This is a genomic window from Falsihalocynthiibacter sp. CO-5D18 (assembly GCF_041205445.1).
Classification (GTDB): Bacteria; Pseudomonadota; Alphaproteobacteria; order Rhodobacterales; family Rhodobacteraceae; genus Falsihalocynthiibacter; species Falsihalocynthiibacter arcticus.
Genome location: NZ_JBGFCF010000010.1, coordinates 114,890 through 170,484, shown reverse-complemented (window position 1 = coordinate 170,484; position 55,595 = coordinate 114,890). Strand labels below are relative to the sequence as shown.

Genomic DNA, 55,595 nt, shown 5'->3' with positions numbered 1-55,595 from the left:
GATAGGCCGAAGACTGTCCTGAGCGCCACCATGATCCATCAGGGTAGCGGAATAACGATATCGTGCCAAAATGGACACGAACGTCAAAAACTCTTAAGGGCACCAAGATCAGCCGGGTTTCCACACAGCCTCTCCGCTGAGCTGACCTCGGTGCCTTGCCCCAATAGGCCAAAGCTGTGGAATTCCTTATGTCACAGTAATTGCTCTGTAGGGAACGTTTCAAACTTGACTAGTCGAAAGCAAAAAACCTAAGCGTAATTACGATCTATTTACGAATTTTTTTCACAAATTATTGAAATAAAACATTAAACTTTGCTTCTAGAGCGCACCAGTATTTTTACCCGATGCAGTGAAGATCCCTTTTTATATGAGGTTATTCAGGGGGTTGTGGGGGCGTTTCTCTTACTGAATTGCGCTAAAAACCATTAAAATCGCCATGCAAGGTATACGAAATTCCAAGTCCTTTAAAAAGCGCGTTTAGCATTGCGTGCAAGGAATGAGGGATCATCAAAGTTAACCGCCGCCGTTTGCCCGTAGGAGAGATGGCGGCCTTAGATCAGGCGATCACCTTACAGGGTTGGAAAATTCCGGACGTTTTCGCGACTGTGTACCGATTGCGCCAAGCGGGCCAACTCGCTTTTCATCGCGTTAATACGGCGCGATAACCCCACGACATTCGGGGATTTGTTGCCCATTGAGGGGGTCGCCCGAACAGCAGGCTTGATTGAAGCCCGAAACGCCCACAACATGCAGAAAATACATTCCATTTGCGGTGTGTCTAAAATGATGTCTGTGGTGACATCAGGGATAAGGTTGAAGAATGACGATTGAAGATGAAAAAGCGCTCTTGGAAACATTGGCAGCACAGGAAGCGCAACTGGTGTTTCCGAAGTTCAGCACTGATATGGCGTTGACGCTTGGCGCTCGGTTGATGGCGCATGGTCAGGAACATGACTTACCGATCTCGGTTAATATTTCCCGCAACGGGCAATGCCTTTTTACCTGTGCACTGACGGGGGCTCGCCGCGATAACGAGGTCTGGATTCAACGCAAAAACCGTGTCGTGAACCGGTTTGGCCATAGCTCGTTCTATATGGGGACGCACCTGCGCGCTCTGGGAACAACAATGGAAGCGAAATACCTGTTGCAGGAGAGCCGTTATGCGGCGCACGGCGGGGCGTTTCCAATTCTGATCAAGGAAACGGGCCCGATTGGGACGGTGACGGTTTCGGGGCTATCGCAACGGGATGATCATGATCTCGTTGTAAAGTTTCTAGGTGAATTGCTGGCGGAAACTTGATGGCGGCGGCTTGGGGCTGAAAATTTTCCCGAGCTTCCATCTGGCGACCATTGGCAATTGCCGCCAACTGGCTTGAGAGCAGATCTGTGAAAATACGCGCGACAAGCGTTTAGGGAGTGAGGGTACCTCACGCCAGCTAAAGCTATTTCCGAGAAAAAATTACGCTTCGAATGATTGAATACGTTTGCAATATTATTGGACGTTGATAGTATTCCTCTAGAAATTTCACACTCAATCTCTATCGAATAGGAAAAGTTATGCAGTCCACTTGCCCACCGTTCAAGGGTATTCACCAGCTTTGCAAACCAAAAGACAACGGAGCATCAGACGCGACGGATATCTCAAATTTGGTGAGTAAAGTCCTGTTTGCAGTTCAAAAGGACGGTGATCACGCCGTCGCAGAATTTGCTTTGAAGTTTGACCAAAGTGATCTGACCGAATTTGAGGTGTCGCTTGAGGACCGCGAAGCCGCTCTCAGGGAGCTTGATCCGCAAACGCGCGCAGACACTGAATTTGCGATTGCAAACGTACGCAAGTTTGCGGAGGCGCAACTGGAAACGATGCTGCCACTTGAAATAGAAATCCGCAAAGGTGTTCATCTTGGGCACCGGATTATTCCGATTGAACGGGTGGGTTGCTATGTGCCGGGGGGCCGCTATCCGCTGTTGTCCGCGCCGATCATGACTATTGTTCCGGCCAAAGTCGCGGGCGTGGATGAGGTTATCGCTTGTTTGCCACCGAATGCGCATCGGGCGATGATTGCGGGCTGTCATTTGGCGGGGGCTGATCGCATTTTCCGCATTGGCGGCGCTCAAGCGATTGCAGCGATGGCGTTTGGCACCGAAACCGTTCCCGCCGTTAACAAGATCGTGGGGCCGGGCAATGCATACGTCAACGAGGCCAAGCGGCAGGTTTTTGGGCCAATTGGCATCGACCAACTCGCCGGACCCTCCGAGATTTACACCCTTGCCGATCATACGGGCGACGCGGAGATGATCGCGACCGATCTGCTGGCCCAAGCGGAGCATGATGTGCGCACGCGTGTCGGTTTGATCACCACGGATTCCGACTTGGCACATGCCGTCAAAGACGAGATCGAGAAGCAACTTAAGGTTCTTGCCACCGCAGAAACGGCCGAACAAGCATGGCGGGACTATGGCGAAATCGCGATTTGCGACGACGAGGCCACGATGATTGCCTACTCTGATTTCATTGCCGCCGAGCACTTACAGGTTCATACAGCTGATCCCAAAGCCTTCGCGGAAAAGCTGCGCAACTACGGCTCTTTGTTCATCGGCGAGCTGGCGAGTGTTGTCTATTCCGACAAATGCTGTGGTACCAACCACACGCTGCCGACCATGGCGGCGGGGCGTTATACTGGAGGGTTGTGGGTTGGAACCTATGTGAAAATCGCGACCCATCAATGGATGGAGCCCGAGGGGGTGATGGCCGTTGGGCCGTCCGCCGTGCGTCAAAGCACGAGTGAAGGCCTAGACGGTCACAGACGCGCGGCCCAGTTGCGACTGGACCGGCTTCAAGCGCTGTAAGGGTCGCCCGCGCCGTGGTCGGTGGCGGCTTCAAAAGCCGCGCCGACACGGCACACGGTGGCTTCGTCGCCGTGCCGTCCTACGATCTGTAGGCCCATCGGCAATCCGTTGGCAAATCCCATCGGAACGCTCAGGACAGGGTGGCCCGTCACGTTGAATGGCAAGGTACGCATCGCTGTCCATACGGTTTTGCCCTCGGCAAAGGCGCTAAACGGTGGCGCGGGGGCCATTGTGGTTGGTAGGATCAGGACGTCATGGTCCCTCAGAAGTGTATCAACTGCTGCGCCAAACCCTCCGACAAATTTCTGTGCAGCCACGAGTTGGCGCGAAGTGACGGATTTTCCGGACAGGATGCTTTTCGCAGCGGCCGGCCCCACATCCGACGGTTGCGCCTCAATTGTATGGCCATGGGACGCGTATTCTCCGGCAAGGATGATTTGGGCTGCCGCGGCTTCAACGGCGGCATAATCAGGCAATTCAACCAAGCTCACTTGGGCGCCACAAAGGGATAGGACCGAGGCGGCTTCATCCATCAGGGGTTCGAGGGCCGGATCGGCCGCCGTGTCGGCACACCACGCGCGGCCATAGGCAATACGCGTTCCAACCACACCCAACAGTTCGGCGCGTGCAGATTTTGTCAGAACGGCAAAGACTGCAGCCGCCTCTGTGACGTTGTGCGCAATCGGGCCGACATGGTCCAGAGCCGTGGCAAGGGGCATGACGCCGTCAAGGGACACCGCGCCATAAGTTGGCTTAAGTCCGACAACCCCGCAGTAGGACGCGGGGCTGCGCACCGATCCGCCCGTATCTGTTCCAAGGGCAATGCGTACCATTCCAGAGGCCACAGCCGCCGCCGATCCAGACGAGGAGCCACCCGTCACATGGGCGGGATTCCATGGGTTGCGGGGCTGTGCATAGAGGCTGTGTTGATCGGGACCAACGGTCGCCAACTCATAGGTCGCAACCAAGCCCAAAGGAACCGCACCTGCGTCCAGCAGGGTTTGCACAGAGGGGGCGGTGGAGGTTGCGATACGATCTTTTTGCAAGCGTGATCCCCAGCGCACAGGCCACCCTGCTACGTCGAAAATATCCTTGATTGCGAAGGGAATACCGTGCAGCGGGCCGAAATCCTGCCCTGCCGCAAAAGCGGTATCTGCTGCCTGTGCTGCGGCCGTGGCGTCTTCAGGGGCCACATGCACAAACGCGCCAATCGCTGGGTTGCGGTCCGCGATCCTTTGGAGGTGTGCCGCGACAAGGATGGTGGCTGTTAACGTTCCGGATCGCAGCGCCGTCGCGGCTTCGTCAATCGACAGGTCGGCGGGATCGATCTTCATGTGCGTGCGCGTTCAAAATTCGCCCAAGCTTTTTCAAACCGTGCGAAATCAAAGCCAGCTTCCTGTGCTGGGCCAAGGACCAACTGCTCGGTTTCCTGCATCTTGGTGATTGCTTGGGCGAGGTGGTCGATCACCTCGGGTGGCACAACGACCGCCCCGTGCTGGTCCGCGTGGACCAAATCCCCAGGGGACACTGTTAGTCCAAAGATCGTCACGGGGCCGTCAAGTTCGGTGACGTGGACGAAGCCATGACTGGGGCCGATGGAACCCGCCACCACGGGGTAATCTGGTGCCATATCTCCAAGGTCGCGCATCACGCCGTTGGTCAACGTCCCCGACAGACCAAAGCCCTTGTGGATTGTCGTATTCACTTCGCCCCAAAAGGCGCCAATGGCGTGGGGATAGTCCTCGTCCTCAACGACACAGACAGAGGGTTTGGGGGCTTCTGCCATTTGTTTGTAATAGGCCATGCGACGGGCGCGGATCACATCTGCGGGCTCGCTTGGCGGGGTTATGGCGGCAATTTTGGCGGTGCTGGCATAGCCGACAACCACGCCGACGGGATCATTGATCAGCATTGTGCCGCGGGTGAAGGCGTTAAAACCGCGCTTGCCTTGGGCGACTTCGATGGCGTTGCAGACGGTAGGCGTATCAACAGAGCGCAGGAGTGCGAGAAGTTCGGGGGTCATGTATCAGTCTCCAGCCAGCGGGTGAGTGTGGCATTTGTTAGGTCGGGTTGTTCGAGCGTGGGTAAATGGCCCGCGCCCTCGATGACGGTAAGAGTGGCGTTGGGAACCAATGCACAGATCAGTTCATGTCGCTGCACGGGGCATAGGGTGTCAAACCGTCCGCAAAGTGCGAGCGTCGGCACGGTGATGTGGCGCAGGGTGTCCTGCTGATCGGGGCGGGATTGGAGCGCGCGCGATTGGCGGACGAAAACCTCGGGGCCTAGCGCTTTTGCCATGTCCATGCAGATGTTTAAAATCTCTTGCCGTGCGGGGCCGTCGGCGAGATAGCGTGGCTTCATCTCGTCGCGCATCACAGAGTGCAGGTGTCCCGTCTGTACCTTGATAATCTGCGGTTCGCGCGCGGCTGCGACTTCGGGAAGTTCCGCCAAAGGGTTGGTATCCAAAAAGGCAATCCTGTCCACGCGTTCTGGGGCCAAACGTATAACCTCCATCGCGACTATACCGCCCATAGATAGCCCCGCCAGCGCAAAACGCGGCGGCGCTTTGCCTAGGACGTTTTGCGCCAAGCCCGTGATGGTCTGCGTGGCGATTAGGGGGGCCACATGCACGACGTGATGCGCCGAAAACGCCGCGATTTGCGGGGCAAATAACCGTGCGTCGCACATCATACCGGGCAGCAGGACTAGCGGGATCATGAGGCCAGTTTCGCTCCTTCGGAGAGGGCGGAAAGCTTGGCATAGGCGATATCGGGATCGACCGCGCCAAAGCCTGCAAAGGTGCCAAACCCGCAATCGGTGCCCGCGATAACGCGCTCGGCCCCTACGATGTCTTTAAAGCGTTCAATCCGTTGCGCGATCAATTCGGGATGTTCGACGAAGTTGGTCGTAGTATCGACCACACCGGGGACGAGCACTTTGTCGTCGGGGATATCGGCCTTGCGGTCGCGAAATACCGCCCATTCGTGGCCGTGGCGCGGGTTTGAGGTTTCAAACAACGTATAGCGCGCCTTGGCGCTCATCAGGGTGTCAAACATCTTGGACATAGGGATATCACAGACATGTGGCCCCTCGTAATTGCCCCAGCAAATATGGATGCGCACCTTGTCTTGCGGCACGTTTTGCAACGCATGGTTCAGCGCCTCGACATGGGAGGCGGCGATTTTGAGGAATTCGTCGTCGCTCAGATCATTGAACAACATGTGTCGCGACAAGGCCAGATCGGGGCAGTCCAGTTGCAGGTCTAAACCACTGGCGACAATGGTTTCATATTCAGCTTTCATCGCATCCGCCAAAGCTGCCAAATAGGCCTCGCGGGTGGGATAGAAATCGTTTTGCAGGAAGAGTGAAATCACCCCGGGGCTGGCGGCATTCATAAATCCGCGCTCTGCGCCGTGTTGCGCCATTGCGGCCTTTAGATTGGCGATGTCTTTTTCCAATTCGCCTTGGCCTTTTGAGGTCACTTTGCCCACGCACATGGGGCGTGCATATTGGGGCGATCCGCCGTCGCCGGCCAATCGTTTCAGATAGGTCGGAAATTGTTTGAGGTCAGCAGGGGCGTTGCGTGGGCTGTCGCCGTCAAAACCCGTGTAGCGGTCTTTGACGTAGGTGGCATAGCTAATCTTGGAGGTTTCGCCGTCACTGACGATGTCAACGCCGGAAGCGACCTGATGGCGCACGGTTTCGGACACCGCCGCCGTCATGGCCGCATCAAAGGCCCCCTGATCGTAGTCCGTGCCGTTTTCACGCGCAAAGATGAAATCTACCACCTCTTGGGTGCGCGGAAGACTGCCAACATGGCTGGTTAGGATTTTGGTCATAGGGGCCTCTTTTCTTTTTTATATCAGTCAGTTGACGAATTTATCCTTGCCACGTCAAGCCCGCTGGGTCAGCGGTTTGCGTCACACGATACAGGGAGGACTCACCCGTCATTGAGGGGGTGATGCAGTGCGCTACATTCGGTGGAATGGCGACGGTATCGCCCGGATTTAGCGTTGCGCTGCCGCCGTCATACGTCAGTTTCCAATGACCGCGCATGGGCATCAAAACGGTATTCTTGTCGTGGCTGTGCATCACTGACGGGGCCGAACCACGGGTGATGAAATCCACCTCAAACCCCGGTTTGTCGCGCAAGATGCCGTTTTCGCCAATGACTTTCGCAGGTTCGCTATCGCCCATTGCATAGAGATCATAATAGCGCGCGACATAATGCGGGACCACATCGCGGGTTGTGGGCTCGGGGTAATCTTTCAACTGCTCTTCTGTTAGCAACGGCATCGGCTTCACATCCGCAGGCAGGTTTTGGCCCTTTTTGGTGTCGTAAAGCTTGCCGTTTTCGCCAAGTACCAGCCCGTGATCGGCGGCATCGGTGATCACTTGGGGGGCCCAGATCACGCCACCGCCTGCATCATCGCCGCCAAGGACGGCCATGATCATCCCATAGTCGGTGCCGATGTTTTGAAAGCCGCGAAAGATGCCCGTGGGAATATTGATGATATCCCCTTCTTCAAGGATCACTTCGCCCGCATCGCCCCAGCGACCCCAGAAAAACCTCCAGCGGCCCGAAAGGATGAAAAACACTTCCGCTGTGCGGTGGCTGTGTAGAGAATTGCGACAGTGGGGAGGTTGGCCCGCCGCGCCGATATTAAAGCCCACTTGATCGGAGATATGGACGTGCTGGTCGGCGCTTTCCGACACGCCTCCGCCGATGATGGTGAAGTTTTCTTTTTGGTTACTCCCCGGTGTGTGGGCGTCGATAAAGGCAGTTTTGCAAGGCATTAGGTCGCCATAGCGGACAATGCGTTTTTCCATTTCTGATGGGGTCATTTTGTGTCTCTCCTGAGAACGTCTTGATGTATCTGGTTTAGTGTAGCTGTTTGGAGGGCGCTATTTGGCCCAGCGGATGCGGGTTTAATCTGCGCGCCCGACAGCTGGCCAGAACGCCATGACGATGCAAAAGGGTGCGAGCGATGCGGATCATGTTTGTGCCTCGTGAAGGAGGATTTGTTTCCAGATCGCGACCTCGTCCCAAAGGCTCCATTCGCGGCGCAAGCCCCACGGGCCGAACTCTGCGTGGGTGAATCCCATGATGTGAACCGGTGCTCCTGTTGGCGCTCCGAAAACACCATAACCAGTGTGATGACCCGTCAGGCTCCAGCGTACGGCGGCGCGGTCTGGCTCTCCCTGATCTGAGCGCCCAATGCGATGATGCACCTCGAATTTGGCGTCCGGAAAGGCACTGCGCAATTGCATCCACTGTGCCTCGGCAAAGGAACGTCCCCAGCCCGTGACGTTTCCTGCATGGTAGATATGGGCCGCGCGATCATAGGTTTTGCCAATAACCGCGACGTCATAGTCCATGATATGCGTCAAAATATCGGCCAGGCGTGTGCCAAGGTCGTGGTCATTGCCCGTGCCCGTATAGGGGCCGGGGCGGTCCTGATCGGGGGTGAAGGGGCGCTGGGCAGTCTCCGGCCCGCCTTCGCGTGCAATGGATGCTGTGGCCCAATCGCGCGGGCTGTGGCCCATTTGCTGCACCATCGAGGACACGTCATAGCAGAGCCATTCGTCGGTAATAACGTCGTCTTGCACGAAACAATCCGCGATACAGCGGGTCGTTACAACTTTGCCCGTCGGGGGGCCGAACACGCCGTGGCCCGTATGTCGCCCCGTGATGATTGAGCGGTGCGACGATAGATAGCCGTCCTTTTCGGTGCCCGACCAAATCACGTCGTCGGCAAGGATTTCGCGGTCGGGGAAGACGGCTTGACTTGCGAGGGTGTCCTTTATCACGCCCTCGGTCCCGATGATCAGCGCCGCCGTGGAGCGCATGATCATGTCCTTGCCATAGGATTCATGCAGCGACGCGATCTGGCGTCCCTCCCAAATCTCGTAAGTGACGCCTTGGATATAGTCGGGCAGGGTGGCAAAACGGCTCATTCTACGTTTCCGGTGTGCAAGTGGATTTGTTTCCAAATCGCGACCTCGTCCAGAACGGTAAATTCGCGCCGCAAGCCCCATTCGCCCCATTCGGCGTGGGTCGCGCCCATGATATGGATCTCGGCCCCAGTTGGCGCTCCGAAAAATCCGTGGCCGCTGTGTTTGCCCGTAAGGGACCAACGCACCGCCGCACGATTGGGAGTGCCGGCGTCAGATCGACCAATGACGTGGTGGATTTCGAACGTCGCCGTCGGGAAGGACGAGCGCAGACGCATCCAGTCCGTCTCGGCAAAGCCATACGACCAGCCACCGCGTGATCCCCAATGTTCCGTGCGCACGGCACGGTCGTATTCGGCGCGGATAACGGTGAAATCCTTGTCCATAATGCGGGTGAGGATGGAGGCGAGCCTTTGGCCCCATTCGTTGTCGTTACCGCGTCCCGTATAGGGGCCGATGACGTCATCGCGCGGGTGGAATGGACGCTGACAGGTCTCGGGGCCACCCTCTTGCTGAATTTGATAACGGGCATAGTCGGCGGGTTCCCAGCCCAGTTGCCGCGCAATGCCGCCTGCGTCACGGATCAGCCATTCATCGTCGATCACGTCGTTTTTGGCGGCGCAATCGGCGATCCCACGGATCACGAAACTTTTGCCCGTTGGCGGACCGTACAGGCCGTGCCCTGTGTGGGTGGCAGTCGTCAAAACACGGTGCGAAGACAGGTAGCGTTCGGGGTCTGTGCTGTCTTGCGACCAGATGACGTCCTCGCCCAGAAGTTGGCGGTCGGGAAATTCGGCCAGTGTCGCGAGCGTCCCGTCGATGACGCCTGCATTGCCCGTGACCAGCCCCGAGGGGAAGCGCATCGGGATATCTTTGCCGTAGTAGTGGTGCAACGTCGAGAGGCCACGGTCTTCCCAGATTTCCTTGGTAATTTTCAAGATGTAGTCTGGGAAGTCTTTGAATTGGGGGGAAAAGCCCTTCATGTGTGCTGTCCTGTATGGAGTAAAATTTGTTTCCAGATCGCTGTTTCATCAATGAGCGCATATTCGCGGCGGATTGTGGGGTCGCCAGCGCCGAATGGCCCGAATTCGGCGTGGCACATGCCCATAATATAGACCTCGGCACCTGTGGGTGTGCCAAACCGGCCCCAGCCACTGTGCTTGCCATGCAGCGACCAGCGCAGCGCGGCACGCGGTGGCATCAAGGGATCATCGCGGCCAACGATATGTTCGATTTTGAAGGTGGCAGTGGGAAAGGCGGCGCGCAGGCCGATCCAAAAGGCGTCGGCTTCGGCCCACCCCTGTCCGTTTTGGCCGCTGGGATAGTGCAACGCGCAGGCGCGATCATAGTGGCGTGGAATAGCGTCCAACTCGCCGGCCATGAGGGCGTTTATCGTCGCGGCATAGCGCTCGCCCCATACATTGTCGTTGCCTTTGCGGTCGTAGGGACCAGCCACGTCGCTCGCGGGTGTCATGGGCGGCACGCAGGCCGTTGGGCCGCCTTCACGGGCAATCAGGTCGCGGGTCCACTCAACAACGTCAAAGCCCAATTGTTGCACGATTGCGGATTGGTCGCGGACCAGCCACTCGTCGTAAACCGCGCCGTCGCGGATCGCGCAATCTGCAAGGATGCGGTAGGCGATTTTACGTCCTGTGGGGGGGCCGTACATGCCAGCGTGTGAATGGGTCGCGGTGCAGATCAAACGATGCGACGAGAGGTAGGCATCGGAGGTGGCAGTCGCGCCTGCGGGATCGTCGCACCAGATAACGTCTTCGCCGAGCAACTCGCGGTCTGGAAACTCAGCAAGCGTTGCCATGGTGGCCGCGATGACGTTTGAGTTGTCGACCACCACCGATGCAGGAGAGCGGACGATCAGCCCGTCGGCATAGAGGTCGCGCAGGGAGCCGATCTTGCGATCCTCCCAAATCTCTTTGGTTATACCGATGATATAGTCGGGCACATCACGCCATTTTGGGTTAAAACCGCGCATCCCTATGCCTTCAAAGTCTTGGTGGAGCCGCGCAAGATCAGTTCGCCTTGAAATTGCACTTTTTGAGGCGGCGCGGCGGGGTCTTTGATGCGGGTCAAGATGGTCTCGACGGTTTGCGCCACCATCCGGTTGATCGGCTGGCGATAGCTGGTCAAATCATAGGCCGGCCATGCGGCGATGGGCACATCATCAAATCCAGCGATGCTGACGTCTTCGGGAATGCGCAGACCCAGCTTGGAGCGCAACGCGTCCATCACCGCGAAGGCCATATGATCGTTGCACACAAAGGCGGCGTCGGGACGGTCGGAGCCGGCAAACATCTCAAGCGCTGCGGCGCGGGCCATCTCGTATTTAAATCCGCCGTTCTCCCGAAAGGACAGGGCAAGGCCTGCCTCTTCAAGCCCGTCACGGAACCCCGATTCACGGTCACGTTGGGTTGAGGCCCCTTCAAATCCGGCGATGTAGCCGATTTTCGTGTGACCAAGGGCTGCGAAATGCGCTGCGATTTCACGACCGCCACGGCGATTGTCAGTCGTGACGGACGACATCAACGGATCGTCTTGGTCCCGATTAAAGAGAACGACAGGGATGCCATGATCGTTGCACCGCGCCGTAAGTTCTGATGACATGGATACTGAGGCCAGCACGATGCCATCCACTTGATAATCCAGAATTTCTTTCATAACGTCCTGAACGTCGCCAATGGTGGGGGCGGCCATGAAAACGAGCACGTGGTAGCCTTCGGCTTGCAGCGCAATTGACAGGCGTTCAACGACTTCGGGATAGAACTGGTTTTCAAGATAGGCGACAACAAGGCCAATGATGCGGCTTTTTCCGGTAATCATTGCACGGGCCAAAACGTTGGGGCGATACCCCAATGCTGTCGCGGCTTTGTCCACCTTCTCACGCGTTGCTTTTGAAACCGAGGCTCCGGGCGTGTAGACACGGCTGACTGCCGATTGACTAACGCCCGCCTTTAGCGCGACTTGTAGTGATGTGATTTTTTCGTTTGCCATCAGTCTGCTGTCCAACCTCCGTCTATGAGCATTGAGGTACCAGTTACCAGAGAGGACGCGTCCGAGGCCAGATAAAGAACGGCCCCCATGATGTCCTCAACTTCGCCGACGCGACCAAGTTTGATCTTTTCGGTAATCCATGCGGCGCGTTCGGGGTTTTCGAACGTCACCGCCGTAAGTGGCGTGCGAATGAACGTTGGGCAAATGGTGTTGACGCGAATTTGACGTGGTCCCCATTCGATGGCCATGGCCTTGACCATCCCCTCAAGCCCGTGCTTTGACGCGCAATAGACGGCGCGATCAATGCCGCCAACATGGCCCATCTGGCTGCTGATATGGATGATCGACCCCGCCCCAGTCATGCGGCGTGCCGCGTAGATCGACAAGAAATACGCCGACCGCAGATTGAGCCCCATGACGGCGTCGTAGTCCTCGGGTGTTGTGTCCAAGGCGGGCGAGTGGCGGGCCAGCCCAGCTGAATTCACGACGATATCAAATGGGTCTTGCGCGTCCACTGCGGCCTTCGTGGCCTCAAGGTTGGACAGGTCCAACAACAGCGTTTCCGCCGACCAACCATTGCTGGCCATTTCATCTACCGTGGCCGATAGTTTTTCAACGCCCCGCGCGGCACAAACCACATGCGCGCCAGCCTCGGCCAAAGCAACGGCGCAGGCTTGACCGATTCCAGACGACGCACCCGTCACGAGGGCACGTTTGCCATCGAGGCGCATGGAAGGTGTACGTGGCAGAGTCATTCTGCGGCCTCCTTATAAGGGGCGCGTTCGCCATAGGGCACGTTGATCCCCCCATAGCGGCGAACGCGGAGGTTGCATTGTTCGGCGTGGGCCACGAACCCTTCCAGCATACACAAACGAGAGCCATAGGCGCCAATGGCCGCGGCGGCCTCGTCGGTGGTGATCCGTTGGTAGCTGTGAGTTTTGAGATACTTGCCAACCCAGAGACCACCGGTATAGCGACCCGCCTTCTTCGTTGGTAAAGTGTGGTTTGTTCCAATGACTTTATCGCCGTTGGCAACATTCGTGCGTGGCCCCAAGAACAAGGCACCATAACAGGTCATTTTTTCCAGAAACCAATCGTCGCGGTCGGTCATGACCTGCACGTGTTCGGAGGCAATATCGTCGGCCACCTCCAGCATTTCGTCATAGGTATCACAGACGATAATCTCGCCGTAGTCTTCCCAACTTTTCGACGCGGTGTCGGCCGTGGGGAGGATTTTCAGGAGGCGGTCGATTTCAGCCATTGTGGCGCGTGCCAATTTTTCGGAGTTGGTCAAAAGCACACAGGGGCTGTTGTAGCCATGCTCGGCCTGTCCCAGAAGGTCGGTCGCACAAAGTTCGGCGTCGGCGGCGGTTTCGTCGGCGATCACCATTGTTTCGGTCGGACCTGCGAACAAATCAATCCCCACACGGCCAAAAAGCTGGCGCTTGGCTTCGGCCACAAAGGCGTTGCCCGGACCGACGAGCATATGCACAGGTTCAATCGTCTCGGTGCCAAGTGCCATGGCGCCAATGCCCTGAATGCCGCCCAAAACGTAAATCTCATGCGCGCCGCCTAAATGCATTGCGGCAATCACTGCGGGGTTGGGCTCGCCTTTGAAGGGAGGGGTCGCTGCGATGATACGCGGAACGCCAGCGACGGCGGCGGTGGCCACGGACATATGGGCGCTGGCAACCATCGGAAATTTGCCGCCCGGAACATAGCACCCAACCGATTGCACGGGGATGTTTTTGTGGCCCAGAAACACACCGGGCAGGGTCTCAATTTCGATATCCAGCATACTGTCACGCTGGGCCTGCGCGAAATTACGCACCTGCACCTGTGCAAAGCGAATGTCCTCGAGATCGCGCGGATCAACCTTTGCGATTAAAGCCTGAATGTCCGCGTCCGAAAGACGGTAGCTTGCAGGGCTGTAATTGTCGAACTTTTCGGCCATTTCACGCACGGCCACATCTCCACGCGCCTCGATATCCTTTAGTGCCGCTTCGACGGTGGCCCGCACAATGTCATTATCAGCCGCCCGTTCAGATTCGGGTTTCCCGCGCTTGAGATAGGTCACAGTCATTTCAAATTCCTCATGCAGGGTGCGTTGGTGTTAGGGTTCCGTTATCGTAGTTTTCCCAGCCGTGCCCGTTAAACACGTCGCGGCCAAGTTGGGCGAGGACGAAGGCGAAATCGACTGATACCCAGTTGTCTTTTATGCGGTTGCCGTCGATTTTCCAGAAGTCCATGTAGGGAATTTTGACGCGCTTGTTGGTGGGCGCGATCCCCATGAAGGTGCCCGAATGGGTGCCCTCGATATGGCCAAAGCACGACGCCCATTCCCCTTCACAAATAAAGCGATCAGTTTTGTATTCTCGCTCGGTGAAGGCCGCACGCAGGGGCAGTTGCCAATTGTTGCGGAAGGCATCCAAGCCTGGCTTGGTGCCGCAGCCTTGGTTGCCGATCCAGCGGAAATCTTCGTGGAAATGGCTGGCCATGTCGTTGGAATTGTCGCCAAGTGCGGCTTCCATTCGCAAAATAACTTGCCGTGTTGCCTCGGCCTCGGTGAGTGCACTCATGGGAGAGCAATCCTTTCGCCAGACGCCGTGTCAAACAGATGACAGATGCTTGCGGGAATGCGCGCTTCGACCACTTCGCCAATCGCTGCACGATAGTCCTTGTGGGTTTTGACCGAAACAAGAGCCCCCGCCAAACGCCACGTAATCATCGAGGCCTCGCCAAGGAGTTCGATCGAATACATCGGTGCCGCGATCTGGCCGCCACTGGTGACAATCTCGGCGTCTTCGGCGCGGAACCCGAGGGTGACATTGCCCGATGGCCCCGCAGGCAGCCCCTCGACACGCATGTTTTGACCTTCGAACACGCCATTGGACAGCGTGCCCTCAATAAGGTTCATCGCGGGAGATCCAATAAAGCTGGCCACGAACGTGTTGGCGGGCATGTCGTAAATATCGGTCGGTGTCCCGACTTGCTGAATTTTGCCAGCATTCATAACGACCACGCGGTCAGCGAGGGTCATCGCCTCGATCTGGTCATGGGTCACATAGACGGTCGTGGTTTTCAGTTTTGATTGCAGGTTTTTGATCTGCGCCCGTGTACTGACACGCAATTTGGCGTCAAGGTTCGAGAGGGGTTCGTCCATAAGGAACACTGTCGGTTTGCGCACAATGGCGCGTCCAAGCGCCACGCGTTGTCTTTGACCACCGGACAACTCCGCTGGACGACGATGCATGAAATCCTCAAGCTCGGTCATCCGCACGGCTTCCATCACCATCTCGTGGTGCTTTTCTTTTGGCACCTTGCGGACGCGCAACGGGAACCGGATATTTTCATATACGGACAGGTTCGGGTAGAGGCCGTAGGACTGGAACACCATGCTGATGTCGCGGTCCTTGGGTTCGAGTTTATTGACGACACGATCCCCTAAGATGATCTCGCCTTCCGTGACGTCCTCAAGGCCCGCGATCATCCGCATGGTCGTGGATTTGCCACAGCCCGAAGGCCCGAGCAGCACCAGAAATTCCTCGTCCGCGATGTCTAGGCTGAAGTTTTCGACGCCCACAAAGGAGCCCCAACGTTTGTTTACATTTTTGAGTTGAAGTCTGGCCATAGTGAGCCCCTTATCCTTTGACGGCGCCAGCGGTCAGACCGCTTACGATTTGACGTTGGAAAAACATGATGAGTACGAAAAGCGGTAAAATCGCCGAGACCACCGCGGCTACGGCATACATGACCTTGCCTTCCTCTTGCGTGGACCCCAGAAATCCGTTGATCTTGGGGATCATCGTTGCGTTTTCTTGCGTCAGCAGCATCGATGTTACGGTAAAGTCGTTATACGCCAACAGAAAGCTGAACAGCCCTGTGGTGACCACACCTGGCCACATCACGGGGATGATTGCCAGTCGGAAAGCCTGAAAGCGGGTGCAACCGTCGACCATTGCGGCTTCGTCCAAATCCTTTGGGATCGAGAGGAAGAAACTGTGCAGCATCCACAAGGTGAAGGGTTGGTTGATCGCGACAAGAACGACGATCGTGGTCAGCTGATACCCCCAGATATTGAGTTGGAAGAAAGGCAGCAAATAGCCCGAAACCAATGTCACGTGCGGCATCGCCCGAAAAATCAGCGCCGCCATGAGGAGCCAGAACGTATATCTGAACCCCGAGCGCGCCAGAGCGTACCCGCCGAGGGTTCCCAGCGTCAGCGAGATGACAACAACCGATAGGGTGATCGTCGCCGTGTTGACAACCGCGCGCCAAAACTCTTGCTCAATCCATGCGCCCTCATAGCCATTGAGGGTGAAGGCCCCCCCCGTTTGTCGCTCGGTGATTGGCCCCGTGATCGCGTTCATCCAGTTTGCGCGGGAAAAGAAATCTCCCTCAACTTTAAAGGAGCCCCACATGGTCCACAGGAAGGGGAAGGCGGCGATGAACAGCCAGATCAGCACGAAGGCAATTGTCAGCGCAAGAAGCGGGAGCGGCTTTTTGTGTGTTGGGTTAGACATGCTTCTGACTCCTCAAGTCTTGCGGTTGAATTCGCGCGAATTGCGGCGCAGAACCGGCAACAGCAAGATGAATACGCCAACAATCGTCAGCATCGATGTCGCAGCGGCCGACCCATAAAGCGGGGACTCTGCGGCGCGCAGATCGTTGTAGATCAGGTAACTCAGCGAGGTCGCACTCGCCGCGGCCGAGAAGCCGATGATTGGTTCGAAAACACGGAAGTTATCCATTAATTGCATCAGCGCAATGAAGGTCACGAGTGGCGTCATATAAGGCACAATGACGAAGCGCACGCGCTCCCATCGGTTGGCTCCGTCGACCATTGCAGATTCAAGCGTATCCTTTGGCACCGTTTGCAGCCCCGCATAGAAAACGACGAAGGCAAAGGGCGCGCTGTGCCAAACTCCGTAGACGAACAATGTGACCCACGTCAGCATCGGCGACGCTTTGAGGGATAGAGAGGGATCGGAAAACAGCGTTTGCAACCCCGCCCCAATGATCCCTCGACTGTCGATCATCCAGAACAGGACCAGCGATCCCACCAGAGGCGTAACAATCATCGGCAGCAGAGAAAAGAAGATCACCGGCCCCTTGAGCATTTTGGGAATGGAATTGACAACAACCGCGATGATGAAACCGAGAATAATCACCAATGGTGTCACAATAAAGGTGTAGCTCATGGTGAAAATGAAAGCCTTGTAGAACGGCAAATTCATGATTTTATTTCGTATTTCACCAAAGTTTTCACTCGTTGCGAATATCTCACCGATTTCATCATAGGCCAAATGGCTGGCATTGCCGTAGGTGCCTAATCCGTTAAAGCGGCCCGCAGGCTGGCTCTTGCTTAACGCGGACATCGCATTTGCATCGACGCTGACCGAAGCCACGCATCCAAAGGGGCCGCAATTTTCCGCTTCGATCAAAATCTTCTCGTGCTCGATGAATAACGATTGATAGCCTACCGAGATAATCGGGATGGCAATGAACAAAATCATCGCGAAAAAGGATGGCCAGATGAAGGCCAAAAACGTTTTGTGAGGCATGAATGATCTCCTGCTGTGTCCCTCAAGGACACGAGGTGGGTTTGCGCACGTCAAGGAGGAGAGCCGACGCGCGGCTCTCCTCCGAATGGCTTAGTTTAGGAAGCCAGCTTCTGTCGCTGCAGTCTCATACGCCGAAGTGATGTCAGACATCGCCTGCTCAGCACTTTCTTTACCCTGCAGATATTCCGCGAGATTGTCGCCAATTGCTGTGTGCAACAGCCCCATATACGGCAACATTGGATAGGGACGCGCGCCCCCTTGCAGATCGGCAATCACACCCGTTGCGGCATCCGTCGGCTCATAGCCGTCGATCAACCAAACTGCGACGTCGCGGTTGGCTTCCATCATTTCTGGGGAAATTCCCACCATCATCGCGCGGAAAGATGCCTCAGCATCCTCGTCGCTGATGTTCTTGGCTATTGTGAAGCCATCCCACCAAAGTGCTGCGCCTGGTATTGTGCTGTCGCCCAAAGCCGGAGCAGCAGAAAAACGGGTTACGGCTGCGATCTCAGGTGCTGGGCTATCATCGCCAATATAGGCGCCAGCGCGCGAACCCCATGCGATCGCAAACGCCAATTCGCCAGCTTCCCAAACGGGCTTTTGCGAATTGCTATCGTATGTTGCCCAGTCTTGGCTCATGTATTCCGTCATCGCCTTCAGGTTTTCCAGAACCGCGATGCCATCTTCGTTGTCGATAGCGAGCGCAGCACTTCCAGGTGCGAAAAAGTCGTTGCCGGTGCTGAGGTAGGTGTTCACGAATTCAGCAGCGATATTCCAGCCGGGCATAAAATTCGACGCAATGGGTGTTTCCATTACGCCGTTGGCCCGCAGGGTTTCGGCAGCAGCCAGCATCTCTGCAAACGTGGTCGGGACTTCAATGCCGTTTTCGGCAAGGATATCTTGGCGATAGTAAAGATGCTGCGCGTTCGCCATGAACGCAATCGCCATGGTTTTACCGTCGACGCGGATCATCTGGCTTTCGGCAAGCTGGTCGCCATATTTTGCAACAAGATCATCAAGCGGACGGATCAGGTCATCGTTCATCAGCGGGACAACGGAGTTCGTTGCAACGATAGCGACCGTATATGTCGCAGGCGTGATCGTGAGTGCAGGAACCTGAATGTTCTTATGCTCTTCGGTGCGATTGCTCGTAACCTCTACGGTGTCGCTAGCACAGGCCGATGCGGCCTCAGCAATTGCCGCAAGCGCGTCAAAATCATTAGACAGGATTCGGACCGAGCCCGACTCAATGCCGCAGTCGGCCCAAGCTGCGCTGGCTGACGCAATCAGCGCGCATGTCGCGACGGTTGTTTTTAAGTTGAGAATCATTTTTGTTTTCTCCCGTTGGTGAAGGTAAGCCACCCGCAAATCTTTGGAATAGCTCATATATTTTATATAATTGGCATCAAATGGCAGGCTGACGCTCAGGAATCCTAGCGTTGATTGACTACGCATGCAACAAATTTTGGAATGCCACGGAGATGTTGCTGAAAATGGACCTCCGTATTCGCTGGTCTTTCTGGCTTGGTATGAAGGAATTTATTTGTAAATGTGCATATTATACAGTTAATTATGGAATTTATGGCGATTTTGGATGGGAGTTTTAAAAATTCATAGTGGCATATAAAAAAATTGGAGGTGAAAATAAACATATTGCAAACGTATGCTATTTAGGGCTCAAATAGGGCTAGATTCGATTCATAAAGAGAGAAAGATTAAAAATGGTAGCCAAGGAAAGCGGTTCCAAGGAAACAAAACGCGGTGCGAGCGATAAGGTCCTGCAATCAGAGCGACGCGATTTTGTGGCCATGGTGCCCACTGATCGTGATCGTGTGCAGCCCATGAAGGGGTTCGATCCGATTTATACCGACATCGTTGACTACATCATCAGGTGTACGCATCGGATTTGGGACGAGCGGGATGTCGGGTTGATTTATACACATTATACGCACAATTGTGTGGTCTATAGCGCCTCAAACACCACCTATACTCGCGAGGAGGTTGTTCAGGGGACGATCCAGCGCATGTTTATGTTGCCTGAGCGTCGCGGAATGGCGACGCATGTGATTTGGAACGGGAACGAGAATGACGGGTTTTACACCTCGCATCTGGTGACCGGAGCGGGGCGCCACTCCCAGCCCGGTGTTTACGGAAAACCCACCGGTCGAACGTTTGTGGCGCGCACAATTGCCGACTGTATGATTTACGAGAATATGATTTATCGCGAGTGGCTGGTTGTCGATACGATGTCGCAAGTTAAGCAACTCGGATTAGATACGCACGCCTACGCCGAATCCCTTGCCACGAATTATTTCGACAAGGGGTTGCTCGCTGTGGATATGGGCGAAAACCGTCGTTTGCTCGGCCAATATCCCCCCGAGACAGCAGCGGACCTTTCGATTGCCAATAACACCCTAGAGGAAGAAGTGCTGGGCTGGCTTCATGAAATCCACAACAAGCGGATGTTTGGGAAAATCAAGGACGTCTATGCGCCCACCGTTCAATATCACGGTCCGCTGATGAAAGAACTATACGGCCACGGTGCGGTGACGCATCAGGTCGTTGGTTTGTATTCTTCGGTGTCAGACGGCTTTTTCATGCCGCAACACGTTTGTTCGCAACCCTGCGAAGAGGGCGGCACCAAAGTGGCCGTGCGCTGGATTATTGAAGGGCATCACCTTGGTTGGGGCGTGCTAGAAGAGCTTGGAGCGCCCACTGGAAAGCGTGTACAAATTATGGGGATGAGCCATTTCCATATCAAGAATGGCAAGATCGTCGACGAGTGGACGAACTACGACGAGATGTCGATCTTGATGCAAGTGAAGTTGGCGCAAATGGCCGACAAGGACAGTGCTGTTCTAGAAGATATTTAAGGATTGGGGGCTTGGGCGATGTGCCTAGGCCCCCAATCAAACGTCTCTTAGTACCGAACGCTTATATGGAATGGGGCTGATTTTCTGGTGCCTTTGCCTGCAGGTTGCAGCGTTGCCCAGTTTCGGTCATTCCGAATTGGCCTTCACCTGTCGGCACCGATTTGACACTCTCAAATCCACTCTTAATAATCGACTGAGGTTACGCCTGCACAAATTGAAATTGCAGCGCTACGGTTTCCTCGAAATCACAAATGGAATTGCGCAATGACTGACAAGCTGCCCACATTAAAGCGCCAGTTGCATGAAGGGCTCTCCGCACTTTGCGACGCGGGAACTTCGGGTTTGGCGCAAGCAGCAACGACACTTTATCACAGCGACGTTCATCTCCGAGCGTCGCATCCTATGAACGAAGCGCGGGGTGTCAGCGGGCTCCTGGAAACGCTTTGGAGGCCATTGTTGATGTCATTTCCTGATGCGGAGCGCCGTGATCAAATGGTTGTTGGCGGGAGCTACGAGGGGCGCGACTATGTCGGAATGGTCGGACATTATTGTGGGACCTTTCGGAAGGACTGGATGGGTATTCCAGCGACAGGGCGGCCAATTTGCATCCGCTATGGTGAGGTCCATGAAGTAAGGGATGGAAAGATTATCCAATCCAATTGCATTTGGGATGTGTTGGATGTGATCCGGCAGGCAGGGTTTTGGCCTATTGCTCCAAGCCTTGGGACGGAAGGAATGTGGCAAGGTCCTTTGACGGGCGATGGGCTTGATTTTTCACCCCGTGACGAAGCGCAATCCGCTAGAAGTATTGAGCAAACATTGGCCATGCATGCCACCTTGGGCGCCTATGATGATTTGGCGGGCACGGGGCGCGACGGTCTTTTGAATATGCCCCAAAAGGACCACTGGCACCCTAAGATGATGTGGTACGGGCCGTCTGGAATCGGGACGACGCGCGGGCTTCAGGGGTTTGTGGATTATCACCAGTTGCCGTTCCGTATTGCGTTTCCTAAACGCAAAGGCGGGGGGCAATGGGATGATATAGCCGACTTGAAGGCCAAACATAGCGGCGGGCATTATGTGCGCATTGGGGACGGTGCGTATTCCCTGACGTCGGGGTGGCCGAGTGTGTTCGCCAACCATTTGGGCGGTGGTTTTCTTGGGCTTGGCCCAACGAACCGTCAGGTTACAATGCGGGTTATGGATTTCTATTTGCACCATGAGGGATTGATCCGCGAGAATTGGGTTCCCCTCGATATCCTTGATCTGTTGATGCAGATGGGCGTGGATGTGCTTGGCCGAATGGAGAGTCATTTCCGTTGCGGTGGATAGAGTCTGCGACGCGGTTTCGCGAGGGGTGAGTATTGCTACGCGCGCGACCTGTCGCCGGTGAATGTTATCGGAATGCTCGTTGGTCCCCAGCATTCCTTTTCATCCTTGCCATATTGTGTACAACATAAAATGAATCACTTGCTTTTTGCGCGTTAACTGCCACAAATCTACCAAAGAATCTACGCCGCGCTCGTTGTTGTGTACATCTTTGCTTAGAAATTCGCGAAAGGACTGTCCCTTGGCCCAAGAACACGCCGCTTTTAGTCGTTCAGAATATGATCGCCGTATCGTTAAAACTCGCGCCGCAATGCAGGCAGCAGGGCTTGACGTGATCTTCGTGACGGACCCCTCCAATCAAGCATGGCTCACGGGCTATGACGGATGGTCGTTTTATGTGCATCAAGGTGTGATCTTGGGAATGGAGGGCGATCCAATTTGGTGGGGGCGCTATATGGACAGTGTGGGTGCCAATCGGACCTGCTGGATGGGGCCGGACAAAATTCATGGCTACGCGGATAATTTCGTGCAATCCACCGAGCGCCACCCGATGCAGGATTTGGCCGGACATATTCGCGCCCTTGGGTATGAAAGCGCGCGGATAGGCGTAGAAATGGACAATTATTATTACTCGGCAAAGGCCCACGCGGTACTTGTTCAAGACCTGCCGCAGGCACAGATATTTGACGCGACGGCCTTGGTGAATTGGCAGCGTTTGATCAAATCAGAGGATGAAATATCGTTTATCCGCAAGGCAGCGCGGATCACCGAGAAGGTCATCGCCACCGCATTGGACAAGGCCGCACCGGGGGTGAAGAAGAACGAGTTGGTCGCCGAAATTTTCCACGCTGGAATTACGGGTGTGGATGATATTTGGGGGGATTACCCCGCGATCGTACCGCTGACGCCTTCGGGGCTGGATGCAACGGCGGCGCATTTGACGTGGGATGGTGCGCCGATGCGCGATGGGGAGGCGACATTTTTTGAACTTTCTGGCTGTTATCGCCGCTATCACGCGCCGCTGTGTCGGACCATATATTTGGGGACGCCGCCACAAGAAATGCTGAACGCAGAACAGGCACAACTTGAAGGGATCGCCGCGGGCCTTGACGCCGCGCGGGCAGGGAACCGGACTTGTGATATCGCCGACGCGTTTATTGGTACCCTCAAGAAGCACGGCATTCATCGCGAGGGGCGCTGTGGCTATCCTATCGGTTTAAGCTATCCGCCTGATTGGGGCGAACGTACCGCGTCAATTCGCAGCGAAGATCGTACAGTTCTTGAACCCGGGATGGTGTTTCACTTTATGCCCGCCTTGTGGATGGAGAGTTGGGGGCTTGAAACCACTGAAACCATTCTCATCACTGAAAATGGTGAAGCCGAAGCGCTGTGTAATGTGGACCGCAAACTTTTCGTGAAGAATTGACGATGGATAGGCTTTCCCGCACCACCGAAATTTTGCGCGATCTGATCGCTTTTCCAACGATCTCGTCAGACAGTAATCAGGCGTTAATTGCCTATGCCGCCAATCTTTTGGAGGACTGCGGCGCGCGTGTAGATATTGTAACGTCGCCATGTGGTGGCAAGGCCAATCTCTTTGCCACCTTGGGACCAGAGAGAGACGGCGGCATTTTGCTTTCAGGGCATAGTGATGTGGTGCCGGTTGCCGATCAGGATTGGAGTTCGGATCCGTTTGAAATGGTGGAGCGGGACGCGCGCCTTTATGGCCGTGGCACCTGTGACATGAAGGGGTTTATCGCAGCAACGCTTGCGATGGCGCCGCAATTTGCTAGCCAAGTGCGAGAGCGTCCCCTGCATTTCGCGCTGACCTATGACGAAGAAGTCGGCTGTTTGGGCGCGCAGCATTTGGCGCAAACCCTACAAGCACGCAGTTTGACGCCGCGGGTGGCCATTATTGGCGAGCCGACAGAAATGCGGGTGATTGAGGGCCATAAAGGCTGCTATGAATACTCCACCCATTTTCACGGTCTCGAGGGGCATGGGTCCGCACCCGATCTTGGGGTTAATGCGGTTGAATTTGCGGTGCATTATGTGAGCCGTCTGTTGGGCCTGAAAGAAAAGTTGCGCGGTATGGCCCCCGCGAAAACCCGATTTGATCCACCTTGGACCACGGTGAATGTTGGCGCGCTCAACGGCGGGGTGGCCCATAATGTGATCGCTTCCAAGGCGCGGGTGGACTGGGAAATGCGGCCCGTTCAGGGCGGCGACGCCGAATTTGTCAAAGCGGCGTTGCAGCAGTTTTGCGACGTGGAGTTGCTGCCCAAAATGCAGGCCATTTATGGCGAGGCTTCGATCGATCTTGAGATAGTTGGAGAGATTGCGGGACTGATCCCTGCGGATGAAAACGAAGCGCGCCGGATCGTGATGGAGTTGACGGGGGCCAATGATGCGGATGTCGTGGCCTTTGGAACCGAAGCAGGAATTTTTCAGGCGCTGGGCACGGATGTGGTTGTTTGCGGCCCGGGATCTATTGAGCAGGCGCATAAAGCCGATGAATATCTCTCGTTGGATCAGCTATCAGCAGGCCTAGCCATGCTAGATCGACTGGGTGGTGAGCTGGAGATGCAGAGTGAGTGAATCGCTTGAAGACGAAAAGGCTCCCTTAACTGTGCGTGACCGTCATGCCGCCATGCATCAAGAAATTCGCCAACGCATTTGCCTGCTTGATTACCCCCCCGGAATGCGGCTTTCGGAAGCGGCACTGGCCGAAGAATTTGGCACCAGCCGTACGCCTTTGCGACGGGTTCTGGCGCGGCTTGAGGACGAGGGGCTGGTTTTGTCCCATCACGGGGTCGGCACCCTAGTTACTGATGCCGATATCAACGCGCTGGAACAGGTATATCGATTGCGAGTCGAGTTGACGGAGTTGACGGGCCGCCTTGATCCGGTACCGCCAAGTGATGCTTTTTTAGTCAAGATTGATGGGCTGGTACTTCGGGCTGCGCAGATCATTAAGTCTGGCACCGCGCGGGAATTTACCCAGTTTGATATGGACGTTTTCCAAACGCTACTCGATCTCACTTCAAATGCGCCGCTGCGTCAAACCCTTGAGCGGCTCTATTTCCAAACCAAACGGATTTGGTTGAGGACGGCGATTGAGGCACAATTGGATTTGGAGGAAGAGTTCCGAATTTTCCATCATGAGTTGGAGGCCATTCAACTGGCGCTGCTGTCGGGGGATTTGGATGCCGTTGCTCGCATACAACGCGCGCATGTCTCGATGAGTTTTAAACGTCTGCAACGACAAAATGCATGCGCCCAATCAGGCGTTTGAAGACCCGACGGGAGTAAATATCCTTAGGCGAGTTGCTAAGGCGTCCCAACATGGGAACGCCAGATTTTGCATTCCTTTTTTTAGGTGTGCGCCGCGTTCTGCTGTGCAGTCGGTGATAACTGCATTGTGCTCTTCTTTTCTTTTAAGTCTGTGTTAAAGTCGCTTCATGTTTTTACGGTGATAGCGCGAAGAATGCTTGTGCGATGTCCCCTTCGCAAGTTGGATTGTTTTGTGACCAAAATCTCTTCCCTGCTCTGGTGCCCCGCTTCGGCCCTAAAACTTCATCCTCGCCTCCTTTTAAGTGGTTTGGTTTTGACCGCCAGTTTAGGCCCCGTTGGGGCACTCGAATTGGATTTGTCGCTGACACCTGCCTCCAAAGAGTTGCAGGATAAAGTTGCAGCCCAAGCGCTTTTGACGCCGTTGGCGGCCTCCGATGAGGTGGACACACTGGACGTTTTGGCCTCGGCACAAGCTGATTATCAACGGATTTTGGCGGTTCTCTATGAGTTGGGCTATTTTGGTTCGACGGTTTCCATCAAGCTGGATGGCCGCGAAGCCAGTGGTTTGTCGACGATTTCACCGCCCCAAAGTATCTCTCAAGTAACGATCACCGTGACGACGGGGAGCGAATTTAAGTTCGGAAAAGCCCAGATCGCCCCGCTCGCACCTGCGTCCAAACTCCCGCCAGAGTTTGCAACGGGACAAGTTGCGAGTACCAGAGTTTTGGAAAGCAGCGTCCAAGGGGCGGTTTCCGACTGGAAAGACTCAGGCTACCCAAAAGTTGTGCCAAATAAACAGAAATTCACAGTGAACCACAATTCCAACCTCTTTAATGCCGAGGTGGAATTGGCAACGGGTCGCCTCGCGCGGATCGGAAAAGTCACCGTTTCAGGTAGCGAAAACGTCCGTCCAGAGCGGGTGATCGCGATCTTGGGGATCGAAGAGGGGAAAATCTATTCGCCCGAAGATCTTAAAGACGCGGAAACGCGTTTGCGGCGCACGGACGCGTTTAGGTCGGTTGTTTTGACTGAGGGTGAACAGATTAATGCCGACGGGGCGCTTCCTATCGAAGTGGAGGTTCAAGATCAAATCCCACGAAGGTTTGGATTTGGCGGCGAAATTTCTTCGGATGAAGGCGCAACGGTCACGGCCTATTGGATGCATCGCAATTTGACGGGCGCCGCGGACAAGTTGCGTTTCGAGGGCGAAGTCAGCGGCATTGGCAGTTCTTATGGCGGCGCCGAAGGGCGTTCGGAATTCAACATTACTGCCCGCTACGAACGGCCCGCAGCCTTTGCGCGCGACACAGACTTTTTTGCCCTCGGCAGTCTCGCGACCATAGATGAAGAAACATACAACCTTGAACAAGCGATCCTCGGCGTGGGTATCCAGCGCTATGTGACCGACGAATATCAATACCAGTTTTCAATGGGGTTGCTCCATGCGCGTGAAGAAACCGTCTTTGGCAAGGATACTTACACGCTGCTGACCGGGTTGTATGAAGGAACAATCGACTATCGGGACAATGCTCTGCGCCCCACCAGCGGATATTTTATTCGCCCAACCCTTTTGCCCTATGTCGACGTAGAGGGCGCGCGCACCGGTTTGCGCGCTTATATTGACGCGCGCACGTATTTTGGCTTCGGCGAATCGAAAAATACAGTCATAGCGTTGCGCGGACAGCTTGGTTCAATCGTGGGCACCTCTATTGAGGATACACCCGCCAACTTCCTGTTCTATTCTGGCGGGAGTGACACAGTCCGTGGCTTTCCGTATCAATCGCTTGGTGTTGTTGTGAACGGGGAAACGGTCACGGGGGGGCGGAGTTTTGCGGGGATGTCGGCGGAATTGCGCCAGATGTTTGACAGCGGTTTTGGCGTGGTAGGATTTACCGACATTGGCTATGTCGGTGCGAATTCCACGCCCGATGGTTCGGGCGAATGGCAAGTCGGGGCAGGGATTGGCGCACGCTATGACACGGGAATTGGCCCGATCAGACTCGACGTGGCTGCACCCGTTGGTGGCAGTTTTGACGCGAGTGGCGTTCAGTTTTACATAGGAATTGGAGAAGCGTTTTGAAATCCCTTATCGCTATTGCCGCCCTGTGTTTTTGCCTCGCGTCTCCAGTGTTTGCACAGGAAGAAGAACGCGGTGGCTTTTTGCAAACACAACTCGAAGACAGCCTGAGTGGGGAAGGACGGATCGTCAGAATTACCGGCTTTAAAGGCGCATTGAGTTCAGTCGCCACGATGGAAAAATTAACGATCGCCGACAGCGACGGCATCTGGTTGATCGTCGAGGGCGCTTCTTTGAATTGGGAACGCGCCGCGCTTCTAAGGGGGCGGGTGATCGTCAGGGAAATGACCGCAGATCGGATTGAAGTCGTTCGAAAACCAATCGCCGTTCCTAGCGAAGCCCCCGCAGCGGAGGCAACTGAATTTAGCTTGCCGGAATTACCTGTCTCCATCGACATTAAGAACGTAAGTGTGCCTGAAGTCAAATTGGGAAAAGACATTGTTGGGAGGGCGCTTGAGCTGTCTTTGGACGCGTCGGCAAGCTTGGAAGGGGGCTCGGGACAGGCCACATTTTCGGCGCAGCGTACTGACGACGCGGACGGAGAATTTACATTTAGCGGAGGCTATGCGCGGGACACGCAGGCGCTGGATGTCGAGTTTGATTTTAGCGAAGATGCGGGCGGAATTGTTGCCCAACTATTGAAAATTCCTGACACGCCCGCGCTGGAGGCCTCAATTACGGGGCACGGTCCGCTTGCTGATTTTACCGCCGAATTTTTCCTCGCGAGTGCGGGTGAAAAGAACATCGAAGGCAGTGTTGAACTCATTCAAACCCCTTTTGGCGTGGTCGGATCCGAAGGGGCAACACCGCAAAAATCGCAAGGGTTCAAGCTTAAGCTCGGCGGTGATGTCACCGCGCTTTTTGCGCCCGAATATCGCTCGTTTTTTGGTCCAGACCTGTCCTTGAAGTTGGAAGGGGTACGGGAACCCAGCGGCGCGTTGGATCTTGAGAACTTCTCTCTCCAAGCGCAAACTATTGATTTGAAAGGGGGCGCGCGCCTTTCTCCCGAAATGTGGCCAACCTTGCTAAACATTAAGGGAAACGTGAAAACCAAAGACGGCACGCCCGTGCTTCTTCCTTTGTCGGGGTCGAAAACACTTGTTGATAGTTTGAATCTTAACCTCAGTTATGACGCCCACAAAGGATCGGGTTGGCAGGGGAGTTTGGGCCTTGTTAACCTTGTTCGAGATGAGGTGGAACTTGCGTCAGCCCGGCTGTCGATGGCAGGAGAATTTGAAAGCAAAGTACACAAAGTCACTGGTGTAAACGCAAATGTTACCTTTGCGACTGAAGGCCTTGTTCTGGCGGATCCGGCGTTGTCACAGGCCTTAGGGACGACCTTGAAAGGGCGCGCCTATGTGGCATACAAACCGCAAACGCCTTTGGTTGTTCATAACGTTTCTGTTGAAGGCAAGGGCGTGGCTTTTAGCGGCGATTTCGATATTGGCGGCCTATCGGACGGGCTTCCCACTGACCTAAAAGCGGCGCTAACTATAGATGATCTTTCGCAATTCGCGGCCCTCGCAAAACAACCGATCGCGGGGGGAGCAAACCTGTCTGTTTCGGGCAGTGTCGAAGCTCTTTCAGGTATTTTTGACGTCATAATCGAAGGAGAGACGCAGGATTTGGCCGTGGGGATTTCCCAAGCTGACCCGTTGATTGCCGGGGTCGGAAATATCTATCTCGATGCCGCGCGCGACAGCGAAGGCACGACCCTACGCGCCTTTAAAATCACAACACCGGAACTTTCACTGGACGCGCATGCAGACGTCGACGCAGATGACGGCACGTTTGTTTACGAAGCCAAGTTACGTGACTTGGCACTGATTTTGCCACAATATCCAGGGGGCGTGACCCTTGAAGGGACAGCCAATCTAAGCGCGGACGGCGTCGTTCTGGACACGTCAATGACCGGGCCACTGGGCACCACGGCCAAAGTTTCTGGGCTTGTCACAGGCCCGAATGCGAACATGTCCATTCAGGCGCATTTAGACGATCTTGGCGCAATTGTTGCGGCTTTGCCTGGGAGTGTGGATCTCGACGGGACACTCAAAAAACAAGGTGCGGATTGGCATGTATCAACGAATGTGAATGGCTCGATGGGGATTTCCGCGAAGGCCGAAGGGTTGGTTTTGGAGGACCAAAGTTTGGATATGAAGGTGTCTGGAAGCGCACCGCTTGGCCTTGCTGGCCCCTTTATCACTCCGCGGACCCTGTCGGGGACCGCGCAATTTGATTTGGCGATAAAGGGCGTTCCAAGTCTGAATGCCGTTTCGGGACAGGTTACCATCTCGAACTCCGAGGTTGTGGCACCGAATTTCCAACTTGCGCTCAAAGACCTTGGCGCCCAAGTCACCCTCAACAATTCCAGCGTAAACATTGATGCCAAGGCGAATGTGTCCTCAGGTGGGTCTTTGACGGTGCAGGGGGGGATGTCGTTGGTTGGTGGATACGAGGCGAATTTGGCGCTGGCGCTTCAGGCGATTCAGTTGTCCGACCCCGCCCTGTATTCCACGTCGGTAAACGGGAACGTGGCGGTGAACGGACCGTTGCTTGGAGGGGCGCTTATCTCGGGATTGATCGACATTGGCGTCACGGAAATTACCGTGCCCGCAGGCAGCATTGCCTCGGTCACCAGCATTCCACAAATGGATCATATTGGAGCCTCCGCTGCCGTTCGGGCTACCCTTGAGCGGGCCGGTCTCGACAAAAAACCCGAGAAAACCGGAGCCTCTGGGAATTCGGGCGGGCCCGTGTATCCGCTGGATGTGACAATTTCTGCGCCAAGGCAAATCTTCATTCGCGGGCGCGGGATCGACGCGGAACTTGGTGGAAAAATAAGGCTTACAGGCACCACAGCCAATATTGTTTCAGTCGGTGCCTTTGAGCTTCAACGCGGGCGCATTAACATTCTGGAGAGGCGCTTTGAGTTGACGGATGGTGAAGTCCTTCTCGAAGGTAGCCTCGATCCCCGTCTAAATTTACGCGCAACGACGACCATTCCAGATGGAGAGGCGAGCATTGTTGTGGGGGGCTTTTTGTCTGAGCCTGAAATCACCTTTGAATCGTCGCCCGAAGCGCCCGAGGACCAAGTGCTTGCGATGATCTTCTTCGGGGTTTCCATCGATGACATGACGCCGTTTCAATCGCTCCAACTGGCCTCGGCGGTTGCGACATTGGCGGGACGCGGCGGCACAAGTGTCATCGGCAAACTGCGCGAGAACCTTCCCGTAGATGACTTCGAACTGGATGCAAACGAGGATGGCGTGGCGACTCTAAATGTCGGCAAACACCTCACCGAGAACGTCTATTCAAACATTGCCGTCAACGCCCAAGGCGATACTGAAATCTCGCTCAACTTGGATTTGACTGAAAAACTTATAGCCAAAGGAACCACCAGCAGCGACGGTAGTTCCTCGATTGGCATATTTTTTAACACCGACTACTGAGCATGCGCGTGTTTTCGTTTTCGCGCCAATAGGTTGAGCATTTCGACGAAGGCCGCAAAGGCCATCGCGGCGTAAATATACCCTTTTGGCAGGTGGTGGCCGAACCCATCCGCGATAAGGACCATGCCGATCATCAGAAGGAAGGCGAGGGCCAACATCACCACGGTGGGGTTGGCGTTCACAAAGGACGACACGGGACCCGCCGCGAGGAACATAACGCCCACGGCGATAACCACCGCGACCACCATAATTGGCAATTCCGATGTCATCCCAATGGCCGTCAAAATACTGTCGATTGAGAAAACCGCATCCAGAATGATGATCTGGGTGACGACGGAGGCAAAGCTCGCGACCTCTTTGGATTTGAACATTGTATTGGCGGGGTCGGGTTGAACTTTGTGCTGAATTTCGGTGGTCGCTTTCCATACAAGAAATACGCCGCCAGAAATGAGAATGATATCGCGCCAAGAAAAAGCGGTTTCGAACGCGGGGGTTCCGTGGGTGTCGAGTGGTCCTGTAATTCCCAAGTCAAACACAGGGGCGGTGAGGCCAACGACCACGGAAATAACGGAAAGCAACGCAAGTCGCAGGATAAGCGCGAGGGAGATACCGATCTTTTGGGCATGGCGCTGTTGCTTCTCTGGAAGCTTGCTTGAGACCACTGAAATGAAGATGAGGTTATCGATTCCAAGGACGATCTCAAGTGTCACAAGCGCCAAAAGAGCAGCCCAAGCTTGGGGTGAAAGGAGTAGGTCGATCATGGAAAACCTCAAATGTTGGTCGCGTTACGATCCGACACTTACAAGATTTTTGAGGGATTAGTCCAAAGGTTTCATGCGCGGGGCTGAACAAGACCCCCGCACAATCAGGTCGCCGTGGAGGAGGGACGTCTCTGTGGGGATGCTGCGCGTGGGGAGGAAGTCCAACAAATGTGTCATCGCGATCTCGCCAATTTGGCTGCGAGGCTGACGGATTGTTGTGAGAGAAGGCGTTATATTATTGGCGAAGGGGATGTCGTCGAACCCTACGACCGAAAAATCGGCAGGGACATTGAAACCACGAGATTGCAGCGCGGCGATCACCCCGATTGCGGTATTGTCATTGTAGCAGAAAAAGGCCGTGGGGAGGGTGTCGCGGATAAACAGGCGTTCGATTGCGCTGCGGCCTCCCTCGGTGGTGCCATCGCCCTGAACCCGCCAAACAGAACTTTGATTGAAAGCCTCCGTGAGGGCCTCGCAATATCCCCGATGGCGATGTTCCGAGAGGGCGTCGCCGGGGGGGCCTGAGACGTAAACAATTCTCTTATGACCAAGGGAAATAAGGTAGTCGGTCGCAACTTTGGAGGCAGCAGCATCATTGACGCCAACATAGCTTATGTCAGGGCGATTGATCGGACGCGCGGCCGCCACCATTGGCGGAATTTTGGTTGTTGGGTGTTGCAACCAACCTGCGACAGGGAGGTGGCCTGTTAGAAGGATTAAGCCGTCAGCCATACCCGTTGAAAGGAAGCGCAGATGCTTTTCCTCAAGTAAAACATCCCCCTCCGTGTTCCCGATCAAAACGCCATACCCCCGCGCCTTGGCGACTTTTTCGAGGCCCGTTAGGATGCCTGGAAAATTGGGGTCGGCAATCGACTGGGCTAGAACCATCACCATTTGCGAGCGCTGCATGCGCAGGTTTTGTGCCATAGCGTTTGCCGTGTAGCCCGTCCTTGCGATGGCCGCCGTGACCTTCTTGCGGGTGCTTTCGGCCACTTTTTCTGGCATCCGAATCGCTCGACTCACTGTCGCAATCGAGACACCCGCAAGTTTTGCGACATCCTCGATTGTGGCGGGTCTTGGAGAGGGTTGTTCCAAAGTCAGTGTGGCCTTTTTGAAATTTCGAACTTCAAAATAATGTTAAAAGTCCAATGGTTGCAGCAAGTTTGAGGAGTTTAAAACGGGACGGCACAAAAGAGCAATGAAAAGGTTTACAGGAGTTTATGAAAAGGTTTACATTATTCTTGAAAAGGTTTTCATAATTGGGAACAAAGCGCGGGAGGCGACTTGTTCTAGGGGGAGGAGAAGACATGGCCGATGGAGGTTTCCATGATACGCCAGTGCTGTCCGCAGAGCGGGTAAGCAAGTCTTTCGGGGCGATTCCTGTTTTGTTCAGTATCAGCTTTGATCTGCGCGCAGGGGAAGTTCATGCGTTGATTGGGGAAAACGGCGCGGGGAAATCCACGCTTATGAAAGTGATGTCTGGTTTTATCCCCGCAACCTCGGGCTCTCTGCGTGTTGACGGCAAGGAGGTTAACTTGCCACCCAACGGGCAAGCAGAAGACCTTGGGATTGTTCTTATTCACCAAGAGCTAAACTTGGCCGAACAAATGACCGTTGAAGAAAATATTTTCTTAGGTCGCGAGATCGTGCGTAACGGGGTTTTGAACCGTCGGGAGATGACTGCACAGGTTCAAAAGATGTTTTCCGACGTTGGCTTAGACATCTCTCCCAAGGCGCGAATTTCGAGTCTTTCCATTGCTCAAAAGCAAATGGTTGAGATCGTCAAAGCCACTAGCCGCAATGCGCGCGTATTGATTATGGATGAACCAACAGCGGTTTTGACTGAAGCGGAAACCAGTGTTTTCTTTGAACAAGTCGCGAAGTTAAAGAAGCGTGGCACGGCGATTATGTTTGTGTCGCACAAATTGCAAGAAGTGAAAGAAATCTCGGATCGCATTACAATCTTGCGCGATGGACAATGGATCGCAACCAAGCCAGCAGATGAATTCACACTGGATTCGATGGCACAGATGATGGTTGGGCGCGAATTGTCCGATCTTTATCCGCCAATTCAAGAAGCTGATGTGGACGCGCCGCGCGTTTTGGAAGTTTCTAATTTAACGACAAAGAATGTGCGTGGCATCAGTTTTGATTTGCGAGCTGGCGAAGTTTTGGGCTTCTCGGGGCTGATTGGGTCAGGGCGCTCGGAAGTTTTTGAGTCGATTTGTGGCCTCTCGGAAATCGAAAGTGGCACGATCAAAATCGACGGCGCCGAAGTGCGGTTTTCGTCTGTGGCCCAAGCCCGCGATGCAGGCGTGGTTTACCTCACGAAAGATCGTAAATCCAAAGGCTTGCTCATGGAGCAGGGGATGCAAAAGAACATGACCCTGCTTGCGCTGCCAAAATTTGTGAAGAATTTCATGTTGGACAAAGGAGCCGAAGAGAAGGCGCTGGCACGCGGTGTGCGCCGCTTTGATATTCGCGCGCGTGACCCCAACGTCAAAGCTGGCGATTTGTCCGGCGGCAACCAACAGAAACTTCTTCTCGCCAAGGTTATGGAGTGTAATCCGCGTGTTGTTATCATCGACGAACCCACGCGCGGTATCGATGTAGGCACCAAGCAGCAGATTTATCATTTCATCGCGGCCCTCGCGGCTGAGGGAATGTCTGTGGTCGTGATTTCATCAGAGATGCCGGAAATTATCGGCATTTGCCACCGCGTTTTTGTGATGCGCGACGGGCGTATCATGGGGTCTGTGACGGGCGACGCCATTAATGAAACAGAGATCGTGCGCTATGCCGCTGGTCTGAAGGAAGAGGTGCGGGATGTCTGATTCAGCCACAACCACAGAAACAAAAAGCTGGCTTTCGTCAGTCGATTTTAAAACACTTGGGCCAGCGATCGCGTTGATATTGCTCTGTATCGTTGGATTTTCACTGAATTCAGCGTTCTTGAGTGAAGGTAATATCACCAATCTCCTCACGAGGTCCGCGTTTATCGGCATCATCGCGATTGGCGCCACATTCGTTATTACAGCTGGTGGAATTGATCTTTCGGTTGGGTCCATGGCTGCGGTTATCGCCGGCGTGATGATCATCGTGATGAACAGCGCAGTTGAAATCATGGGCACAGGTGTCGCGACGGTTCTTTTGGGCTGCGGTGTGAGTGTAATTTTGGGCGTTGGCGCTGGCTGGGCAAACGGATTTCTGACCACTAAAGGAAAAATCGAAGCCTTTATTGTCACCCTCGGGACCATGGGGATTTTCCGCTCGCTTGTGACCTATTTCGCAGACGGCGGCACCTTGTCGTTGGATTATGGCATCCGTGAAACCTATCGCCCAGTTTATTATGAGGCGTTCTTTGGGCTGCCCGTACCGGTTTGGGTGTTCATTTTTGTGTCGATCGCGGGCTGGGTTTTGCTTAACCGAACCGCCTTTGGCCGCTATTGCACGGCAATTGGCTCCTCCGAAAGCGTGGCGCGGTATTCGGCGATTAAAGTCGACCGCATCAAAACATGGACCTATGTGATCCAAGGGCTTTGCGTGGCAATGGCAACCATTATCTATGTCCCGCGTCTTGGCTCGGCCTCCTCAACGACGGGTGTCCTTTGGGAGTTGGAGGCGATTGCTGCGGTGATCATCGGCGGCACGGTCCTCAAGGGCGGCTACGGGCGGATTGGCGGCACGATTTTGGGGGCGCTGATCCTGACAACCATTGGCAATATCCTGAACTTTACGGATATGATTTCGAATTATCTGAACGGCACAATGCAAGGTCTGATTATTATTATCGCCGTTTGGTTGCAGCGCGCGGACTGGGGCAAAAAATCCAAGCCAAAATCCTAGCGTTGAAATGTGCGTCAAGGAGAGGCGCACAAAAGAAGGGGCCGGACCTAAAAAGGGCGGCTAAGATTGAAACTTAGGGAGGAAGATTATGAAACTGAAAACATCACTATTCGTCGCCGCAGTTACGGGGGCCATGGCCCTTGCCAGCGCCGCAATCGCGCAGGACCAAATTAAAATTGGGGTCTCATACCCAACGCCAACCCATGCTTGGGCGGCTGGGATGAACTGGCACGCAGAACAAGCCGAAGCGCGTCTCGAAGCTCTGTATCCAGACGTAGACCTTATCCTTGTGAACTCGCCAGATCCCGGTGCTCAGGCTTCCGCGATTGAGGATCTTGTCTCGGTTCACCAAATCGACGCACTTGTGGTCCTGCCGTTTGAGTCCGAGCCACTGACGGATCCAGTTTTGAACGTCAAAAAAACTGGCGCCCTGATCACGGTTGTGGATCGTGGCCTGAGCTTGCCCGGAATCGAAGACATTTATGTTGCGGGCAACAATCCTGAATTGGGTCGCGTGTCGGCGCAATACATGAAAACGCGTTTGAAAGAAGGCGATAACATCGTTGTTCTACGCGGGATTCCAACCATCATCGACAATGAGCGGTTCGATGCGTTCATGGCCGAAATGGAAGGCTCCGGCGTGAATATTCTCGACCACAAACACGCCAACTGGAATCGCGACGACGGTTTTGAAGTCATGCAAGACTTCCTAAGCCGTTTCCCCGATATCGATGCGGTTTGGGCCCAAGACGATGACATCGCCATCGGTGTTGTGGCGGCTTTGAAACAAGCTGGTCGCGACGGTGACGGCATGTTTGTTGTCGGCGGTGCTGGCATGAAAGAAACCATCAAATCGATCATGGATGGTGAAACATTGATACCAGTTGACGTCCTGTATCCACCAGCGATGATCGCCACGGCGATGGATGTAACCGTTGCCGCCTTCAAGTCCAACGGTCCGGTTTCTGGTCGTTATATTCTGGGTGCGACTTTGATCACGCCCGAGAACGCAGCAAGCTTCTATTTCCCCGACTCTCCTTTCTAGATTCTCCCAAGATCAGACAGTGAAGACGGGAATACGGGGGAGCCTTTCGGGGCTCCCTTTTTTGATTCGGGCTGGTTGTGAACGCTTGGAAAACCGCAGGGCAAAAAAAATGGCCTCGAAAATGCGTGAACATTTCCGAAGCCAATTTTTACAACGCAAAGCGTTGAAATGGTGGGCGATCCTGGAATCGAACCAGGCGTGAGTCGCCTCGAGGGAGTTACAGTCCCCTGCCACACCTTGCGGCCTATCGCCCAACAAGGGGTGAGATACTAGCCCTAGATTGGGGCGTCAACAGGAAAATACCTTGCATCTACACCTAGGCTCTGCGCATTGTCCGCGGCGCAATAAACTAAAGGCGGTGGACCATGGATAAACCTAAATGGGTGATTGAAAAAGAGCAGGACAAACGCTTGGCACGGGCCTCTCGCGTTTGGATGTTTGGGATTCACGCCGTGCGCGACGCTTTGCGCAACCCCAATCGGGAACGGCTGCGATTGATGGTCACCCAAAACGCGTATGATCGTTTAGAGAGTGACATCTTGGCCAGCGGCATGGAGCCGGAAATCGTGCCCACACGCAAATTTTCCGCCCCGCTTGATCCCCAGTCAGTTCACCAAGGCGCCGCATTGGAAGTTAAGCCGCTCGATTGGGGGCCGATTGAGGAAGTCTGCCTTGCTGCGGACGGTCAGGTGCCACGTGTGATCCTGTTGGACCGCGTGACGGACCCACATAACGTTGGGGCGATTCTGCGCTCTGCGGAAGTGTTTGGGGCGCGGGCCGTGATTGCACCAGAACGCCACTCGGCTCCGGAAACGGGTGCATTGGCAAAGACCGCTTCCGGCTCGCTAGAGCGTCAGCCGTATCTGCGGATTCGCAATCTCGCGGATGCCATCGAAAAACTGCAACAAATGGGCTATTTGGTTGTCGGTTTGGATGGCGATGCCGAGGAGTCTATTGAGGACGCGGTTGTCGGTATGACGGACCGTCCCATCGCTTTGGTCTTTGGGGCCGAGGGGCCTGGCTTGCGGGAAAAAACCAAGGAAACCGTTGATAAGTTAGCGAAAATTCCCTATGCGGCCGACTTCGGGTCGTTGAATGTTTCCAATGCTGCTGCGGTCGCGCTCTATGCTGTTCGCCCGAAATAGGCGCTGACGTCTTTCTCGCGGGCTGTCACGGTTGCGTTAGGGGTCTTGGGTTCTTTGCCATTTGTTGCCAAATTTAGAGCAACAGAAAGGATTCTCATGTTCTCTCGTCGCCATTTCCTCGCAATGGCGGGCGCTGCCCCGCTTGCGACTCTCGTTGCGCCACCCGCTTTTGCGGGCAATGACTACGTGTTCAATACCCACGGGGTGGCCATCAATGGCTATGATCCCGTTGCCTATTTTACTGAAAGCAAACCCGTGCAGGGGATGATGAAATATGCGGTGAAATGGGAAGGCGCGATGTGGGTGTTTTCGTCGATGCACAACGCTGAGATCTTTATGGGGAACCCGCGTGCCTATGCTCCCAAATACGGGGGCTATTGCGCCTATGCGATGTCCAAAGGGGCTGTTGCAACCACGGAACCCGATGCATGGACGATACACAAAGACCGCTTGTACCTAAACTACAACACAACGGTTCGAAGTGTTTGGCAGGAAGATATGCCGGGCAATATCGCTCTTGCCAATGGGTTCTGGCCTTCAGCATTGATGTAGTGTGATCACGTTTTCTTGAGAAACCCTTAACATTTTGAACTCAGTACCCATTTTTTAAAGAGTAGGGTTTGGAACACCCTCGCAAATACTGTCCCTCGTTCCACACTAGCGCCCGAGCTTTCCCCAGTTCGGGCGTTTTTTCTTGTGTGAAATGGGACGATTCGAAAGGTTTTAGGGATGAAACATACAGATCAAACGCTGCGCGAAATCTTTACCGACACGAGGGTCATTGCCTGTGTTGGCATGTCGAAAAAACCGGAACGAGCGAGTTATTACGTCTCTGAGTTCCTCAAGGATAAGGGGTTTCGCATCATTCCTGTTAATCCCGTCTATGTGGGGCAGACGCTGTTGGGCGAACCCGTCCGCACCAGTTTAACGGCAATTGAGGCCGATATCCAAGTCGATATGATCGATATTTTCCGCAGAAGCGAAGATGTGTTGCCCGTTGTGGAGGAAGCCCTTGCGCGTTTTCCGAATCTCAAGGTGATTTGGATGCAGTTGGGGATAGAGAATGCGCAAGCGGCGGAATTTGCAGAGGCGCGGGGCGTTACTGTCATTCAAAACCGCTGTCCCAAAATCGAGTATCCGCGCCTGTTTGGTTAACGCGATGCCTTTTCGGCAATCCCTGACGTTCCTGCGCGGTGGGCCAATTCGGCTTCGACCTGCGAAAGGGATACGCCGCGCGACTGCAACATAACCAGCAAGTGAAAAAGCACGTCGGCGCTCTCTTTTACGAGTTCGTCTTTGTCGTCTTTTACCGCAGCAATGATCGCCTCAACGGCTTCCTCACCAAATTTCTCGGCGCATTTCTCGGGCCCTTTAGCGAGGAGTTTCGCGGTCCAGCTGCTGGTTGGATCGGCGCTGGCACGCTCGGAAATTGTCTGGGCAAGTTTCGCGATTTCACTCATCTGTCTAGCCTCACATTGATACCATTTGCGGCCATGTATTCCTTGGCTTCGCGAATGGTGTAGTCCCCAAAGTGGAAGATCGACGCGGCAAGTACTGCGGAGGCTCCGCCCAGTGTCACACCTTCGACGAGGTGATCCAACGTGCCGACACCACCTGAGGCAATCACCGGTACAGAAACCGCATCCGAAATCGCGCGGGTAAGGGGCAAGTTGAAGCCTGCACGGGTTCCGTCACGATCCATCGAGGTGAGCAGGATTTCCCCAGCGCCCTTGGAAACAACGTTTTTCGCAAATTCAACCGCGTCAATACCGGTCGCTTTGCGGCCACCGTGGGTAAAGATTTCCCACTTACCAGGGGACACGGTTTTCGCGTCGATGGCGACCACGATGCACTGGCTTCCGAAATGGTTCGCCGCGTCGGCGATCACGTCGGGATTGGCAACGGCGGCGGAATTGAAGCTCACTTTATCCGCGCCAGACAACAGCAATTTTCGTACATCATCACGAGTGCGCACACCGCCGCCAATAGTAAGCGGCATGAAACAATGTTCCGCCGTGCGCCGCGCCAAATCATACATGGTGCCGCGATTTTCGTGGGTGGCTTTGATGTCGAGGAAACACAACTCGTCCGCCCCCGCAGCGTCATAAGCTTTTGCGCTTTCTACGGGGTCGCCCGCGTCGATCAAATCGACGAAGTTCACGCCCTTCACGACACGCCCTTCGGCGACATCTAGGCAAGGGATGATGCGGGTCTTGAGCATGGCGGCGGCTCCGTGATGAAGAATTTCTTTGTCATAGGGGAAACACCGCTTCCCGACTAGGGGGCGTTAAGCGGTTTCGCCTTTTAGCACTTTGAGCGCTTGGGCCAAGTCGATCGCGCCATCATAGAGCGCACGACCGGAAATCGCGCCATTTAGGTTGGCTCCGCAATCGCGAAGCGCCCGCAGGTCGGCCAATGAGCTGACACCGCCCGAGGCGATAACGGGAATGGTCACCGCGCGGGCGAGGGCGGCTGTGGCTTCGACGTTGGGACCCTTCATGGCGCCATCGCGGTTGATATCGGTGTAAATGATCGCCGATACGCCCGCATCCTCAAAGGATTTGGCGAGGTCTGTGACCATCACGTCGGTTTCCGTCGCCCAGCCTTTGGTGGCCACACGGCCGTTGCGCGCGTCAATTCCAACGGCGACTTTTCCGGGGAACTCGCGGGCGGCTTCGCGCACGAGGTCGGGGTTTTCAACGGCGACGGTTCCAAGGATGACGCGGGCGAGGCCTTTGTCGATCCAGCGCGCGATAGTTGCCATGTCGCGGATACCTCCGCCAAGTTGGGCGGGGACGCGGCATTGCTTCAGAATCGCTTCAACAGGGGCGGCGTTGACAGGCTCGCCCGCGAATGCGCCGTTTAGGTCAACCAGATGGAGCCACTCGCACCCAGCTTCGACGAACTCCAGCGCTTGGGCTGCTGGGTTCTCGTTGAAAACGGTTGTCTGGTCCATATCGCCCTTGAACAGGCGCACGGCGTTGCCGTCTTTGAGGTCGATTGCGGGATAGAGGATCATGAAACTGGCCTGTTTTGAGCTGAGTTAGCGCCTTTTGACATGGTTCTTGTGGGAAAGCAAAAGCTATGGCGCGAAAAATGCGACCCAACGTCATGGTTGATCGAAGCAAGAATTCTGGCGCAGGTTTGCTTTGAAACGGGAGGATACTGAATGAAAACACTACTTACAGCCGCAGCAGCGCTTGTTCTATCTGTCGGCGCAGGGTTTGCGGATCCGATTGACGGCACATGGAAAACCGAAGTCGATGATGGGGCCTATGCCCATATCGCCGTTGCGCCCTGTGGCGACAAAATTTGCGGCGTGATTGCGCGCACCTTTGATTCTTCGGGGGAAACCAAATCGCCGAACATCGGCAAGCAGTTGGTTTGGGATATGAGCGTGAAGGGCGAGGGGGCCTATGCGGGCGGCAAAATTTGGCAACCCTCCAAAGACAAAGTGTATAAGTCCAAAATGGCTTTGAACGGCAATACGCTTAAAGTTTCGGGCTGTGTTGGCCCTATCTGTAAGAAACAAACGTGGTCGCGCGTGAATTAAGCGCCATGTGAGAAAGCCCTGCCGATTGGCGGGGCTTTTAATGTTTTAGGGTTTCCATTTCAGGAAGTTGGCAATCATCCGCAGTCCCGTTTGTTGGGATTTTTCCGGATGAAATTGCATGCCGATCAAATTGTCACGTCCGACAATCGCGGTGATTTCTTCGGCGTAATCCACATGCGCCAAACGGTGGGCACGATTTTTGACGCGGAAATGAAACGAATGGACAAAATAGGCGTGATCACCCGTCGAAATCCCCTCCAGCACTTCGTGGGGGTGATCCAAAACGAGGTCGTTCCACCCCATATGCGGGACTTTTAGCGTGGGGTCCGAAGGGGCGACTTTGACGACATCGCCGCCGATCCAATCAAATCCCGCGGTGTCTGTATACTCATGGCCTGTGGTTGAAAGCATCTGCATCCCGATGCAAATCCCCATGAAGGGGCGGCCCCGTGCAACGACGACCTCCTCTAAGGCTTCAAACAATCCCGTGTGGTCAAAAAGCTCGGCTTTGCAGGCAGGAAACGCGCCATCTCCGGGCAAGACAACTCGATCCGCCCGCAAGACATCGGCCGGGTTGGAAGTGACGATGACGTCACCCGCGTTTGTCTCGGAGGCCATGCGTTGGAACGCTTTTTCGGCCGAATGCAAGTTGCCGCTGTCATAGTCAATGATCGCCGTGAGCATTTACAACGCACCCTTTGTCGACGGAATCGCATCCGCTTTGCGCGGATCGATTTCAACCGCTTCACGCAATGCGCGGGCCACCGATTTGAAGGTCGCCTCGGCGATGTGGTGGCTGTTGAACCCGTGCAATTTGTCGACATGCAGGGTGATGCCGCCGTGGGTGCTGAGGGCCTGAAAGAATTCGCGGACCAATTCGGTGTCGAAGGTGCCAATTTTTGGCGTTGGCATGTCGACGTTCCAAATGAAATAGGGCCGTGCAGAGAGGTCCAGCGCAGTGCGGATTTGCGAGTCATCCATCGCCAACAGGAAAGACCCATAGCGTCGAATCCCTCGTTTATCACCAAGCGCTTGGCTCAAAGCCTGACCAATCGCGATTCCCACGTCCTCGACGGTGTGGTGGTCGTCGATGTGCAAATCCCCGCTGGCGCGGACGGTCAGATCGATGAGCGCGTGCCGCCCAAGTTGATCCAGCATATGATCAAAGAAGCCCACACCCGTTTTGTTGTCGTACAGACCGGTCCCGTCGAGATTGATTTCGACCGAAATATCAGTTTCTGCAGTCTTGCGCGTAATTTTTGCGGTCCGCATGTCAGGTCTCCTAAGTTTTTTCCATCTTATAGGCGTGCAGGGCGACCAGATAAAGAGCGCACTTAACGGTGAACGAAAGCCCTCTGAATATGTGTTCTAGGCCTCACGCCAATAGCCATTTTCGAGCCCTTCGATGGACCAATCGCCGATTCTGTAGCGGATCAGGCGCAATGTAGGGGCCCCAATATGGGCCGTCATGCGACGGACTTGGCGATTGCGGCCCTCTGAAATCGTGATCGAAAGCCAACAATCGGGCACCGTTTTGCGGAATCGAACAGGGGGGATTCGGGGCCAAAGGCCTGTGGGTTCGGTCATCCGCTCCACTTTGGCGGGTTTGGTCGGGCCATCTTTGAGGGCGACACCACGGCGCAGGTTTTCGATATCGGCGTCGCTCGGGGTGCCTTCGACTTGCACCCAATAGGTTTTTTCCATTTTGAATTTCGGGCTGGCAATCTTGTTTTGCAATTTGCCGTCGTCCGTCAAAAGCAACAGGCCTTCACTATCCCGATCAAGGCGTCCCGCCGCGTAAACTTTTGGAACTTTGATGAAATCAGAAAGGGTTTGGCGCGTACTGCCTTGCGAGCCCGAGTCCGTAAATTGCGAAAGCACATCAAAGGGTTTGTTGAAAAGGATCAGAGTCATGCCCCTAAATGCCAGAGCAAAGCGAAGGGGGCAACAGGTGGGAAAGTATAAAATTTCCTTCACATTTTATCGAATATTACCATTTTGATAAGATTTTCCCTTTATCAGGGCAATTACAACCTTCGCGCGGTAAAGTGACAGGGCAGCCCTTGCAGGTCCCTGTTGGGACTATTACTACTTCTAAGCTAAGTGGATCCGCGTTGACGTGAAGACGCAAAGAGTAGGCAGGCAAATATGAACGACCCAGTTGAGACGTATATGAACCTCGTGCCCATGGTGGTCGAGCAAACGAGTCGCGGCGAGCGCGCCTATGACATTTTCTCCCGCTTGCTCAAAGAGCGGATTATTTTCGTAAATGGCCCCGTGCACGACGGGATGAGTCAGCTTGTTGTGGCCCAGCTTTTGCACCTTGAGGCCGAAAACCCCGAGAAAGAAATCTCGATGTATATCAACAGCCCCGGCGGCGTGGTGACATCTGGATTGTCGATTTATGACACGATGCAATACATCAAACCCAAAGTGAGTACATTGTGCATTGGGCAAGCGGCTTCTATGGGGTCACTTTTGCTTGCGGCGGGCACCAAAGGCATGCGTTATTCTCTGCCCAACAGCCGTATCATGGTGCACCAACCTTCGGGCGGATACCAAGGGCAGGCGACGGATATTCTTATCCATGCTCAGGAAACACAAAAACTCAAGGACCGCTTGAATGGCATTTATGTCAAACATACAGGTCAAGATATGAAGACCGTCGTCGACGGGCTTGAGCGTGATAATTTCATGTCTGCAGAAGAAGCTAGAGACTGGGGTCTCATTGATGAGATCGTTGAGAATCGCGAAAAAAGCGACGCATAAGGGCGCGTTGGTTTCTACCGATGCGTTAACGGCACAATGATTTTGCCGTTGTACAAGAAAATTGGCTGTCCTAAGCTAGGGCCTAAGGCAGCCTAAACAACGTTTATTACGGTTTGACTGGGCGCAATGCGGCCACCAGAGATCAAACAAAGGATCACCATGGCAAAAACGACGACTGGCGACAGCAAAAACACACTTTACTGTTCTTTCTGTGGAAAGAGTCAGCATGAGGTTCGTAAACTTATTGCAGGACCAACGGTCTTTATTTGCGATGAATGTGTTGAACTTTGCATGGACATCATCCGCGAAGAGACCAAGTCTAGCGGTCTGAAAGCCACGGATGGCGTTCCGACACCGAGTGATATTTGTGAAGTTCTTGATGATTATGTTATTGGCCAGGCGCACGCAAAGCGTGTGCTCGCCGTTGCTGTGCATAACCACTATAAACGTTTGAACCACTCCGGTGGTACAGGCGACATCGAACTTGCAAAGTCCAACATTATGTTGGTTGGCCCAACGGGTTGCGGGAAGACCTTGCTCGCGCAAACACTTGCACGCATTTTGGACGTTCCGTTCACCATGGCGGACGCCACAACCTTGACCGAAGCGGGCTATGTCGGGGAAGATGTCGAGAACATCATCCTTAAATTGCTTCAGGCCAGCGAATACAATGTTGAACGCGCGCAACGTGGCATCGTCTATATTGACGAAGTCGATAAAATTACACGCAAATCTGACAATCCGTCGATCACTCGCGATGTGTCGGGCGAGGGTGTACAGCAGGCGCTTCTGAAAATTATGGAAGGGACGGTTGCTTCCGTGCCTCCACAAGGGGGGCGTAAGCACCCACAGCAAGAATTTTTGCAGGTCGATACCACTAATATTCTGTTCATCTGTGGCGGCGCGTTTGCCGGCCTCGACAAGATCATTGCTGCCCGTGGTAAAGGTAGCGCGATGGGATTCGGTGCCGATGTCCGCAATAACGACAATCGGGGTGTTGGGGAGATTTTCCAAGAGTTGGAGCCAGAAGACCTTTTAAAGTTCGGTTTAATCCCTGAGTTTGTCGGGCGCCTGCCTGTGATTGCAACTCTTGAGGATCTTGACGCGGATGCGCTGGTGACGATTTTGACCAAGCCTAAAAATGCGCTGGTCAAACAATATCAGCTGTTGTTTGAACTTGAAAACGCGGAATTGAAGTTCACCGACGACGCCCTCAAAGCTATCGCCGGTCGCGCCATCAAACGCAAAACGGGCGCGCGGGGGCTTCGGTCCATTCTTGAAGAAATCCTTCTGGATACAATGTACGAACTCCCAGATATGGGCAGCGTAACGGAAGTGGTTGTAAACGAAGAAGCTGTCTTAAGCGACGCGTCGCCTCTTTTGGTCCATGGTGATGAAAAAGCTGAGCCCGTAAGCGCGGGCTAATGAAACTCGAGTTCTGGGAAGAGGAGTATCTCTTTCCCAGAACTATTTAACCGCTAGATACCTGATAAATTGGCTTCAGCGGCAAATTGCCTTACCTTCGCGCGTATGGACTAGACCTCAGGCGCGAGTTGCGGCATATCTACCCCAACGATTTTCGGAGACTCCTATGCGCTTTATTCTCAGCTTGATCACATGGTGGAACAGAGAAACTTTGGGGACACGTGTATTTACGTGGCGCAAAGGGATCAAAGTTGGCGAAGATGCCGCTGGTAATTTATTTTACAAGAACAAGGACGGCTCCAAACGGTGGGTCATCTTTAACGGCGATATCGAAGCGAGCAAAGTTTCGCCAGATTGGCATGGTTGGCTGCATTTCACATGGAACGACACGCCGACCGATGCGCCTTTGACCCATAAGGTTTGGGAGAAACCCCACCAAAAGAACACAACAGGCACGCTCGCGGCTTATGCGCCGACAGGGTCGCTGCGACAAGCTTCACCTGCGAGTCGCGCAGATTACGAAGCTTGGCAGCCAGAATAACAATGAGCGATTCTCCAGCTCAAATCATAGTGGGCAGTGCCGTTTTGGTTGTTGCTACAGGGTTTCTGATCTTTGCAGGACAAGCAACTGGATTTGGAAGTAGCCGCGCTGGCTATGAATTGTCTGCAAGCTTTCGTTCCGCAGAAGGTATTACCGTTGGCTCAGACGTGCGTCTTGCCGGTGTAAAAATCGGATCCGTCACCAAAATGGCCTTGAACACGCAGACATTTTTCGCGGACACTGAAATAACGCTCTTCGATGGTATCCAACTGCCGGATGATAGTGCCATAACTATTGCCTCAGAGGGTTTGTTGGGCGGCAATTTCGTTGAAGTCAGTCCCGGCGGATCGCTTTCGAACTTCCAAGCCGGTGCCGAAATTGAAGATACACAAGGTGCAGTCAGTCTCATATCGTTGTTGATGAAATTTGTCTCCGGGAGCGGCGCAGAATGACCCGCTCTCTGTGTGCCGTTTTGGCTTTTTGCGCAATGCCGGCGTTTGCTCAGACCATTATTGAAGAGCCTTTGCCGTCCTTTGACGAAGAGTTGGGGATCATTGGCATCACGACTGAGAACCGCAGCCTAGACGTCCTAAATTCCAACGGCGATCCTTTTCTAGAAAGCGTTGAGATTGAATCCGTCGAGCAGGTGTCTCAAGGTACGGGCGCTGTTCTGCGCGGGTTGGATAGGGTGAGTACTGAGCTTCAGGACTTTGAACTGGCGACAGGCGAAAGCTTTATGGTCGGTCCATTGCTCGTCACTTTAAAAGAGTGTCGTTACCCGCAGGACAATCCCTCTGGTGATGCATTCGCCTATCTGACTATTGAAGATCGCCTGCAGGGTGAAATCGTTTTTGAGGGCTGGATGATTGGGTCCGCTCCTGCGCTCAATGCTTTGGATCACTCGCGGTATGACGTCTGGGTGTTGCATTGCAAAACGTCTTCGGGCGACGATATCGCTCCTGCTGAGTAGAAATTCGCATCGACTCGGAGCGCAGAAAATAAGCGTTTCCGGTAGGTTTCTCTTGGAATTTCCTGTGCTCCGAGTGAGAGCAGATGGGGCGTGACAAATTGTGTGTCAAATAGGGTGAAACCGCACCGACAAAGCCTGTCTACTAGATAGGCCAGAGCGATTTTTGAGGTGTCACGGCGACGTGAGAACATGCTTTCTCCAAAAAATACTCCCCCTAATGTGACGCCGTAAACCCCGCCGACAAGGGTGTGGGTGTCCCAAACTTCGATTGAATGCGCAAAACCCAATCGATGCAGTTCTTGGTAGAGATCAAAAATTTCGGCATTGATCCATGTCTCCGCTCGATCCGCGCATGCCGCAACCGTTCCAGAAAAATCGCTGTTGATTCGAATGTCGAACGACGAGGTTCGCAAGGTACGCGCCAAACTGCGTGAAATGTGAAACCCGTCGAGCGGAATAACGCCACGGCGGTGTGGGTCGACCCAAAATATATCAGGGTTTTCGCGGCTTTCAGCCATCGGGAATACGCCAGACGCGTAGCCATTGAGCAATATTTCTGGCGTTAAAGGGTCAGACATTCCCAGTCTCAGCATATGAAAACGCCCACCCGAATAAGGGCAGGCGTGTGATTCTCAAGAAAGGTTTGCTTCGAGCCAGCGTTCAAGCCAGTGGATGTCGTAATTCCCCGTTTGGATGTCTTCCTCCGCGAGGAGCATGTCAAACAGCGGCAAGGTGGTTGCGACGCCATCGACGATCAGCTCGCCTAAGGCCCGCTGCAGACGTGCGAGCGCTTCGGGGCGATCACGCCCGTGGACGATCAATTTGCCAATCAAACTGTCGTAATATGGGGGGATCGTATAGCCGTCATAAAGTGCGCTATCCATACGGACCCCCAAGCCACCCGGCGCGTGGAATTGCGTGATACGCCCAGGGCACGGGGCGAAATTCGGTAGGCGTTCGGCGTTAATCCGCACCTCAATCGCGTGACCGTTAATGACAAGGTCGTCTTGGCCAAAGGACATTTCAAGGCCTGAAGCTACCCGAATTTGCTCACGCACCAGATCAATGCCAAAAATGGCTTCGGTGACCGGATGCTCAACTTGAAGGCGGGTGTTCATTTCTATGAAATAGAACTCCCCATTTTCGTAGAGAAATTCGATTGTACCCGCGCCAACGTAATTGATCCGCGCACAGGCGTCAGCGCAAACTTTACCGATTTTGTCCCGCAACTCTTGGGTGATGCTCGGGCCGGGGGCTTCCTCAAAAACTTTCTGATGGCGACGTTGGAGCGAACAATCCCGCTCGCCCAAATGCACGGCTTGGCCTTTGCCGTCGCCAAAGACTTGGATTTCGATGTGACGCGGCGTGCCGAGATATTTTTCGATATAGACTTCGTCATTGCCAAACACCGATTTGCCTTCAGAGCGGGCTGTGCGGAAGGCAACTTCGAGATCGGCTGCGGATTTGGCAAGTTTCATGCCACGGCCACCACCGCCCGCTGTTGCCTTGATGATCACCGGGTAACCAACTTCGTTTGCAACTTTTTGCGCGGTCTCGTAATCAGGGACGCCCCCGATTGAGCCAGGAACGCATGGCACACCAAGTTTTAGCATGGTCTCTTTGGCGGTAATTTTGTCGCCCATCGTGCGAATGTGTTCCGACGTTGGGCCGATAAACGCGATGTCATGGTCTTCGAGAGCTTGCACGAATGCCGCGTTTTCAGACAGGAAGCCATAGCCGGGGTGGATCGCTTGAGCGCCCGTGATTTCACACGCCGCAATGATCGCCGCCACATTGAGATAGCTGTCGGTGCTGGAAGGGGGGCCAATACAGATTGCTTCGTCGGCCATGCGCACATGCATGGCGTCTGAGTCCGCAGTGGAATGGACGGCGACCGATTTGATCCCCATCTCGCGACAAGCGCGGATCACGCGTAGCGCGATTTCTCCACGGTTGGCGATTAGAATTTTTTCAAACATAGGGCGCGCCTTATTCGATGATCATCAATGGTTGGCCATACTCAACGGCGTCGCCGTCGGTGATCAAAATCCGCTTAACCGTGCCGGACGCAGGGGAAGGAATATGGTTCATTGTTTTCATCGCTTCGATGATCATTAATGTGTCGCCTTCGGTAACTTTGCTACCCACACTTACGAAATTAGCTGCACCGGGTTCGGCCGCCATATAAGCGGTTCCAACAACGGGTGAAGGCACCGCGCCGGGATGGTCAGACGGATCTTCACTGACGACCGCAGGAGCGGATGCGGGTGCAGAAGCCACAGCCGCAGCAGGGGCTGCAACGGGGGCGGCTGCAACGGCGGCAACAACATTGGTTTGTTTGCTAACACGAACATTCAAGCAATCGTCGTCGCCATACTCGCGTTTGACATGCAGCTCGGTGAGATCGTTTTCATTTAGAAGTTCTGCAAGGGCCTTAATGAATGCCACATCTGAATCGTGATTTTTTGTCATGCCGTCCTCGATGTTTTCCGTTACCGCTTCTTTGGCAGCAACATGCCAAATTGTGTTTTAGACGCTTATAGCCAGTTGCCAAGTGATAGAAAAGCATTCCTACAACAATTCTTGACCTTACGAGAGCGAAAACTCAAGATTTTGTTACAGAAGTTGTAGCGGAGGCAGAATTTCAGGGTTGTTAGAAGAATTCTATGGAGTGAATGGACCCAAACTCTGCTCTTGGCACCGTGATGCCACGAGATTCTGCCGCATTTATACTGGAAGTTTGCTTGATTTATAATCATTTTTAGAGCGGCATTTTATTTTTTGACCATTTAGTCAATAAATTGCTTTGAAAGTGCTAAAACATGTGCAACGCTCTGGATATCAAACACGCCAGCAGGGAGGCACCTATGCCGAACAGCCAGTTTACCCCCGGAATCGCTTCGGGAAGGTTGTCAGACACGGACTACAACGAGAATTTTTCCGATCTTCACGCGCCTCTTGAGGTCCATGAGGCCGCAGTTGCGGCAGATCGCTGCTATTTTTGTTATGACGCTCCATGTATGACCGCCTGTCCGACGAGCATCGATATTCCATTGTTCATTCGCCAGATTGCCACGGGAACACCCGACGCAGCAGCGAGAACAATTTTTAATCAAAACATTCTGGGCGGAATGTGCGCTCGGGTCTGCCCGACGGAAACGCTTTGTGAAGAAGTTTGTGTGCGCGAAACCGCCGAGGGGAAACCTGTCGAAATCGGCCGTTTGCAGCGATTTGCAACAGATACGTTGATGGCAAAGGGTGTTCATCCCTATGTACGGGCTGCGGCGACGGGCAAAAAAGTTGCCGTTGTTGGAGCCGGACCAGCGGGTTTGGCCGCAGCGCATCGGTTGGCGATGAAGGGGCATGATGTGACCCTGTTTGACGCGCGCGCTAAAGCTGGTGGGTTAAATGAATTTGGGATTGCCGCCTATAAATCCGTTGACGAGTTCGCAGAACGCGAGGTCGCGTGGCTTTTGGAGATCGGCGGAATTACCGTTAAAACAGGGAAGGCCTTGGGAGGAAACCTTGCGCTCGAAACCCTTCGCGCGGAGTATGATGCTGTGTTCCTTGGTATTGGTCTTGGGGGAGTAAACGCTCTTCGTGCGCCAGGGGAAGACAAAGATGGTGTCTTGGATGCCGTTGATTTTATTTCAGATTTGCGCCAAGCAGATGATCTTTCTGCCCTTCCCGTTGGCCGCAATGTTGTGGTGATCGGCGGCGGGATGACCGCTGTCGACGCCGCAGTCCAAAGCAAACTATTGGGGGCGGAGAACGTCACAATGGTTTATCGCCGTGGTAAAGAAGCCATGAGCGCAAGTGTTTATGAGCAAGAATTGGCAACGGCCAAAGGCGTTCGGATTATCTACAACGCGCAACCTAAAGCCGTGCTTGGAAATGGCGCCGCGTCGGGCGTTGAGTTTGAATATACCACCTCGGAGCGCGGCGCATTGCAAGGGACGGGGGAGGTTTTCACCGTTCCCGCGGATCAAGTATTCAAAGCCATCGGCCAAACGCTAATCGAAACCCCAGAGGGTATCGCAATGGCGGGCGGCAAAATCCAAACCTCGGAAACGGGCGCAACAAACATTGCGGGAATTTGGGCTGGCGGAGATTGCGCGAGTGGCGGCGATGATCTTACTGTCACAGGGGTCGCCCAAGGGCGCGATGCCGCAGAAGACATTCATACATTTTTGATGGGAGGTGCCTAAGTCATGGCCGATCTAACAAGCAATTTCGTTGGCATCAAATCACCCAACCCATTTTGGCTGGCCTCAGCTCCGCCAACCGACAAAGAATACAACGTTCGCCGTGCCTTTGAGGCCGGTTGGGGCGGGGTTGTCTGGAAAACACTCGGTTCCGAAGGGCCGCCTGTTGTGAACGTAAACGGCCCACGGTATGGCGCTATTTTCGGAGCGGATCGCCGTTTGCTCGGTCTCAATAATATCGAGCTGATTACCGATCGTCCTTTGCAGACAAACCTTCGTGAAATCAAAGCGGTAAAGCGGGATTATCCCGACCGCGCGATGATCGTATCCCTCATGGTGCCTTGCGAAGAAGACGCGTGGAAAGCTATCCTACCCGTTGTCGAAGAAACGGGTGCGGATGGAATTGAACTCAACTTTGGCTGCCCCCATGGGATGGCGGAGCGCGGAATGGGCTCGGCTGTTGGGCAGGTGCCAGAATACATCGAAATGGTCACACGGTGGTGCAAACAAAACACCCGTATGCCTGTGATTGTGAAGCTCACACCCAACATCACTGACGTGCGCAAGCCTGCGGAAGCCGCGCGCAGAGGCGGCGCGGATGCGGTGAGTCTAATCAATACGATCAATTCCATCACCAGCGTCAATCTTGATGCAATGAGCCCTGAGCCCATGATCGATGGCAAAGGCACACACGGCGGATACTGCGGTCCAGCGGTGAAGCCGATTGCGATGAATATGGTTGCGGAAATCGCCCGTAATGCCGAAACGGCGGGTTTGCCAATTTCGGGAATCGGCGGCATTACCACTTGGCGCGATGCGGCCGAATTTATGGCACTTGGTGCTGGCAATGTTCAGGTCTGTACGGCCGTTATGACTTACGGTTTTAAAATCGTCGAAGAGATGATTTCAGGTCTGAGCGAATGGATGGATGAGAAGGGCCACACCAATACCGCAGATTTCGTTGGCATGGCTGTGCCGAATGTAACTGATTGGCAGTATCTCAACCTGAACCACGTCACAAAAGCAGTCATCAACCAAGACGATTGTATTAAATGTGGTCGGTGTTACGCAGCTTGCGAAGACACAAGCCACCAAGCAATTTTAATGTCCGAAGATCGTGTTTTCACGGTGGACGACAGCGAATGCGTGGCGTGCAACCTTTGCGTTAATGTGTGTCCTGTCGAAAACTGCATCACGATGACAACGCTCGAAGATGGCGCGATTGACGAGCGGACGGGCGAGAAAGCCGGTGGGTATTCCAACTGGACACAACACCCCAACAACCCGTCGTTCGCAGCAGAATAACAGGTAATATCAAAAGCATTGAATATGGGGCCTCGTTGTTTTTCGGGGCCCTTTATGTTTGAGTAGGGGACAGAACCCGTGTAAAGATGGTGTCCAGAAAGGCCTCAGCATCCGGAAACGGGTCGGGCCGTTCTTCGCCTAAAACCATACGCACCTGTACGTCAAAATCGGCATAATGCTGAGTCAGGGACCAGATCGAAAACAAAAGGTGGCGTGGATCCACGGGGGCGATTTTCCCCGCGGCAATCCAGCCATCAATCACCAAAGATTTTTCGTCGACAAGACTTTTGAGCTCGCCCTCAATTGCGGGTCCAATTCGCGGAGCCCCTTGTAGTATTTCATTGGCAAACAGTCGGCTTTCGCGCGGAAAATCTCGGCTCATTTGCAGCTTTCGATGAACATATGCAAGAATTTCGTCGCGAGGATTTCCCTCAGCATTTAATTTGTACAACGGGTCGAGCCATGTTTCCATGAGGCCCTCAAGCAAAGTCGTATGGATGGCCTCCTTGGAGGCAAAATAGTAGAGTAAATTCGGTTTGCTCATACCCGCGGTTTTCGCGATATGGTCCAGCGTCGATCCTCGAAAACCGTACTGGGAAAAAACGTCCAAAGCGGCCTCAAGAATCAATGAGATGTTTTTTTGCTGGATTCGTGTCTTTGGTTGCTTGCTGTTCATTTCGGCCTCATCTCTCGGAACTCTCGCGCCGATTTTGGAATCGTCTGTGCCGCTTTTAACGGCCTGCTCAAAAATGTGCCAATTTATTTGTTTATTTCCCAGAAACCTGCCATTCCTATAGGAATTCTGCGTGAAAACTGGTCGAAAAACTTGACTGGTTTCTCACCTCTGTTAGCGTAAGATTGACCAAATGGTCAAACTATTTTGGGTGGCGGGATGCTAAATAACATGCCCGCCTAGGGAGGCCACAGTGGCAAACGATCACACAATTATTCCAAACGACCTATCCGCTTTTTGGATGCCATTTACGGCCAACCGCCAATTTAAGAAGGCTCCGCGCCTTTTTGTTGCCGCCGAGGGAATGTATTATACGACATCTGATGGTCAACAGGTTTTGGACGGAACTGCGGGTTTGTGGTGTTGTAACGCGGGTCATGCGCGGCCTAAAATAACTGAAGCGGTTCAAAAGCAAGTCGCCGAAATGGACTATGCTCCGGCTTTCCAGATGGGCCACCCGAAAGCGTTTGAATTGGCGAGTACTCTTCGGGATATGGCACCTGACGGACTCAATCACGTCTTTTACACCAATTCCGGTTCGGAGTCGGTTGAGACTGCACTCAAAATTGCGCTGGCCTATCAGCGCACCATTGGGCAAGGCACACGTACACGGTTGGTGGGGCGCGAAAAAGGCTATCACGGGGTGAACTTCGGTGGGATATCCGTCGGCGGACTTGTGAACAATCGCCGGATGTTTGGCACCCTTTTGAATGGTGTTTTGCACCTTCCACATACTCATTTGCCCGAGAAGAATGCTTGGACCAAGGGCCAGCCAGAGCATGGCGTTGAGCTTGCGGATGACCTTGAACGGATGATCGCATTGCATGGTGCAGACACAATTGCAGCTGTCATTGTTGAGCCTATGTCAGGGTCGGCGGGTGTGTATATGCCGCCCAAGGGATACCTCGAGCGGCTGCGCGCACTTACAAAAAAACACGGTATCCTCCTGATTTTCGACGAAGTTATCACGGGATTTGGGCGCCTTGGCTCAAGTTTTGGCGCGGAGCATTTTGGTGTTACACCCGATTTGATTACCTGTGCTAAGGGATTGACGAATGGTGTGATTCCGATGGGCGCCGTTCTGGCTACTTCTGAAATTCACGACGCGTTCATGACCGGTCCCGAGCATGTGATTGAGCTTTTCCATGGCTATACCTATTCGGGAAATCCGGTGGCCTGTGCTGCGGGTTTGGCGACGCTTGAAACCTATCGCGAGGAAGAACTGTTCAAACGGGCTGCGGATATGGCTCCCTATTGGGAGGAAGCATTGCACAGTCTGAAGGGGTTGCCGCATGTGATTGATATTCGCAACATGGGCTTGATTGGCGCGGTGGAATTGGAGCCAATTCCGGGCGAGCCGACCAAGCGCGCGTTTGATGCTTTCTTGAAGGCTTATGATAAGGGAGTTCTCGTTCGGACCACGGGTGACATCATCGCTTTGAGCCCACCGCTGATTATTGAAAAAGAACATATTGATAAACTTATCGGGACGTTATCGGACGTTCTTAAGTCTTTAGATTAAGGATATATCCATGGCAGCACCAGGTGAAAACCTCAAAATTAACGGCGAGCGTCTTTGGGAAAGTCTCATGGATATGGCAAAAATCGGACCGGGTATTGCTGGCGGAAATAATCGTCAGACCCTAACGGATGAGGACGGTGAAGGGCGCGCGTTGTTCCAGAAATGGTGCTTGGATGCTGGCTGTACGATGGGCCTTGATCAGATGGGAAATATGTTTGCGCAGAGGGAAGGAACGGACCCCGATGCGCTGCCGGTTTATGTCGGCAGTCACTTGGATACGCAGCCGACAGGTGGAAAATACGATGGGGTTCTAGGCGTTCTTGGCGGGTTGGAACTCCTCCGCACGATGAATGATTTGGGGATCAAAACCAAACACCCAATCGTGGTTACCAACTGGACCAACGAAGAGGGCACGCGTTATGCGCCCGCCATGTTATCGAGCGGAGTTTTCGCGGGAATGCACACTCAAGAGTGGGCGTACGAGCGCGAAGATGCCGAGGGCAAAACGTTCGGCGACGAGTTGAAGCGGATCGGATGGCGCGGTGACGAAGACGTCGGCGCGCGGAAAATGCATGCGTTCTTTGAGTTGCACATTGAGCAGGGGCCAATCCTTGAGACCGAAGGAAAAACCATTGGCGTCGTGACCCACGGACAGGGGCTCTCTTGGACCGAAGTTACCATCACAGGCAAAGATTCTCACACGGGATCGACTCCGATGCCGATGCGCCGTGATGCGGGGTTGGGTTTGGCGCATGTTCTTGAATTGGTGAACCAAATTGCAATGTCGCATGCGCCCCATGCGGTTGGCGCGGCGGGCCACATTGATGTCTATCCAAATTCGCGCAACGTGATTCCGGGAAAAGTGGTTTTCACCGTCGATTTCCGCTCGCCCGACCTCGCAGTCATCCAAGATATGGAAGCGCGTCTGCGCGAAGGGGCGCAAGCAATTTGTGACGAAATGGGCCTTGGGGTTTCGTTTGAAAAAACGGGTGGATTTGATCCTGTTACCTTTGATGAAACCTGCGTAACGGCCGTTCGCAATGCCGCTGAGCGCTTGGGGTATTCACATCGCGACCTGATCTCTGGTGCAGGGCATGACGCCTGTTGGATCAACAGAATGGCACCGACCGCGATGGTTATGTGCCCCTGTGTTGATGGCCTTTCTCACAATGAGGCCGAAGAAATATCACAGGAATGGGCGACCGCAGGAACAGATGTTCTGCTGCACGCCGTTTTGGAAACAGCTGAGATTGTTGAGTAATCTGCACGTCTCGCTGTCATTGGAAGGAAAAATGCTATGACCAAAGTCATCAAAAACGGAACCGTTTGCACTGCGGATCGCACGTGGAAGGCGGATGTTCTGATTGAGGGCGAGACCATC

General features: G+C 54.2%; 54 protein-coding genes and 1 tRNA gene (1 of these 55 cut by a window edge). 26 read left to right on the top strand and 29 right to left on the bottom strand.

All coding sequences use genetic code 11. The annotated features are described in order from the left end of the window. Positions 1-820 precede the first annotated feature (820 nt). Both AB9F27_RS14460 and hisD (AB9F27_RS14455) read left to right on the top strand, forming a co-directional pair. A complete protein-coding gene (locus tag AB9F27_RS14460) occupies positions 821-1,300 on the top strand; it encodes a heme-degrading domain-containing protein (RefSeq protein WP_335585793.1) in 480 nt (159 codons plus the stop codon). A 257-nt stretch (positions 1,301-1,557) separates the two neighbouring features. Continuing rightward, on the top strand, positions 1,558-2,847 hold the full coding sequence (gene hisD / locus AB9F27_RS14455) for a histidinol dehydrogenase (RefSeq protein WP_335585792.1): 1,290 nt from the start codon (positions 1,558-1,560) through the stop codon (positions 2,845-2,847). On the opposite strand, the gene AB9F27_RS14450 is transcribed toward hisD (AB9F27_RS14455), so the two are convergent. From AB9F27_RS14450 to AB9F27_RS14375, 16 genes are all read right to left on the bottom strand, one after another. After that, positions 2,835-4,181 carry an amidase gene (locus tag AB9F27_RS14450; protein WP_335585791.1) on the bottom strand — a complete coding sequence of 449 codons (1,347 nt, stop codon included), beginning with the start codon at positions 4,179-4,181 and terminating at the stop codon, positions 2,835-2,837. The two genes, hisD (AB9F27_RS14455) and AB9F27_RS14450, sit on opposite strands and share 13 nt — an antisense overlap. After that, a complete protein-coding gene (locus tag AB9F27_RS14445; protein ID WP_335585790.1) occupies positions 4,178-4,870 on the bottom strand; it encodes an RraA family protein in 693 nt (230 codons plus the stop codon). The genes AB9F27_RS14450 and AB9F27_RS14445 overlap by 4 nt, the downstream gene beginning before the upstream one ends. Beyond that, positions 4,867-5,565: an alpha/beta fold hydrolase gene (locus AB9F27_RS14440; protein WP_335585789.1), complete on the bottom strand. Its 699-nt coding sequence runs from the start codon at positions 5,563-5,565 to the stop codon at positions 4,867-4,869. Before AB9F27_RS14440 ends, AB9F27_RS14445 begins: the two co-directional genes overlap by 4 nt. Beyond that, positions 5,562-6,686, bottom strand: coding sequence for a cobalamin-independent methionine synthase II family protein (locus tag AB9F27_RS14435; protein ID WP_335585788.1), 1,125 nt, complete (start codon positions 6,684-6,686; stop codon positions 5,562-5,564). Before AB9F27_RS14435 ends, AB9F27_RS14440 begins: the two co-directional genes overlap by 4 nt. A 40-nt stretch (positions 6,687-6,726) precedes the next feature. Continuing rightward, positions 6,727-7,692 (bottom strand): cupin domain-containing protein, encoded by a 966-nt coding sequence (locus AB9F27_RS14430; RefSeq protein ID WP_335585787.1) that lies wholly within the window; start codon positions 7,690-7,692, stop codon positions 6,727-6,729. Between the two features lie 150 nt (positions 7,693-7,842). Then, positions 7,843-8,805 carry an ester cyclase gene (locus tag AB9F27_RS14425; protein WP_335585786.1) on the bottom strand — a complete coding sequence of 321 codons (963 nt, stop codon included), beginning with the start codon at positions 8,803-8,805 and terminating at the stop codon, positions 7,843-7,845. Further along, positions 8,802-9,785 (bottom strand): nuclear transport factor 2 family protein, encoded by a 984-nt coding sequence (locus tag AB9F27_RS14420; protein ID WP_335585785.1) that lies wholly within the window; start codon positions 9,783-9,785, stop codon positions 8,802-8,804. Before AB9F27_RS14420 ends, AB9F27_RS14425 begins: the two co-directional genes overlap by 4 nt. After that, positions 9,782-10,792 carry an ester cyclase gene (locus AB9F27_RS14415; RefSeq protein ID WP_335585784.1) on the bottom strand — a complete coding sequence of 337 codons (1,011 nt, stop codon included), beginning with the start codon at positions 10,790-10,792 and terminating at the stop codon, positions 9,782-9,784. The genes AB9F27_RS14420 and AB9F27_RS14415 overlap by 4 nt, the downstream gene beginning before the upstream one ends. Before the next feature lie 2 nt (positions 10,793-10,794). Beyond that, complete coding sequence (locus tag AB9F27_RS14410; RefSeq protein WP_335585783.1) at positions 10,795-11,808, bottom strand: LacI family DNA-binding transcriptional regulator; 1,014 nt, start codon at positions 11,806-11,808, stop codon at positions 10,795-10,797. Next, positions 11,808-12,563: an SDR family oxidoreductase gene (locus AB9F27_RS14405; RefSeq protein ID WP_335585782.1), complete on the bottom strand. Its 756-nt coding sequence runs from the start codon at positions 12,561-12,563 to the stop codon at positions 11,808-11,810. The genes AB9F27_RS14410 and AB9F27_RS14405 overlap by 1 nt, the downstream gene beginning before the upstream one ends. Beyond that, a complete protein-coding gene (hisD, locus tag AB9F27_RS14400; RefSeq protein WP_335585781.1) occupies positions 12,560-13,891 on the bottom strand; it encodes a histidinol dehydrogenase in 1,332 nt (443 codons plus the stop codon). The genes AB9F27_RS14405 and hisD (AB9F27_RS14400) overlap by 4 nt, the downstream gene beginning before the upstream one ends. Positions 13,892-13,901: 10 nt before the next feature. Continuing rightward, entirely contained in the window at positions 13,902-14,387 is a 486-nt protein-coding gene (locus AB9F27_RS14395; RefSeq protein ID WP_369756604.1) for an ester cyclase, read from the bottom strand. Further along, positions 14,384-15,439 (bottom strand): sn-glycerol-3-phosphate ABC transporter ATP-binding protein UgpC, encoded by a 1,056-nt coding sequence (locus AB9F27_RS14390; RefSeq protein WP_335585779.1) that lies wholly within the window; start codon positions 15,437-15,439, stop codon positions 14,384-14,386. The genes AB9F27_RS14395 and AB9F27_RS14390 overlap by 4 nt, the downstream gene beginning before the upstream one ends. A gap of 10 nt (positions 15,440-15,449) precedes the next feature. Next, positions 15,450-16,331, bottom strand: coding sequence for a carbohydrate ABC transporter permease (locus AB9F27_RS14385; protein WP_335585778.1), 882 nt, complete (start codon positions 16,329-16,331; stop codon positions 15,450-15,452). 12 nt (positions 16,332-16,343) lie between these two features. Next, on the bottom strand, positions 16,344-17,372 hold the full coding sequence (locus AB9F27_RS14380; protein WP_335585777.1) for a sugar ABC transporter permease: 1,029 nt from the start codon (positions 17,370-17,372) through the stop codon (positions 16,344-16,346). Between the two features lie 90 nt (positions 17,373-17,462). Then, positions 17,463-18,701, bottom strand: a complete 1,239-nt coding sequence (locus AB9F27_RS14375) for an extracellular solute-binding protein (RefSeq protein ID WP_335585776.1) — start codon at positions 18,699-18,701, stop codon at positions 17,463-17,465. A gap of 392 nt (positions 18,702-19,093) precedes the next feature. Between AB9F27_RS14375 and AB9F27_RS14370 the strand changes: the two genes are divergently transcribed. The 7 genes from AB9F27_RS14370 (at position 19,094) to AB9F27_RS14340 (ending at position 30,394) form a co-directional block, all read left to right on the top strand. Then, a complete protein-coding gene (locus tag AB9F27_RS14370; RefSeq protein WP_335585775.1) occupies positions 19,094-20,245 on the top strand; it encodes an ester cyclase in 1,152 nt (383 codons plus the stop codon). Between the two features lie 264 nt (positions 20,246-20,509). Beyond that, positions 20,510-21,577 (top strand): ester cyclase, encoded by a 1,068-nt coding sequence (locus AB9F27_RS14365; RefSeq protein WP_335585774.1) that lies wholly within the window; start codon positions 20,510-20,512, stop codon positions 21,575-21,577. A gap of 238 nt (positions 21,578-21,815) precedes the next feature. Further along, positions 21,816-23,000: a M24 family metallopeptidase gene (locus AB9F27_RS14360; protein WP_335585773.1), complete on the top strand. Its 1,185-nt coding sequence runs from the start codon at positions 21,816-21,818 to the stop codon at positions 22,998-23,000. A 2-nt stretch (positions 23,001-23,002) separates the two neighbouring features. Beyond that, the gene (argE, locus tag AB9F27_RS14355; RefSeq protein ID WP_335585772.1) at positions 23,003-24,172 is read left to right on the top strand and encodes an acetylornithine deacetylase; all 1,170 of its coding nucleotides are present in this window, start codon (positions 23,003-23,005) and stop codon (positions 24,170-24,172) included. Then, positions 24,165-24,869 carry a GntR family transcriptional regulator gene (locus AB9F27_RS14350; RefSeq protein ID WP_335585771.1) on the top strand — a complete coding sequence of 235 codons (705 nt, stop codon included), beginning with the start codon at positions 24,165-24,167 and terminating at the stop codon, positions 24,867-24,869. Before argE ends, AB9F27_RS14350 begins: the two co-directional genes overlap by 8 nt. Before the next feature lie 231 nt (positions 24,870-25,100). Further along, positions 25,101-26,948, top strand: coding sequence for an autotransporter assembly complex family protein (locus AB9F27_RS14345; protein ID WP_335585770.1), 1,848 nt, complete (start codon positions 25,101-25,103; stop codon positions 26,946-26,948). Further along, positions 26,945-30,394: a translocation/assembly module TamB domain-containing protein gene (locus AB9F27_RS14340; protein ID WP_335585769.1), complete on the top strand. Its 3,450-nt coding sequence runs from the start codon at positions 26,945-26,947 to the stop codon at positions 30,392-30,394. The genes AB9F27_RS14345 and AB9F27_RS14340 overlap by 4 nt, the downstream gene beginning before the upstream one ends. Here AB9F27_RS14340 and AB9F27_RS14335 read toward each other — a convergent pair. Next, positions 30,388-31,155, bottom strand: a complete 768-nt coding sequence (locus tag AB9F27_RS14335) for a TerC family protein (RefSeq protein ID WP_335585768.1) — start codon at positions 31,153-31,155, stop codon at positions 30,388-30,390. The genes AB9F27_RS14340 and AB9F27_RS14335 overlap by 7 nt on opposite strands. Positions 31,156-31,212: 57 nt before the next feature. Beyond that, positions 31,213-32,250, bottom strand: coding sequence for a LacI family DNA-binding transcriptional regulator (locus AB9F27_RS14330; RefSeq protein WP_335585767.1), 1,038 nt, complete (start codon positions 32,248-32,250; stop codon positions 31,213-31,215). Positions 32,251-32,462: 212 nt separating this feature from the next. Here AB9F27_RS14330 and AB9F27_RS14325 point away from each other — a divergent pair, with 212 nt between their 5' ends. The 3 genes from AB9F27_RS14325 (at position 32,463) to AB9F27_RS14315 (ending at position 36,046) form a co-directional block, all read left to right on the top strand. Beyond that, positions 32,463-33,989, top strand: a complete 1,527-nt coding sequence (locus AB9F27_RS14325) for a sugar ABC transporter ATP-binding protein (RefSeq protein ID WP_369757885.1) — start codon at positions 32,463-32,465, stop codon at positions 33,987-33,989. Then, complete coding sequence (locus AB9F27_RS14320) at positions 33,982-35,001, top strand: ABC transporter permease (protein WP_335585765.1); 1,020 nt, start codon at positions 33,982-33,984, stop codon at positions 34,999-35,001. The genes AB9F27_RS14325 and AB9F27_RS14320 overlap by 8 nt, the downstream gene beginning before the upstream one ends. A gap of 88 nt (positions 35,002-35,089) precedes the next feature. Then, complete coding sequence (locus AB9F27_RS14315) at positions 35,090-36,046, top strand: substrate-binding domain-containing protein (protein WP_335585764.1); 957 nt, start codon at positions 35,090-35,092, stop codon at positions 36,044-36,046. 169 nt (positions 36,047-36,215) lie between these two features. Here AB9F27_RS14315 and AB9F27_RS14310 read toward each other — a convergent pair. Then, positions 36,216-36,299, bottom strand: a tRNA-Tyr gene (locus AB9F27_RS14310). Positions 36,300-36,411: 112 nt separating this feature from the next. Between AB9F27_RS14310 and rlmB the strand changes: the two genes are divergently transcribed. From rlmB to AB9F27_RS14295, 3 genes are all read left to right on the top strand, one after another. Continuing rightward, on the top strand, positions 36,412-37,191 hold the full coding sequence (rlmB, locus tag AB9F27_RS14305) for a 23S rRNA (guanosine(2251)-2'-O)-methyltransferase RlmB (RefSeq protein WP_335585763.1): 780 nt from the start codon (positions 36,412-36,414) through the stop codon (positions 37,189-37,191). Positions 37,192-37,287: 96 nt separating this feature from the next. After that, positions 37,288-37,743 (top strand): YHS domain-containing (seleno)protein, encoded by a 456-nt coding sequence (locus AB9F27_RS14300; RefSeq protein WP_335585762.1) that lies wholly within the window; start codon positions 37,288-37,290, stop codon positions 37,741-37,743. 177 nt (positions 37,744-37,920) lie between these two features. After that, the gene (locus tag AB9F27_RS14295; protein WP_335585761.1) at positions 37,921-38,346 is read left to right on the top strand and encodes a CoA-binding protein; all 426 of its coding nucleotides are present in this window, start codon (positions 37,921-37,923) and stop codon (positions 38,344-38,346) included. Here AB9F27_RS14295 and AB9F27_RS14290 read toward each other — a convergent pair. From AB9F27_RS14290 to hisA, 3 genes are all read right to left on the bottom strand, one after another. After that, positions 38,343-38,651, bottom strand: a complete 309-nt coding sequence (locus tag AB9F27_RS14290; RefSeq protein ID WP_335585760.1) for a phosphoribosyl-ATP diphosphatase — start codon at positions 38,649-38,651, stop codon at positions 38,343-38,345. The two genes, AB9F27_RS14295 and AB9F27_RS14290, sit on opposite strands and share 4 nt — an antisense overlap. Then, the gene (gene hisF / locus AB9F27_RS14285; protein ID WP_039002543.1) at positions 38,648-39,412 is read right to left on the bottom strand and encodes an imidazole glycerol phosphate synthase subunit HisF; all 765 of its coding nucleotides are present in this window, start codon (positions 39,410-39,412) and stop codon (positions 38,648-38,650) included. The genes AB9F27_RS14290 and hisF overlap by 4 nt, the downstream gene beginning before the upstream one ends. A 66-nt stretch (positions 39,413-39,478) precedes the next feature. Continuing rightward, a complete protein-coding gene (gene hisA / locus AB9F27_RS14280) occupies positions 39,479-40,210 on the bottom strand; it encodes a 1-(5-phosphoribosyl)-5-[(5-phosphoribosylamino)methylideneamino]imidazole-4-carboxamide isomerase (RefSeq protein WP_335585759.1) in 732 nt (243 codons plus the stop codon). A 150-nt stretch (positions 40,211-40,360) separates the two neighbouring features. On the opposite strand from hisA, the gene AB9F27_RS14275 reads away from it, so the two are divergent. After that, the gene (locus AB9F27_RS14275; RefSeq protein ID WP_039002541.1) at positions 40,361-40,744 is read left to right on the top strand and encodes a DUF2147 domain-containing protein; all 384 of its coding nucleotides are present in this window, start codon (positions 40,361-40,363) and stop codon (positions 40,742-40,744) included. A 45-nt stretch (positions 40,745-40,789) separates the two neighbouring features. Here the strand turns inward: AB9F27_RS14275 and hisH are convergent, their stop codons facing one another. The 3 genes from hisH to AB9F27_RS14260 form a co-directional block, all read right to left on the bottom strand. Continuing rightward, positions 40,790-41,428: an imidazole glycerol phosphate synthase subunit HisH gene (gene hisH, locus AB9F27_RS14270; RefSeq protein WP_335585758.1), complete on the bottom strand. Its 639-nt coding sequence runs from the start codon at positions 41,426-41,428 to the stop codon at positions 40,790-40,792. Beyond that, a complete protein-coding gene (hisB, locus tag AB9F27_RS14265; protein WP_335585757.1) occupies positions 41,429-42,016 on the bottom strand; it encodes an imidazoleglycerol-phosphate dehydratase HisB in 588 nt (195 codons plus the stop codon). A gap of 96 nt (positions 42,017-42,112) precedes the next feature. After that, positions 42,113-42,658, bottom strand: coding sequence for a pseudouridine synthase (locus AB9F27_RS14260; protein ID WP_335585756.1), 546 nt, complete (start codon positions 42,656-42,658; stop codon positions 42,113-42,115). A gap of 234 nt (positions 42,659-42,892) precedes the next feature. On the opposite strand from AB9F27_RS14260, the gene AB9F27_RS14255 reads away from it, so the two are divergent. The 5 genes from AB9F27_RS14255 to AB9F27_RS14235 all read left to right on the top strand — a co-directional run bounded on the left by AB9F27_RS14255 (position 42,893) and on the right by AB9F27_RS14235 (position 46,449). Then, positions 42,893-43,513 (top strand): ATP-dependent Clp protease proteolytic subunit, encoded by a 621-nt coding sequence (locus tag AB9F27_RS14255; RefSeq protein WP_039002536.1) that lies wholly within the window; start codon positions 42,893-42,895, stop codon positions 43,511-43,513. A gap of 159 nt (positions 43,514-43,672) precedes the next feature. Further along, entirely contained in the window at positions 43,673-44,938 is a 1,266-nt protein-coding gene (gene clpX, locus AB9F27_RS14250) for an ATP-dependent Clp protease ATP-binding subunit ClpX (protein ID WP_039002609.1), read from the top strand. Between the two features lie 166 nt (positions 44,939-45,104). After that, on the top strand, positions 45,105-45,479 hold the full coding sequence (locus AB9F27_RS14245; RefSeq protein WP_335585755.1) for an NADH:ubiquinone oxidoreductase subunit NDUFA12: 375 nt from the start codon (positions 45,105-45,107) through the stop codon (positions 45,477-45,479). Positions 45,480-45,481: 2 nt separating this feature from the next. Then, on the top strand, positions 45,482-45,931 hold the full coding sequence (gene mlaD / locus AB9F27_RS14240) for an outer membrane lipid asymmetry maintenance protein MlaD (protein ID WP_335585754.1): 450 nt from the start codon (positions 45,482-45,484) through the stop codon (positions 45,929-45,931). Beyond that, a complete protein-coding gene (locus tag AB9F27_RS14235; RefSeq protein ID WP_335585753.1) occupies positions 45,928-46,449 on the top strand; it encodes a DUF2155 domain-containing protein in 522 nt (173 codons plus the stop codon). Before mlaD ends, AB9F27_RS14235 begins: the two co-directional genes overlap by 4 nt. Here AB9F27_RS14235 and aat read toward each other — a convergent pair. Genes aat through accB form a run of 3 tightly spaced genes read right to left on the bottom strand, consistent with a single transcriptional unit; the run spans position 46,377 to position 48,921 of the window. Next, positions 46,377-47,027 carry a leucyl/phenylalanyl-tRNA--protein transferase gene (gene aat / locus AB9F27_RS14230; RefSeq protein ID WP_335585752.1) on the bottom strand — a complete coding sequence of 217 codons (651 nt, stop codon included), beginning with the start codon at positions 47,025-47,027 and terminating at the stop codon, positions 46,377-46,379. The genes AB9F27_RS14235 and aat overlap by 73 nt on opposite strands. A gap of 54 nt (positions 47,028-47,081) precedes the next feature. Beyond that, positions 47,082-48,428 carry an acetyl-CoA carboxylase biotin carboxylase subunit gene (gene accC, locus AB9F27_RS14225; protein WP_335585751.1) on the bottom strand — a complete coding sequence of 449 codons (1,347 nt, stop codon included), beginning with the start codon at positions 48,426-48,428 and terminating at the stop codon, positions 47,082-47,084. A 10-nt stretch (positions 48,429-48,438) separates the two neighbouring features. Continuing rightward, a complete protein-coding gene (gene accB / locus AB9F27_RS14220) occupies positions 48,439-48,921 on the bottom strand; it encodes an acetyl-CoA carboxylase biotin carboxyl carrier protein (protein ID WP_039002528.1) in 483 nt (160 codons plus the stop codon). A gap of 395 nt (positions 48,922-49,316) precedes the next feature. On the opposite strand from accB, the gene AB9F27_RS14215 reads away from it, so the two are divergent. Together AB9F27_RS14215 and preA are read left to right on the top strand one after the other, a co-directional pair. Further along, on the top strand, positions 49,317-50,657 hold the full coding sequence (locus tag AB9F27_RS14215) for an NAD(P)-dependent oxidoreductase (RefSeq protein WP_335585750.1): 1,341 nt from the start codon (positions 49,317-49,319) through the stop codon (positions 50,655-50,657). A 3-nt stretch (positions 50,658-50,660) separates the two neighbouring features. Then, complete coding sequence (gene preA / locus AB9F27_RS14210; RefSeq protein WP_335585749.1) at positions 50,661-51,959, top strand: NAD-dependent dihydropyrimidine dehydrogenase subunit PreA; 1,299 nt, start codon at positions 50,661-50,663, stop codon at positions 51,957-51,959. Between the two features lie 52 nt (positions 51,960-52,011). Here preA and AB9F27_RS14205 read toward each other — a convergent pair whose 3' ends face one another. Further along, positions 52,012-52,635, bottom strand: a complete 624-nt coding sequence (locus tag AB9F27_RS14205) for a TetR family transcriptional regulator C-terminal domain-containing protein (RefSeq protein ID WP_335585748.1) — start codon at positions 52,633-52,635, stop codon at positions 52,012-52,014. Positions 52,636-52,933: 298 nt separating this feature from the next. Here AB9F27_RS14205 and AB9F27_RS14200 point away from each other — a divergent pair, with 298 nt between their 5' ends. The 3 genes in view from AB9F27_RS14200 to hydA are tightly spaced (at most 36 nt apart) and all read left to right on the top strand, a layout consistent with a single transcriptional unit that may run on beyond the window. After that, on the top strand, positions 52,934-54,214 hold the full coding sequence (locus tag AB9F27_RS14200; RefSeq protein WP_335585794.1) for an aspartate aminotransferase family protein: 1,281 nt from the start codon (positions 52,934-52,936) through the stop codon (positions 54,212-54,214). 10 nt (positions 54,215-54,224) lie between these two features. Beyond that, positions 54,225-55,475 (top strand): Zn-dependent hydrolase, encoded by a 1,251-nt coding sequence (locus AB9F27_RS14195; RefSeq protein WP_335585747.1) that lies wholly within the window; start codon positions 54,225-54,227, stop codon positions 55,473-55,475. A gap of 36 nt (positions 55,476-55,511) precedes the next feature. Then, positions 55,512-55,595 carry the beginning of a dihydropyrimidinase gene (hydA, locus tag AB9F27_RS14190; RefSeq protein ID WP_335585746.1) on the top strand. The gene runs 1,377 nt beyond the window's last position, so the window shows 84 of its 1,461 coding nt (coding positions 1-84); the start codon lies at positions 55,512-55,514; its stop codon lies off the right edge, out of view.

What these genes read in the sequence shown, in the direction of transcription:
- AB9F27_RS14215 (WP_335585750.1), top strand. Translation starts at nt 49,317, where the DNA reads ATGCCGAACAGCCAGTTTACCCCCGGAATCGCTTCGGGAAGGTTGTCA.
- AB9F27_RS14395 (WP_369756604.1), bottom strand. Translation starts at nt 14,387, where the DNA reads ATGAGTGCACTCACCGAGGCCGAGGCAACACGGCAAGTTATTTTGCGA.
- AB9F27_RS14205 (WP_335585748.1), bottom strand. Translation starts at nt 52,635, where the DNA reads ATGAACAGCAAGCAACCAAAGACACGAATCCAGCAAAAAAACATCTCA.
- AB9F27_RS14425 (WP_335585786.1), bottom strand. Translation starts at nt 8,805, where the DNA reads ATGAGCCGTTTTGCCACCCTGCCCGACTATATCCAAGGCGTCACTTAC.
- AB9F27_RS14410 (WP_335585783.1), bottom strand. Translation starts at nt 11,808, where the DNA reads ATGGCAAACGAAAAAATCACATCACTACAAGTCGCGCTAAAGGCGGGC.
- AB9F27_RS14235 (WP_335585753.1), top strand. Translation starts at nt 45,928, where the DNA reads ATGACCCGCTCTCTGTGTGCCGTTTTGGCTTTTTGCGCAATGCCGGCG.
- AB9F27_RS14200 (WP_335585794.1), top strand. Translation starts at nt 52,934, where the DNA reads ATGCCATTTACGGCCAACCGCCAATTTAAGAAGGCTCCGCGCCTTTTT.
- AB9F27_RS14315 (WP_335585764.1), top strand. Translation starts at nt 35,090, where the DNA reads ATGAAACTGAAAACATCACTATTCGTCGCCGCAGTTACGGGGGCCATG.
- AB9F27_RS14430 (WP_335585787.1), bottom strand. Translation starts at nt 7,692, where the DNA reads ATGACCCCATCAGAAATGGAAAAACGCATTGTCCGCTATGGCGACCTA.
- AB9F27_RS14295 (WP_335585761.1), top strand. Translation starts at nt 37,921, where the DNA reads ATGAAACATACAGATCAAACGCTGCGCGAAATCTTTACCGACACGAGG.
- hisD (WP_335585792.1), top strand. Translation starts at nt 1,558, where the DNA reads ATGCAGTCCACTTGCCCACCGTTCAAGGGTATTCACCAGCTTTGCAAA.
- AB9F27_RS14435 (WP_335585788.1), bottom strand. Translation starts at nt 6,686, where the DNA reads ATGACCAAAATCCTAACCAGCCATGTTGGCAGTCTTCCGCGCACCCAA.
- hisH (WP_335585758.1), bottom strand. Translation starts at nt 41,428, where the DNA reads ATGCTCACGGCGATCATTGACTATGACAGCGGCAACTTGCATTCGGCC.
- AB9F27_RS14420 (WP_335585785.1), bottom strand. Translation starts at nt 9,785, where the DNA reads ATGAAGGGCTTTTCCCCCCAATTCAAAGACTTCCCAGACTACATCTTG.
- AB9F27_RS14405 (WP_335585782.1), bottom strand. Translation starts at nt 12,563, where the DNA reads ATGACTCTGCCACGTACACCTTCCATGCGCCTCGATGGCAAACGTGCC.
- AB9F27_RS14335 (WP_335585768.1), bottom strand. Translation starts at nt 31,155, where the DNA reads ATGATCGACCTACTCCTTTCACCCCAAGCTTGGGCTGCTCTTTTGGCG.
- aat (WP_335585752.1), bottom strand. Translation starts at nt 47,027, where the DNA reads ATGTCTGACCCTTTAACGCCAGAAATATTGCTCAATGGCTACGCGTCT.
- AB9F27_RS14375 (WP_335585776.1), bottom strand. Translation starts at nt 18,701, where the DNA reads ATGATTCTCAACTTAAAAACAACCGTCGCGACATGCGCGCTGATTGCG.
- hisB (WP_335585757.1), bottom strand. Translation starts at nt 42,016, where the DNA reads ATGCGGACCGCAAAAATTACGCGCAAGACTGCAGAAACTGATATTTCG.
- AB9F27_RS14445 (WP_335585790.1), bottom strand. Translation starts at nt 4,870, where the DNA reads ATGACCCCCGAACTTCTCGCACTCCTGCGCTCTGTTGATACGCCTACC.
- accC (WP_335585751.1), bottom strand. Translation starts at nt 48,428, where the DNA reads ATGTTTGAAAAAATTCTAATCGCCAACCGTGGAGAAATCGCGCTACGC.
- hisA (WP_335585759.1), bottom strand. Translation starts at nt 40,210, where the DNA reads ATGATCCTCTATCCCGCAATCGACCTCAAAGACGGCAACGCCGTGCGC.
- AB9F27_RS14325 (WP_369757885.1), top strand. Translation starts at nt 32,463, where the DNA reads ATGGCCGATGGAGGTTTCCATGATACGCCAGTGCTGTCCGCAGAGCGG.
- AB9F27_RS14390 (WP_335585779.1), bottom strand. Translation starts at nt 15,439, where the DNA reads ATGGCCAGACTTCAACTCAAAAATGTAAACAAACGTTGGGGCTCCTTT.
- AB9F27_RS14365 (WP_335585774.1), top strand. Translation starts at nt 20,510, where the DNA reads ATGACTGACAAGCTGCCCACATTAAAGCGCCAGTTGCATGAAGGGCTC.
- preA (WP_335585749.1), top strand. Translation starts at nt 50,661, where the DNA reads ATGGCCGATCTAACAAGCAATTTCGTTGGCATCAAATCACCCAACCCA.
- AB9F27_RS14385 (WP_335585778.1), bottom strand. Translation starts at nt 16,331, where the DNA reads ATGTCTAACCCAACACACAAAAAGCCGCTCCCGCTTCTTGCGCTGACA.
- AB9F27_RS14380 (WP_335585777.1), bottom strand. Translation starts at nt 17,372, where the DNA reads ATGCCTCACAAAACGTTTTTGGCCTTCATCTGGCCATCCTTTTTCGCG.
- AB9F27_RS14275 (WP_039002541.1), top strand. Translation starts at nt 40,361, where the DNA reads ATGAAAACACTACTTACAGCCGCAGCAGCGCTTGTTCTATCTGTCGGC.
- accB (WP_039002528.1), bottom strand. Translation starts at nt 48,921, where the DNA reads ATGACAAAAAATCACGATTCAGATGTGGCATTCATTAAGGCCCTTGCA.
- AB9F27_RS14415 (WP_335585784.1), bottom strand. Translation starts at nt 10,792, where the DNA reads ATGCGCGGTTTTAACCCAAAATGGCGTGATGTGCCCGACTATATCATC.
- AB9F27_RS14440 (WP_335585789.1), bottom strand. Translation starts at nt 5,565, where the DNA reads ATGATCCCGCTAGTCCTGCTGCCCGGTATGATGTGCGACGCACGGTTA.
- hisD (WP_335585781.1), bottom strand. Translation starts at nt 13,891, where the DNA reads ATGACTGTGACCTATCTCAAGCGCGGGAAACCCGAATCTGAACGGGCG.
- rlmB (WP_335585763.1), top strand. Translation starts at nt 36,412, where the DNA reads ATGGATAAACCTAAATGGGTGATTGAAAAAGAGCAGGACAAACGCTTG.
- AB9F27_RS14195 (WP_335585747.1), top strand. Translation starts at nt 54,225, where the DNA reads ATGGCAGCACCAGGTGAAAACCTCAAAATTAACGGCGAGCGTCTTTGG.
- AB9F27_RS14370 (WP_335585775.1), top strand. Translation starts at nt 19,094, where the DNA reads ATGGTAGCCAAGGAAAGCGGTTCCAAGGAAACAAAACGCGGTGCGAGC.
- mlaD (WP_335585754.1), top strand. Translation starts at nt 45,482, where the DNA reads ATGAGCGATTCTCCAGCTCAAATCATAGTGGGCAGTGCCGTTTTGGTT.
- AB9F27_RS14450 (WP_335585791.1), bottom strand. Translation starts at nt 4,181, where the DNA reads ATGAAGATCGATCCCGCCGACCTGTCGATTGACGAAGCCGCGACGGCG.
- clpX (WP_039002609.1), top strand. Translation starts at nt 43,673, where the DNA reads ATGGCAAAAACGACGACTGGCGACAGCAAAAACACACTTTACTGTTCT.
- AB9F27_RS14255 (WP_039002536.1), top strand. Translation starts at nt 42,893, where the DNA reads ATGAACGACCCAGTTGAGACGTATATGAACCTCGTGCCCATGGTGGTC.
- AB9F27_RS14460 (WP_335585793.1), top strand. Translation starts at nt 821, where the DNA reads ATGACGATTGAAGATGAAAAAGCGCTCTTGGAAACATTGGCAGCACAG.
- argE (WP_335585772.1), top strand. Translation starts at nt 23,003, where the DNA reads ATGGATAGGCTTTCCCGCACCACCGAAATTTTGCGCGATCTGATCGCT.
- AB9F27_RS14300 (WP_335585762.1), top strand. Translation starts at nt 37,288, where the DNA reads ATGTTCTCTCGTCGCCATTTCCTCGCAATGGCGGGCGCTGCCCCGCTT.
- AB9F27_RS14260 (WP_335585756.1), bottom strand. Translation starts at nt 42,658, where the DNA reads ATGACTCTGATCCTTTTCAACAAACCCTTTGATGTGCTTTCGCAATTT.
- AB9F27_RS14320 (WP_335585765.1), top strand. Translation starts at nt 33,982, where the DNA reads ATGTCTGATTCAGCCACAACCACAGAAACAAAAAGCTGGCTTTCGTCA.
- AB9F27_RS14290 (WP_335585760.1), bottom strand. Translation starts at nt 38,651, where the DNA reads ATGAGTGAAATCGCGAAACTTGCCCAGACAATTTCCGAGCGTGCCAGC.
- hisF (WP_039002543.1), bottom strand. Translation starts at nt 39,412, where the DNA reads ATGCTCAAGACCCGCATCATCCCTTGCCTAGATGTCGCCGAAGGGCGT.
- AB9F27_RS14245 (WP_335585755.1), top strand. Translation starts at nt 45,105, where the DNA reads ATGCGCTTTATTCTCAGCTTGATCACATGGTGGAACAGAGAAACTTTG.